The following is a 57348-nucleotide window of genomic DNA, read 5'->3' as shown; positions in this document are numbered from 1 at the left end:
CGGGGGAGGCCTCGCGGAACTGGGGAAGCCGCTCCTTCGCCTGCCCCAGGGTGTAGCGCTCCTTGTAGTCCACGCAGTTGATGGCCGCGTTCGCCGCCTGGATGTTGCTGTAGGAGCCGTTCTCGCCGCGCCCGTTCATCGAGTCGGACAGGGAGAGCAGCAGCCCTCCGTCGCCGCCGTCGGCCGCGTCGAGCCCCTGCTCCAGATACGGCCAGAACTCCTTCGAGTACAGGGCCTGCGCGATGCCGTTGGTGGCCTGCGTCTGCGTCAGCTGCCGGTCGCCGATCCCGGGGATCGGCTTCTTGTCGAGGGACGCGAGGAGGTCCGTGATCCCCGCCTCGATCTCGGCGACGCTGGTGCCGGGCAGGGTGCACTCATCGCCGCGGTCCACGCAGTCCTGGGCGAAGTTGTCCAGCGCGAGCTGGAAGCCCTTCGCCTGGCCGAGGGCGCCGTCCTCGACGCCCGCCTTCGGGTCGACGACCGCGTCGAAGACGGCCCGGCCCACGTTCTTCGGGAACATGTGGGCGTAGACGCCGCCGAGTTCCGTGCCGTACGAGATGCCGAAGTAGTGCAGCTTCTCGTCGCCGAGGACCTGGCGCATCAGGTCCATGTCCCGGGCCGCGTTCTCCGTGCCGACGTGCGGCAGGGCCGGGCCCGAGTTCTGCTCGCAGCCCGTCGCGTACCGCTTCTGCGCGTCGGACAGCGTCCGCTCCTCGGCGGTGTCGTCGGGCGTGAAGTCCAGGGCGTAGTAGGCGTCGAGCTCCTTGTCGGTGGCGCACTCGACGGGATCGCTGCGGCCGACCCCGCGCGGGTCGAAGGAGACCAGGTCGTAGCGGCTGCGCAGGGTCTCGTAGTCCTTCGCGAAACCGGGCAGGCCGGTGATGCCGGAGCCGCCGGGCCCGCCGAAGTTGAAGACGAGCGAGCCGATGCGCCGGGAGGCGTCACGGGCCTTGGCCCGGATGAGGGCCAGTTCGATGGTCTCGCCATCCGGCGCCGACCAGTCGAGGGGAGCCTGGAGGAAGGAGCACTCCCAGGCGGTGCCCCCGGGCAGCGGGGAGGGCGCGGCCCCGCCGCCCTCGGCGGCGGACGGCGCCGGACACGGCGCCCAGGACAGCTTCTGCGACGTCAGCGCCGAGAGCCCGGAACCGGTCGGTGTCACCGGCTCCGCCGCACCGCTGCCCCCGTCCGAGCAGCCGGCGGCGAGCAGCACGGTGGTGGCGGCGAACAGGGCGGCACGCTGGGCGGCGGAGTTCGGCATAGGCCCATCGTGGTCCGCCGCCCCCGCCCCCGCGCGGGACGGAGGTCCAAGTGGGTGGCGCGCCGGATCCCCTACAGGGCTTCCTGCTTGGTCAGCCAGTTGAAGCAGATCCATCCCGGCAGCACCGGGAGCCACAGCGTCAGCAGGCGGTACAGGAGCACCGCCGGGGTCGCGACCTCGATCGGCAGGCCCACCGCCACCAGGCCGAAGGTGAGCGCGCCCTCGACCGCACCGACACCGCCCGGCGTCGGCGCCGCCGAACCGAGCGCGTTGCCCGCGAGGAAGACGACGGCCACGCTCGCGTAGCTGAGCGTCTGGCCGTCGTGCGCGAAGGCCCGGATGGAGGCGTCCAGGCAGAGCACGAACACGCCGGTGAGGAGCAGCATCCCGCCGATGCCCGTCGCCAGCTTCAGGGGCCGCTGGAGCACGTCCAGCATGCGCGGCACCACACCGGCGAAGAGCGAGCGCAGCCGCGTCGACACGAACTTGCGCATGAACGGGATGGCCGTCACCACCAGGACGAGCACCGCGACCGTCAGGAGTCCGGCGATGACCGTCCTCGACGGGGTGAAGGACTGCGACTTCTCCGTGCCCGTCAGATAGCCGAAGGAGAGCAGGAGCAGGATGTGCGCCCCGAGCTGGAAGAGCTGCGAGGCGCCGACGCTCGCGACCGCGAGCCCCGGGCGTACGCCCGTGCGCTGGAGGAAGCGGGTGTTGAGCGCGACGCCGCCGACCGCCGCGGGGGCGACGATCTTCACGAAGGAGCCGGCGACCTGCGCCGCCACCGTCCGCCAGAACCCGACCCGCTCGGGCACGAAGCCGAGCAGGGCCATCGCCGCCGCCACGTAGCTGAGCGCCGAGAACAGCACGGCGGCCGACACCCAGCGCCAGTCCGCCTCGCTGACCGTCGACAGCGGCGTACGGGCGATCTGCGAGAGCAGGAAGTACGCGGCGACCGCGCCCGCGATCATGCTGACCAGGGTCCGCGGCTTGATCCGCTCCAGACGGACCGGCTCCACCGGGGCCTGCGGGCGGATCAGCAGCACCTGCTGCCGGATCTGCGCGAGCAGGTCCTCCTCGCGGGCCTCGTCCAGGGCGGTGTCCAGGGCCCGCTTCTCGGCCTTCTTGTCCGCCTTCTTCTCGGCCTTCGTCTCCGCCCGTACGGCCTTCCTGTCCGCCGCCGCCTCGGCCTTCGCGAGCTCCCGCTCGTGCTTGGCCGCCTCCGAGGCCGCGAGCACGGCCTCGCGCTCCCGCGCGGACCGCTCCCGCGCCAGCTTCCGCAGCGTCGCGCGCGTGGAGCGGCTCAGGGCGATCGGCTGGAGCAGCGGCAGACAGTCGGCGACGCTGTCCGGGCCGAGCACCTCGACGGCCGCGGTGACCGCCCGCTCCGCCCCCACCCGCAGACCGAGGGTGGTGAGCAGCTGGGCGATGTCCATCCGCAGGATCAGGTCGCCGGCCGCGATCTCGCCGCCCCGCAGATCGGTGAGGATCACCCTGCCGGAACGATCCACCAGAATCGCGTCCCCGGTGAGCCGGCGGTGCGCGATCCGGCGCGACTGCAGCGCCCGGACCTGCCGCCAGGCGCTGTGGACCAGCTCGTCGGTGATCTCGGCGTCGTCGAGCGAGTCCAGGCTGCGGCCGCCGATGTGCTCGTACACGAGCATCACGGCGTCCGGGCCGAGCTCCGAGGTGGCGATCAGCTTCGGCGCGTTCGCCCCGGCGGCGATCGCCGCGTACGCGAGGAGCGCCTCCTGCTCCAGGGCCTGGCGCAGCGAGACGATCGAGCGGCGGGTGGTGATCGTCCGCAGCGAGATCCGTCGCCAGGCGCGGTAGAAGAAGCCGTGTGCCTGCTGCTCGCGGTCGACGACGGTGACGTCGAGCGGCGGCCCGTCCTCCAGGGTCACGATGTACCGGCGGCCCCGGTCGCCGCTGTCGGCGGCGTCGGGCACGCCCTCGGCGCGCAGCGCGGTCACCGGCCGGAAGCCGACCCGGCGCAGTCCGGCGAGGAGGGTCTGCCCGGTGGGCCGGACGTTCGGCGAGCCGACCGCGTACAGCGTGCCGTACGCCACGGTCCAGCCGATCAGGACGGTGAGGATGATCGAGAGGGCGGTGGTGTAGCCGGCCACCAGCATCGTGAACGCGTCGAGCAGCAGCACCACCCAGAGCGACACCCGCCAGCGGGGTCTGCGGGCCATGCCGACGGCGGTCATGTACGCGATGACCGGCGCGAGGTAGTTGTGCACCGGGTCCGTGAGCCCGCCGCCGGACTGCGGCTGGGTCAGCGCGTCCTGGATCGTGCCGGGCGCGGCCTGGGCGACCCAGAGGTCGGTGGCGAGGGTGACGCCGTGCGCCAGGACGGCGGCGAGGACGCCGTCGGCGATCCGCAGCCCGTCCCTTTTGATCAGCCGCTCGATGGCGAAGGCGACCGGCACGAGCAGGACGGCGATGGACGAGACGAGACCGGCGATCTTGACGAACACGTCCGGCGTGCCGGTCGCGCCCTTGTTGATGTCCTGCTCGAGACCCGAGGTCGTGGCGTGGGCGAAGGCGGCGACGGCGATGACGAGCCCGATCGCGAGCAGACCGACGAGGAGCCGCATCAGGTCGGAGGGCCGGTGGACGCGGGCGGCGAGCAGCGGCTCGTCACCGGAGACCCGCTCGGGCACGTCGGGCTGAGCCCCGCCAGGAGGCTGCGTGTCCTGCCCCATCACCATGTCCGTCTCTGCCTGTGCGTCTTGTCGATCACGTTCTTGTACGTCTTGTTCTTGTACTTGTCGCTCTTGATCTCGTATCACCAGTCACCGCCCGGACGATGGTGGCACGAAGAGCCGCCGCGCGGAGGCATCAGGGCCATGTCGGTGGGGTGAGGCAGGATGGTGCGGATGAGCATGGAGGAGCCCGTGGGGGAGACCGGAGAACTGCCCGAGTACGCGGAGCGGGTGCTCGACGTCGCCGACGCGATCCCTCCCGGCCGCGTGATGACCTACGGCGACGTCGCCGAGTGGATCGGCGAGGGCGGACCCCGCCAGGTGGGCCGCGTCATGGCCCTGTACGGCGGGGCGGCGCCGTGGTGGCGGGTGGTCCGCGCCGACGGCACGCTGCTGCCCGGGCACGAGCTGCGCGCCCTCGACCACTACCGCGAGGAGGGCACCCCGCTGCGCGCGGCGGGCCCGTCGGCCGAGGGGCACGTGCCGAGGATCGACATGCGGCGGGCGCGCTGGGACGGCGGCGCGGACTCCGGCGGGGGTGCCGGAACTCACACCTGAGGGCCCCGCCCCGGTCGGCCCGGCCAGGGCGGGCCCGTGGGGGTGGACGCGGTACGGAGTACGGCTCGTCGGCGGCCCGCTTCGCGTAACGTCGGCGTTCGCGTCTCCCGAGGCGGCGGCCACGGCACACGGCCGCCTCACCCGCACCACCACACCCACCAGGACCGGCGATCCACGTGAGCTCCTCCTCCACCACCCGGCGTACGCCGCCGCACCAGGGACAGCCGTACCCGGGTCCGGGACGGCAGCGGACCCCGGGCGCGTACCGACTGGTGCGCACCACGCCGGCCCCGCTGGATCCCCCTCAGCTGGACGCAGTCCAGCGGCACGTGGTTGACCACACCGGCGGACCTCTCCTCGTCCTCGCCGGACCCGGCACCGGCAAGACGACCACGCTGGTCGAGGCGGTCGCCGCCCGCATGGAGAACGGCGCCGACCCCGAGCGCCTCCTCGTCCTCACCTTCAGCCGCAAGGCCGCCGTCGAGCTCCGCGACCGCATGGCCGCCCGGCTCGGCGGCCGCCGCCCGCCGCAGGCGACGACCTTCCACTCGTACTGCTACGCCCTGATCCGCGCCCACCAGGACGCCGAGCTCTTCGCCGAACCCCTCCGGCTGCTCTCCGGACCCGAGCAGGACCTCGCCGTCCGCGAGCTGCTCGCCGGCCAGATCGACCTGGAGAAGGCGGGCCTCGGCCGGGTCCGCTGGCCCGACGAACTCCGCGCCTGCCTCACCACCCGCGGCTTCGCCGACGAGGTACGGGCCGTCCTCGCGCGCTCCCGCGAGCTGGGCCTCGGGCCGGACGCCCTCGCCCGCTTCGCGGACCGCGTCGGCCGCCCGGACTGGAAGGCGGCGGCCGGCTTCCTCGCCGAGTACCTCGACGTCCTCGACCTCCAGGGCGTCCTCGACTACGCCGAGCTCGTCCACCGGGCCGTACCGATCGCCCGGGACTCCCGCCTGCCCGCGTACGACGCGATCTACGTCGACGAGTACCAGGACACCGACCCCGCGCAGGTCCGGCTCCTGCACGCGCTCGCCGGCGGCGGCCGGTCCACGGTCGTCGCCTTCGGCGACCCCGACCAGTCCATCTACGCCTTCCGCGGCGCCGACGTGAACGGCATCCTCGACTTCCCGTCCGCGTTCGGCGGCGCGACCGTCCAGGTCCTCCGTACCTCCCGCCGCTCGGGTGCGGAGCTCCTCGGGGCGACCCGGCAGCTCGCCCAGCGGATGCCGATGCCCCGGCTCCCCGCCGACAAGGTCCGCGCCCACCGCGAACTCGCTCCGACCCGGGGCGGGGGCCGGGCGGAGGCGTACACGTACCCCACGGCCTCGGCGGAGGCCGAGAACATCGCCGACCTGCTGCGGCGCGCGCACCTGGAGGACGGCGTCCCCTGGCAGGACATGGCCGTCCTCACCCGCGCCGCCGCCTCCCTCCCCTCCCTCCGCCGCGCCCTCACCTCGGCAGGCGTCCCGGTGGAGACGGACGCGGCGGACACCCCTCTGCGCCACGAACCGGCGGTGACGCCGCTGCTTCTGGCGCTGAGGGCGGTGGCGGGCGTTGCGGGAACACCCGACAGCGGCGCCGCACCGTCGGCCCCTCCTTCCGATCCCGCGCCTGCGCCGGACGGCGAGCCCGTCTGGCTCCCCGTGGAGACGGCGCTCGAACTGCTCGCCTCCCCCCTCGCAGGCGTGGACCCCGCCGACCTCCGGAGGCTCGGCCGCGCCCTGCGCGACGAGGAGCGAGCCGCGGGCAACAAGGTCCCGCCCCCCTCCGACGTCCTGCTCGCCCGGGCACTGGCGCAGCCGGAGCGCCTGGTCGCCCACGACCCCGCGTACAGCAGGGGCGCCCACCGCCTCGGCCAGCTCCTCCAGGAGACCCGCGCGCTGCTCGACGCCGGCGGCACCGCCGAGGAGGCCCTCTGGGTGCTCTGGCAGGGCACCCCCTGGCCCGGCCGCCTGGAGCGCGCCGCCCTCCGCGGCGGCCCCGCCGGGCGCAACGCCGACCGTGACCTCGACGCCGTCTGCGCCCTCTTCGAGACCGCCGCCCGCGCCGAGGAGCGCGTCGGCGGCCGGGGCGTCCTCAACTTCCTGGAGGAGCTCGACGCCCAGGACATCGCCGCCGACACCCTCACCCGCCGACACACCCGCCCGGACGCGGTCCGCCTGATGACGGCCCACCGCTCCAAGGGCCTGGAGTGGAGCTTCGTCGTCGTCGCCGGCGTGCAGGAGGGCCTCTGGCCGGACCTCCGCCGCCGGGGCTCCCTCCTGGAGGCGGACCGCATCGGGCGCGACGGCCTGGCCGAGCCGCTCAGCCCCGGCGCCCTCCTCGCCGAGGAGCGCCGGCTGTTCTACGTCGCCGCCACGCGCGCGCGTGACCGGCTCGTCGTCACGGCGGTGAAGGCCGCCGCCGAGGACGGGGACCAGCCGTCCCGCTTCCTGACCGAGCTCGGCGCCGAGCCGAAGGACGTCCCGGGCCGCCCGCGCCGCCCGCTCGCCGTCTCCGCCCTGGTCGCCGAGCTCCGCGCCACCACCGTCGACCCGGAGGCCTCGCCGGAGCTCCGCGAGGCGGCCGCCGACCGGCTCGCCCGGCTCGCCGCGCTGACCGACGAGGACGGCCAGCCGCTGGTCCCGGCCGCGCACCCGGACCGCTGGTGGGGCCTGTTCGACCCGACGCACAGCGCGACGCCGCTGCGCGACCGCGAGCGGCCGGTGGCGCTGTCGCCGAGCGCGCTGGAGAACCTGGTCTCCACCTGCTCGCTCCAGTGGTTCCTGGGCCGTGAGGTCAAGGCGTCGGCCCCGGCCACCGCCGCCCAGGGCTTCGGGAACGTCGTCCACGTCCTCGCCGACGAGGTCGCCTCCGGGCGCACCCCGGCCGACCTCGACGTCCTGATGGCCCGGCTGGACTCCGTGTGGGACGCGCTCGCCTTCGACGCGCCCTGGAAGTCGGCGCAGGAGAAGCAGCACGCGCGCGTGGCCCTGGAACGCTTCCTGAGCTGGCACGTCATGGACCGCGGCGGCCGTACTCCCGCCGCATCCGAGCACGGCTTCGACGTGACCCTGGAGGCCGGGGAGTACGAGGTCCGCATCCGCGGCTCCATGGACCGCGTCGAGACCGACGAGCACGGGCGCGCGTACGTCGTCGACTTCAAGACCGGCAAGTCGGCCCCCACCAAGGACGAGGTCGCCCACCACCCGCAGCTCGCCGTCTACCAGCTCGCGGTGCGGGAGGGTGCCCTCGACGAGGTCTTCGGCGGCGAACGCCCGGAGCCGGGCGGCGCCGAACTCGTGCAGCTGCGGCAGGCCGCCCCGAAGAAGGAGGGCGGCGACGCCCTGCCGAAGGTCCAGGCGCAGGAGCCCCTGGCCGGGGAGTGGGTCGGCGAGCTGCTCGCCAACGCGGCGGGCCGGGTCCTCGACGAGCGGTTCACCCCGACCACCGGCCAGCACTGCACGACCTGCGCCTTCCGGGCCTCGTGCAGCGCCCAGCCGGAGGGCCGCCAGGTCGTCGACTGAGCGACCGGCCCGGTCGCGGGCACGCGCGCGCGGGGCGACCCTGGTGGACAGGGGTCCGGGAACGCGAGGAGGCCCGCATGGCGTCCCACCGAAAGCTCCGCGCGGCGGCGGTCGTCTGCGCCGCCCTCGTCGTCACGGGGCCCGCACCGGTCGCGGCCTGGGCGGTGGCGGACGGTCCGCCGCCCGCCGCCGTCCCCGCCGCACCCTCCCCCTCCTCGACCCCGGATCCGTTCAAGGGCCTCACCCCCGACGAGATCGCCGAGCGGGCCGTGACCGCCACCCAGTCCGCGACGTCCCTGCGCATGACCGGCCGGGTCGCCAGCGGGGGACAGCCGATCGGCATCGACTTCGCCGTCAACGACAGCGGCGAGTGCACCGGCCTCATCAAGATCAAGGACGGCACCGCCGAACTGCGCCGGGTCGACCACGTCACGTACATGAAGGGCGACGAGGCCTTCTGGCGGGCCTCCATGGCCTCCCAGGGCATGTCGGAGCCGCAGATCACGGTCACCCTCGAACTGATCAAGGGCCGCTGGCTGAAGATCGCGCCGGGGCAGGCGGGCAGCGAGGACCTCGGCAGCGTCTGCGACCTGAAGTCGCTCCTCTCCGACATCGGCAAGAACAAGGAGGAGCGCAGCGGGCTGACCCGCGGGCCGGACGGCAAGGTCGACGGGACCCCCGTCGCGACCCTGGTGAAGAAGAAGCCCGGCGGCGAGACGGCCACGGTCTCCGTCTCCGAACAGGGCAAGCCGTACATCCTCAAGATGGTCAAGAAGGGCGGGGACGAGCCCGGCTCGGTGGTGTTCTCCGACTACGACAAGCCGGTCGACGTGAAGGCCCCGCCGGCCGACGAGACGGTGGACCTCTCCAAGCTCGACCAGGGCACCCCCGCGTAGAAGTACAGGTCACAGCCGTGCGGGGCCGGATTGTCGGACGGCCCCGCTAGCCTCTTCCAGTGACCGCGCGCATCACCGACCCCGAGCAGCTCAAGGAGCTCCTCGGCATCCCGTTCACCCCGGAGCAGACGGCCTGCATCACCGCGCCGCTCGCCCCGCAGGTCGTCGTGGCCGGAGCCGGCTCCGGCAAGACGACGGTGATGGCCGCCCGGGTGGTCTGGCTGGTCGGCACGGGCCAGGTCGCCCCCGAGCAGGTCCTCGGCCTCACCTTCACCAACAAGGCGGCCGGCGAGCTCGCCGAGCGCGTCCGCACCGCCCTCGTCCGCGCGGGCGTCACCGATCCCGACGTCATCGACCCAGACAACCCCCCGGGCGAGCCCCGCATCTCCACGTACCACGCCTTCGCCGGGCAGCTCCTCACCGACCACGGTCTCCGCATCGGCCTGGAGCCCACCTCCCGTCTCCTCGCGGACGCCACCCGCTACCAGCTCGCCGCGCGCGTGCTCCGCGAGGCCCCCGGCCCGTACCCCGCGCTCACCCGGTCCTTCCCCACCCTCATCACCGACCTGCTCGCCCTCGACGCCGAGCTCGCCGAGCACCTCGTGCCGCCCGAGCGGCTCCGGGCGTACGACTCCGAGCTCCTCACCGCCCTCGCCGGCGCCAGGCTCAGCAACGCCGAGCTGCGCAAGATCCCCGAGGCCTCCGCCGCCCGCCGCGAACTCCTCGACCTCGTCGTCCGCTACCGCGCCGCCAAGCGCTCCCGCGACCTGCTCGACTTCGGCGACCAGATCGCCCGCTCCGCCGAGCTCGCCACCACCCGGCCCGAGGTCGGCGCGATCCTGCGCGAGGAGTTCCGCGTCGTCCTCCTCGACGAGTACCAGGACACCTCCGTCGCCCAGCGGCTCCTGCTCTCCGGACTCTTCGGCCAGGGGCCCACCGGCCGCAGCACGGGACACGCCGTGACCGCCGTCGGCGACCCCTGCCAGGCCATCTACGGCTGGCGCGGCGCCTCCGTCGCGAACCTCGACGACTTCCCCGAGCACTTCCCGCACGCCGACGGCAGCCCCGCGAGCCGCTACTCCCTCTCCGAGAACCGGCGCAGCGGCGGCCGCCTCCTCGACCTCGCCAACGGGCTCGCCGCCCCCCTGCGCGCCATGCACGCGGGCGTGGAGGCACTGCGCCCCGCCCCGGGCGCCGAGGCCGACGGCAGCGTCCGCATCGCCCTCCTCCCCACCCACGCGGAGGAGATCGACTGGCTCGCCGACTCCCTCGCCCACCTCGTACGGACCGGCCGCGAGCCCGGCGAGATCGCCGTCCTGTGCCGCACCGCCACCGACTTCCCCGCCATCCACGCGGCCCTCGTCGCCCGCGACGTCCCCGTCGAGGTCGTCGGCCTCTCCGGCCTCCTCCACCTCCCCGAGATCGCCGACCTCGTCGCCGTCTGCGAGGTCCTCCAGGACCCGGGGGCCAACGCCGCCCTGGTCCGCCTCCTCACCGGCCCCCGCTGGCGCATCGGCGCCCGCGACCTCGCCCTCCTCGGCCGCCGCGCCCGCCTCCTGGTCCACCGGGGCGGCGAGGAGACGGACCCCGAGCAGCGGCTCGCCGCCGCCGTCGAGGGCGTCGACCCGGCCGAGGTCGTCTCCCTCGCCGACGCGCTCGACACCTTCCTCGACTCCGGCGGCACCGACGACGGCCTCGCCTTCTCCGCCGAGGCCCGGGTCCGCTTCGCGCGCCTCGCCACCGAGCTGCGCGCCCTGCGCACCTCCCTCGCCGACCCCCTCATGGACGTGCTGCACCGCGTCCTCGCCGCCACCGGCCTGGAGGTCGAGCTCTCCGCCTCCCCGCACGCGCTCGCGGCCCGCCGCCGCGAGACCCTCGGCCAGTTCCTCGACATCGCCGCCGGCTTCGCCTCCCTCGACGGCGAGGCCAGCCTCCTCGCCTTCCTCGGCTTCCTGCGCACGGCCGTCCAGTTCGAGAAGGGCCTCGACACCGCCCTGCCGGGCGGCGAGAACACCGTGAAGGTCCTCACCGCCCACAAGTCCAAGGGCCTCGAATGGGACGTCGTCGCCGTCCCCGGCCTCGTCACCGGCCAGTTCCCGAGCGCCCGCGCGCGCGAGTCGTGGACCTCGCAGCCCCAGGTCCTCCCGCACGCCCTGCGCGGCGACGCGGCCACCCTGCCGGGCATCGACACCTGGGACGCCAAGTCCCTCACGGCCTTCAAGAACGAGATGCGGGACCACCAGCACACCGAGGAACTCCGCCTCGGCTACGTCACCTTCACCCGCCCCCGCTCCCTCCTCCTCGGCTCCGCCCACTGGTGGGGCCCCGCCCAGAAGAAGCCCCGGGGCCCCTCGGACTTCCTCCACGCGCTGTACGACCACTGCACGGCCGGCCACGGCGAGATCGAGCACTGGGCGGAAGAACCGGAACCGGACACGGAGAACCCGTCCCTGACGGAGCAGAACAAGGACCAGGCCTGGCCGCTGCCCCTGGACGAGGAGTCGTTCAGGCGGCGCAGGGAAGCGGCGGAGGCGGTCAGCCGCCGGTTGTGGGCATACGTTCCGCAGGGCGAGGGGGGTCCCCCCTGCTCGAGCGAAGCCGAGAGCTCGGGGGAGGATGGGCACCACCCCACCAGCACGGCGCCCGACCTCCAGGACCCTGACCCCGAGGACCTCTGGCCAGAGGAAGAGGAACCCGTCTGGGACGAGGAGACCCTCCCCGAAGACACCCACGCGGACGCGATCCCCGCCCCGCGCCACGAGGCGCCGTCGCTCACCCCCGAGGACACGAGAACCATCGCCTCCTGGGACAGGGACCTCACCGCCCTCACCACGGAGCTCCGCCGCGCCCGCGCGACCACCCGTGACGTCCTCCTCCCCGCGTACCTCTCCGCCTCCCAGGTCCTGCGCCTCGCCGCCGATCCCGACGGCTTCGCCCAGGAGCTGGCCCGGCCCATGCCGAAGCCGCCGCAGCCCGCGGCCCGTCGGGGCACCCGCTTCCACGCGTGGGTGGAGTCCCGTTTCGAGGAGCTCCCGCTGCCGTTCCTCGGCCCGGAGGACCTCCCCGGCGGCGAGGACTTCGCGGGCGAGCCGGAGATCCTCGACGAGCGGGACCTCGACGAGCTCAAGGAGGCCTTCGCCCGCACCCCGTACGCCCACCGCACCCCGTACCGCGTCGAGGTCCCCGTGCACCTCTCCCTCGCGGGCCGGGTCGTGCGGGGCAGGATCGACGCCGTCTACCGGGACCCGGAGTCCGGCGCGTACGAGATCGTCGACTGGAAGACCAGCCGGGACCGCTCCGCGGATCCGCTCCAGCTCGCGATCTACCGGCTGGCGTGGGCCGAGCAGCACGGCCTCGCGCCGGAGGAGGTGGCCGCGGCGTTCGTGTACGTCCGAACGGGTGAGGTGGCCCGTCCCGCCCGCCTGCCGGGCCGCGCGGAGCTGGAGGCCGTCCTGCTGGGCGGGGCACCCCCGGACGCCGGATAGGCTCGTGGGCATGAGCGAGACCCCGGACAGCGCCGTCCGCACCGTACGCACGTACGTCGAGCAGCACCGTGACGCCTTCCTCGGCGACCTTGCCGAGTGGCTGCGGATCCCCTCCGTGTCGGCCCGGCCGGACCGCGCCGGGGACGTACGGCGCAGCGCCGAGTGGCTCGCCGCCAAGCTGACGGAGACCGGCTTCACCACGGTCGAGGTCTGGGAGACCGACGGCGCCCCCGCCGTCTTCGCCGAGTGGCCGTCCGGCGACCCGGACGCCCCGACCGTCCTCGTCTACGGCCACCACGACGTGCAGCCCGCCGCCCGTGAGGACGGCTGGCACACGGACCCGTTCGAGCCGACGGTGGTCGACGGCCGGATGTACGCGCGGGGGGCCGCCGACGACAAGGGCCAGGTGTTCTTCCACACCCTCGGTGTCCGCGCCCACCTCGCCGCCACCGGCCGCACCGCGCCCGCCGTCAACCTCAAGCTGATCGTCGAGGGCGAGGAGGAGTCGGGCTCCCCGCACTTCCGGGAGCTCGTCGAGGCGCACGCGGACCGTCTCGCCGCCGACGCCGTGATCGTCTCCGACACCGGCATGTGGTCCGAGACCACCCCGACCGTCTGCACCGGCATGCGCGGGGTCGCCGACTGCGAGATCGAGTTGTACGGCCCCGACCAGGACATCCACTCCGGCTCCTTCGGCGGCGCCGTGCCGAACCCGGCCACCGTCGCGGGCCGGATCGTCGCCGCCCTCCACGACGAGCGCGAGCACGTGGCGATCCCCGGCTTCTACGACGGCGTGACGGAACTCACCGACGCCGAGCGGGCCCTCGTCGCCGAGCTGCCCTTCGACGAGGAGGCCTGGCTGCGGACGGCCAAGTCCCACGGCACCTTCGGCGAGGCCGGTTTCACGACCCTGGAGCGGGTCTGGGCCCGGCCCACCGCCGAGGTCAACGGCATCGGCGGCGGCTACCAGGGCCCCGGCGGCAAGACGATCGTCCCCGCCTCCGCCCAGCTCAAGCTGTCGTTCCGGCTCGTCGCGGGCCAGGACCCGGCGAAGATCGAACTCGCGGTACGGGACTGGCTCGCCGGACTCGTCCCCGCCGGCATCCGGTACGAGATCGTCTTCGGCGCCCCGACCCGCCCCTGCCTCACCCCCCTCGACCACCCCGCCCTCAACGCGGTGGCCGGGGCCATGAGCCGGGCCTTCGACGGAGCCAAGGTCCGCTACACCCGCGAGGGCGGCTCCGGACCGGCCGCCGACCTCCAGGACGTCCTGGAGGCGCCCGTCCTGTTCCTCGGCATCTCCGTCCCGTCCGACGGCTGGCACGCCCCCAACGAGAAGATCGAGCTGGATCTCCTCATGAAGGGCGTCGAGACGACCGCGTACCTGTGGGGCGACCTGCCCGCCGCCCTCCACACCGCCGCGCGCTGAACCCACACACCGATCCGGGGGAGTTGGAAGCACCTGTGAGCACCTTGAAGAACGCGTCGAGCAGTCCCGAGCAGGCGCCGGCGGACCGCCCGATCTCGCTCACCGCCCCGAGCGGAATCGACCGCGCCGCCCACCACCGCCTCGACGAGGCGTGGCTGGCGGCGGCCTGGAGCCACCCGACGACCCGGGTCTTCGTGGTCTCGGGCGGTCAGGTGCTGATCGACGACGGCCCCGACGGCACGACCGAACTGGTCATGACGCCGGCCTTCGAGGCCCCGGTCACCGAGACCCACCGCTACTTCCTGGGCACGGACGCCGACGGCGTCTCGTACTTCGCGCTCCAGAAGGACTCCCTGCCCGGCCGCATGGACCAGTCCGCGCGCCCGGCCGGGCTGCGCGAAGCGGGTCTGCTCCTCTCCGACCGGGACGCGGGCCTCATGGTCCACGCCGTCGCCCTGGAGAACTGGCAGCGCCTCCACCGCTTCTGCTCGCGCTGCGGCGAGCGCACGGTCGTCGCGGCCGCCGGCCACGTCCGCCGCTGCCAGGCCTGCGGCGCCGAGCACTACCCGCGCACCGACCCCGCGGTGATCATGCTGGTCACCGACGACCAGGACCGGGCGCTGCTGGGCCGTCAGGTGCACTGGCCGGAGGGCCGCTTCTCGACCCTCGCCGGCTTCGTGGAGCCGGGCGAGTCCATCGAGGCGTCGGTGGCCCGCGAGGTCTTCGAGGAGGCCGGTGTCACGGTCGGCGAGGTCCAGTACATCGCCAGCCAGCCCTGGCCGTTCCCGTCCAGCCTGATGCTGGGCTTCTTCGCCCAGGCCACGTCCTCGGAGATAAACGTGGACGGCGAGGAGATCCACGAGGCCCGCTGGTTCTCCCGCGAGGACCTGGCCGCCGCCTTCGAGTCGGGCGAGGTGCTGCCCCCGTACGGCATCTCGATCGCCTCCCGCCTGATCGAGCGCTGGTACGGCAAGCCGCTCCCGAAGCCGGGCGACGTGATCTGAGCGGCCCCGCCGCGTGACGAAGCCCCCGGCCGTCGGGCCGGGGGCTTCGTCGTGGAGCCGGGCGTCAGACCGCCAGCGCCTGCTTGACCTGGGCGAGCGACGGGTTGGTCATGACCGACTCGCTGCCCTGGGGGGAGACGACCAGGACGGTCGGGACCGTCTGGTTGCCGCCGTTGGCCTTCTCGACGAACGCCGCCGAGTCGGGGTCCTGCTCGATGTTGATCTCCGTGTACGCGATGCCCTCGCGGTCCATCTGGCTCTTCAGCCGACGGCAGTAGCCGCACCACGTGGTGCTGTACATCGTCACAGTGCCCTGCATGGCCAGGCGCTCCTCTTGTTCGCGGACAGGTGCCGAGAAGGAGAACGTACGCCCTTCCGGCGCCATTCCCGGAATTCGTATGACCGGCGGCACGTGCCTGTGGACGAGCCTCGACGGCGAGCTCGCCCGACCTGGCAGCATTGGGGGGTGACAGCAGCAACGCACTCCACTCTCTTCCCGCAGGTCCCGGAGACGGCCGACGCGGTGCTCGACGGGCTCGACCCCGAGCAGCGCGAGGTCGCCCTTGCCCTGAACGGACCGGTGTGCGTCCTCGCGGGAGCCGGTACGGGCAAGACCCGGGCCATCACCCACCGCATCGCGTACGGAGTGCGGGCGGGCATCCTCCAGCCCGCCAGTGTGCTGGCCGTCACGTTCACCAACCGCGCCGCGGGCGAGATGCGCGGCCGGCTCCGGCAGCTCGGCGCGGGCGGCGTCCAGGCCCGCACCTTCCACTCCGCGGCCCTCCGGCAGCTCCAGTTCTTCTGGCCGAAAGCAGTCGGTGGCGAGCTGCCCCGGCTCCTGGAGCGGAAGGTCCAGCTGGTCGCCGACGCCGCGGCCCGCTGCCGGATCCGGCTCGACCGGAACGAGCTCAGGGACGTCACCGGCGAGATCGAGTGGGCCAAGGTCACCCAGACCGTCCCCGCCGACTACCCGGCCGCCGTCGCCAAGTCCGTCCGGGAGGCCCCGCGCGACCCGGCCGAGATCGGCCAGATCTATGCCATGTACGAGCAGCTGAAGCGCGACCGCTCGGTGATCGACTTCGAGGACGTGCTGCTGCTCACCGTCGGCATCCTCCAGGACCGGCACGACATCGCCGACCAGATCCGCCGCCAGTACCAGCACTTCGTCGTCGACGAGTACCAGGACGTCTCCCCGCTCCAGCAGCGGCTGCTCGACCTGTGGCTCGGCGACCGGGACAACCTCTGCGTCGTCGGCGACGCCAGCCAGACGATCTACTCCTTCACCGGCGCCACCCCCGACCACCTGCTGAACTTCCGCACCCGGCACCCGGGCGCCACGGTCGTCAAGCTGGTCCGCGACTACCGCTCCACCCCGCAGGTCGTCCACCTGGCGAACGGGCTGCTCAGCCAGGCCCACGGCCGGGCCGCCGAGCACCGCCTGGAGCTGATCTCGCAGCGCGACCCGGGCCCCGAGCCGGTCTACACGGAGTACGCCGACGAGCCCGCCGAGGCCGAGGGCACCGCCCGCCGCATCCGCGACCTCATCGCCGCCGGAGTCCCGGCCGGCGAGATCGCCGTCCTCTACCGGATCAACGCCCAGTCCGAGGTCTACGAGCAGGCCCTCGCCGACGCCGGGGTGCCCTACCAGCTCCGCGGCGCCGAGCGCTTCTTCGAGCGCCAGGAGGTGCGGGAGGCGGGCATCGCCCTGCGCGGCGCCGCCCGCGCCGGGGCCAACGACTCGCTCCTCGACGACGCCGAGGACCTGCCCGCGCAGGTCAGGGCCGTCCTCTCCACCAAGGGCTGGACGACCCGCCCGCCCGCCGGCTCCGGCGCCGTCCGCGACCGCTGGGAGTCCCTCGCCGCCCTCGTCCGGCTCGCCGAGGACTTCGCCCGCGCCAAGCCCGAGGCCACCCTCTCCGACCTGGTCGCCGAGCTCGACGAGCGGGCCGCCGCCCAGCACGCCCCGACCGTCCAGGGCGTCACCCTCGCCTCGCTGCACGCGGCCAAGGGCCTCGAATGGGACGCCGTCTTCCTGGTCGGCCTCACCGAGGGCATGATGCCGATCACGTACGCCAAGACCGACGAGCAGGTCGAGGAGGAGCGCCGCCTGCTGTACGTGGGCGTCACCCGGTCCCGGGTCCACCTCACGCTCTCCTGGGCGCTCTCCCGCTCCCCGGGCGGCCGCGCCAACCGGCGCCCCAGCCGCTTCCTCAAAGGGCTGCGGCCGGGTTCCGGCTCCCTCGGCGCCGTCGGCTCCGGCGGCGCCTCCGGCTCCGTCGAGCGGGGGAGCGGTCCGCGTAGGCGGGGGCTCCGCGGCCCCGCCCGGTGCCGGGTCTGCGGCACCACCCTCACCGAGGCGGGCGCGATGAAGCTGATGCGCTGCGAGGACTGCCCCTCGGACATGGACGAGGGCCTGTACGAGCGGCTCAGGGACTGGCGGTCGGAACAGGCCAGGGAGCTCGGCCAGCCGGCCTATTGCGTGTTCACCGACAAGACGCTCATGGCGATCGCCGAGCGCGTCCCCGCGACCGACGGAGAGCTCGCTTCGATCTCCGGCGTCGGCGTCCGCAAGCTCGACCGCTTCGGAGCCGAGGTCCTGGCCATCTGCGCAGGTGAGGAGGGTGGGACGGACGAGGACGAGGTCTGAGGAAAACTCGTCGGAAAAATAGTTTGCGCCCGCCCCGTCAAGCCCCATAGGTTCTTAACCACGGAAACAGTGCTTCTTCGAAGCCCTGTCTTCGTGCTGTACTTGTCCAAATAAACACGAGGGTCCGGCTCGCACCCGAGCCCTCCGAGACGCCGAGAGGAGGCGATTCCAGTGATCAGCACCATCATTCAGACCCGCACCGTCAGCTCCGTCAGCATCGTCGGCACGGCCAAAATGACCGATCGCTCGGTCGTCTCCGCCTGCTCGCTCGGCCTCTCCGCCTCGGCCCTCATTGGCACCGGTCTGCCCGTCGCCGGCCTGCCCGTCACCGGTCTCTCCGGTCTCGGCACGGCCGCCGTGGCTCCGCGCAATGAGCGACCGACCAAGGCACTGGAAGCAGTAGCAGCAGGCAAGGCCACGGCCTATGGCTTTGCGGCGACCGGTGCCGGAACCCAGCAGCAGACGACGACGCACCACCACATGATGTGGGCCTTCCGTGGGCTCGAACCCTGGAGTGATCCAGTCTGATCCATGATCAGACCGGCGCCTTCAGGGCCGCGGAACCCCACCCGGGATCCGCGGCCCTTCTGTTTGTCCCCGAACGGGGACGACGGCGCGAAGGGGCCTCGGGAAAGACACCGCCCGGTACCAGCCGAAACCCCGGCCAACAGGCCGGAACGACCAGACGAGGAAAGACCACCGTGCAACTCGAAGCGCACGCCCCGTCCGTACCGCATTCCGAATCGATCCCCCAGCCCGGCCTCACGGAGGACCCCGCTTTGACCCCCCTCACCGCGCTCACCGCGCTCGACGACGCCATCGAGAACCTCGGCGTCCCCGTACCGTGTCGCGCCTACGACCCCGAGGTCTTCTTCGCGGAGTCCCCGGCCGACGTCGAGTACGCGAAGTCCCTCTGCCAGACCTGCCCGCTCGTCGCGGCCTGCCTGGCCGGCGCCAAGGAGCGCCGCGAGCCCTGGGGTGTCTGGGGTGGCGAGCTCTTCGTCCAGGGCGTGGTCGTCGCCCGCAAGCGGCCCCGTGGCCGTCCGCGCAAGAACCCGGTCGTCGCGGCATGAGCGCCACCGGAACCATCGACCGTCCCCTCACGCACGATCCCCAGAAGCAGGCCCCGATGACCTCTTCCACCAGCGAGCCCGCCGGCTCCGCGACCTCAGTCTTCTCCCCCGCCGCCGCGCACACCGCGCGTCAGAACAGGACCCGTGAAATGCAACTCGCCCCCGAAGCCCTGGCCCGTGCCCATATGCATGAGCGACAGCGTGAGGCCGACGCGGAACGCCAGGCCGTGCGCCTGGTCGCCGCCCGGCGCATGCAGCGCCGCGCCGAGCGCGTCTCGCTGCGCGCCCGCCGCGCGCTCGCCATGGCCGTCATGCACTGAGCATCGCCGTGATGCCTCCGCGGGGGCCGGTCCGAACGGACCGGCCCCCGCGGTGCGTTGTCCGCACCGCGACCCCGCGCCGGGCTATCGTCACCAGGGTGAACGAAGCCCGCGCCCCCGAGGAGCCCGTCGTCTGCGCCCGCTGCGGCAAGACCGCCGAGTCCGTCCCGGTGACCTGGACCTGCTCGGTCGAGAACGGCCGGCGGGAGTACTTCTGCGAGGAGTGCGCGCGGGAGAACATCCGCGCGATCGAGGGCCGCCTCGACTCGTCCTGGTGGTGAGCGCCGAGCCGCCCGCCGCGGGCTGCGCCCCGCCGTCGTGGGCACCGCCCCGCCGGGCGCGGGGCCCACACGGCGGGGGCGGCGGTCCTACGCGGGGTCCTCGACCTCGAAGCCGGGGAGCCAGTTCGCCAGCTCCGCTCGCAGGCCGACCGTCGCGTTCAGCTGGCAGAGCACTCCGATCGTGCTCAGCGTCACCCGGTGTATCAGCAGGTACGACGGCGGCAGGTTCAGCTGCTTGCCCAACTGGTGCGCGGGGGAGCGGGGATCGGCGATCCGGGCCGCCTGCGTCCGCATCCAGCCGCGGCTGAACGCGAAGGCCTCCACCTCCGCCGGCTCGATGATCGGCAGCAGGTAGGCGAGGACCGCGTCCGGGTCCAGCGCGACGGACTCCTTGACGAAGCCCTCCGCGCACAGGAGCTCGTAGACGGTGTCGGCCTCCCCGGTGACCGCCATCCGCAGACACGTGCCGATCGTCTCCGGCAGCCCGCCCGGCAGCCGGTCCACCGTGCCGAAGTCGAGGACGCCGAGCCGCCAGCCCTCCGGTCCCTCGTCCTCGTCCGCGCCGGGCAGCAGCCGGAAGTTCCCGGGGTGCGGATCGGCGTGCAGCAGACCCGTGCGCGCGGGGCCCGAGAAGAGGAAGCGGGCGAGCAGCTGGCCCGCCCGGTCGCGCTGCGCCTCCGTGCCGTCCGCGATCACCTCCGCGAGCGGCACCCCGTCCATCCACTCCGTCACGAGGATCTGCTCCGACTGGTGCACCACCGCCGGCACCACCACGTCGGGATCGTCCGCGAACTCCTCCGCGTGGATCCGCTGGGCCTCCGCCTCGAGGGCGTAGTCCAGCTCCTCCGACACCCGGTCCCGCATCTCCGCGATCAGCGGCTTGATGTCCATGCCCGGGATCAGCGGGCCGAGGAGCCGGGCGAAGCGGCTCAGCTGCGTCAGGTCCGAGAGCAGCGCCTCCCCGGCGCCCGGGTACTGCACCTTCACCGCGACCTCGCGCCCGTCGTGCCACACGGCCCGGTGCACCTGCCCGATCGAGGCCGCCGCCGCCGGCTTGTCCTCGAACTCCAGGAACAGCTCCCGCCACTCGGCGCCGAGCCGCTCCTCCAGGACCGCGTGCACCGTGCGCGTCGGCATCGGCGGGGCCGCGTCCTGAAGCTTCGTCAGCGCCGCCCGGTAGGGCCCGGCGACCTCCTCCGGAAGGGCCGACTCGAAGACGGACAGCGCCTGTCCGAACTTCATGGCCCCGCCCTTGAGCTCACCGAGCACCTTGAACAGCTGCTCGGCCGTGCGCTGCTGCAGCTCGCGGGCGACGAGCTCCGCCGATCTGCCGCCGATCCGCTTGCCCAGACCCCAGGTGGCCCGGCCCGCGAAGCCCAGAGGCAACGCGGCCAACTTGGCGGTCCGGGTGACCGCCTTCCGGGGAAGATCAGACATACGCCCCTCCAAAACCCAGACTGCCGTGCCGCGCAGGGCCGTTACCCCGCCATTGTGTCCTGCGCGTCCCCGACCGCCGAGGCGCGCTCCCCTTCTTCTCCGCGCGCCGCCCCGCAGGGGCACGCCGGGTGCGGTCTCAGCCGCTCCGCCCGCCACTCCAGGAGCGGCAGCGAGGCCTCCCATCGGGTGCCGGTGCTCGCCGGGAGGTCCCCGTCCAGGAAGGCCAGCGCATGCGCGGCGGCCAGCCCGGCGACCGCCGTCGCGAGGCCCAGGTCGCAGGCGGGCAGCGGATGCGGGGCGCCGGAGCGCCACTGGGCGAGGAGCCGGGGCGTCACCGGGTCCCGGTCCGTCCGCTCCTCCTGGAGGCACCGCGCACAGGCCGTGCCGCCCGGCAGCACGAGCGGTCCGACCACCCCCGTCGCCTCCAGGACGCCCGCGTAGAGGTGAGGGGTGCCGGTGGAGACCCACGGCTCGGCGGGGACCGGATCGGGGACGTACGCCCCGAGACCGTCCCGTGGTGTCACCACGACGAGTGACAACCCGGGCTCGCCCCGGCCTTCACCCGATCCGCTCCGTTCGCGACGGCCGCGTGTCCCGCCGGGCCGTCCGGGTGGTCCGGGCCGTCCCGCCTCCCGGGTCCAGCGGCCCACCAGGCGCCGGGCCGCCGTCGCCCGGCGCTCGCCGACGGACTCGGCGGGCAGTCCGCCCGGGGACGTCTCCCAGGGCTCGACCCGGCCCGCGTCCAGGACCTCGACCGAGCCGACGCCCGCCGCCGCGAGCAGCGCCGCCACCGTCGTCCCCACCCGGCCCGCGCCCCGGACCTGGACGCGCAGGGCCCGCCGGGCCGCCAGGGTCCGCGCCGCCCGGTCCGGCTCGGGGTGCACCACGGAGAGGGAGGCCAGGTCGGCGCGGAGCGGATCGAGCGCCACGTCCACCGCGCCGGCGGCCGGACCCGCCCTCCCCGGCCGCCCGGTCGCGGCGTCCGTGAGCAGCCCGGCCGACTCCAGCCGGCCCAGGAGCGCCTCCAGGCGTCCGTCCGGGAGGCCGAGCGCCCGGGCCTCGGCCCGCAGCAGCGCGGTCCCGCGGGTGCCGTCGAGCAGTCCGAGCACCGCCCCCGTCGCCGGGTCGACCGGGTCGAGCACCACCGCGTGCGCCGGGGCGACGCCGAACTGCACGCACCGCAGACTCCGCCACGCCCGCCGCAGTGCCGGTTTCACCATCGGATGCATTTCCCCGCCCCCGTCCGAGAGGTCATTCATGATCGACAACGCATTCCGTCGCCCCGAGGTGAGAATGCCCCGCCGCCGCGACGGCCGCCGAAAGTTGTCCACAGGTCAGGGGATTAGTCGTTCAATATGGTGAGCGGTGGGGTCTGATCGTTTCCGAAACCGCTCCCGGGACGGGACTTCCCCCTCGGACAGCGGGTAACGTCGGGGCCGTGCCCGCCGACCCACAGCGCAGCGTGACCAGCGAACCGCCCCGCGGGGCGGGGACGAGCGCGGTCGAGGTCCGCAGAAGCCCACGGCGGAGCAGAACCGTCTCGGCCTACCGCGAGGGCGACCGGACGATCGTGCTCATCCCGGCCCGCATGTCGGAGGCGGAGGAGCGCCGCTGGGTGGGCGTCATGCTGGACAAGCTCGCCGCCCAGGAGAGCCGCGGCGTCCTCGGCGACCGCGAGCTCACCGAGCGCGCGCTGCACCTCTCGGAGCAGTACTTCGACGGCCGGGCCCGCCCCCGTTCCGTCCGCTGGGTGACCAACCAGAACACCCGCTGGGGCTCCTGCACCCCCTCCGAGGGCAGCATCCGCCTCTCGCACCGGCTCCAGGGCATGCCCGAGTACGTCGTCGACTACGTCCTCCTGCACGAGCTGGCCCACCTCCTCGTCCCCGGGCACGGTCCGGCGTTCTGGCGGCTCCTGGAGGCGTACCCCCGCACCGAGCGGGCGCGCGGCTACCTGGAGGGCGTGGTCGCCGCCGCGCGGCTGCCGCATCCTCCGGCCGCCGGCGAGGCCGCTCGCGAGGAGTGACGGGGCCGCCACGCGCGCGTGCGCGGGTTTTCCCGATTCCGTACCGAAGAGGACCTGGCCTGTCTCAATGTCGTGCCCAGCGGTTAGCCTGGCGCGAGCATTCGCCATTCGGGATGGGGGACGGTCGTTACGCATGGCCAGGGAATTCCAACGCGGCCACAAGGCCAAGATCAGTGATCTGACCGCGGGGACCGATCTGTACGTCGGTGTGCAGATCGCGGCGCCCGGACTCACTTTCGACATCAGCTGCTTCGGGCTCGACGCGGACGAGCGCCTCTCCGACGACCGCTACTTCGTCTTCTTCAACCAGCCGAAGTCGCCCGAGGAGTCCATCCAGCTGCTCGGCGCGCAGTCCGGTGACACCGAGTCCTTCCGCGTCACCCTCGACCGCATCCCCGCGAACATCCACAAGCTGTCGTTCACCGCGACGATCGACGGCGTCGGCCAGATGTCCCAGGTCGGCCCCGGTCACCTGCGGATCGTGGCGGGCGGCGAGGAGGTCGCGCGCTACGCGTTCACGGGCGCGGAGTTCTCCACCGAACGCGCGGTGATGCTCGGCGACTTCTACCTCAAGGACGTGTGGCGGTTCGCCGCCGTCGGCCAGGGCTTCGACGGGGGCCTGGAGGCGCTCCTGCGGAACTTCGGCGGCGAGGTCGCCGAGGACGAGCCGGCCGCCCCGCAGCAGCAGGCCGCGGCCCCCGGCTTCGCCCCGCCGCCGCAGGCGGCGGCGCCCCCGGCCTTCGGCGCGCCCGCGCCGGCCCCCGCGCCCGCGTTCGGCGCTCCGCCGGCCCCGCCCGCGCCGGCCCCGCCCGCGCCGGTCCACACGCAGCCGACGATGGTCGCGCCGCTGGCCCCGGCCCCCGTGCCGCCGCCGGCGCCGGCCCCCGCCCCCTACGGGCAGCCGCCGCAGCCGCAGTACGGCCAGGTCCCGGGCCAGCCTCCCGGCCAGTACCCCGGACAGATCCCGGGCCAGCACCCCGGCCAGGGCCAGCCGCCGCAGGCCCCGTACGGACAGCCGCAGCAGACGCCCCCGTACGGGCAGCCCGCCCCCGGCCCGTACGGCCAGCAGCCCCCGGCGTACGGGCAGCAGCCCGGCGTCCCGCAGGGCGTGCCGGCCACCGGAGCGGGGCTCGCCGCCGCGCTCGCGCCGTACAAGGAGACCGCCACCGGCGCCCGCTGGACCCCGCAGAACCAGCAGCTCATGCGGGTCGACCTCAGCATGGGCGGCGTCCCCGTCCTCGCCCGCCAGGGCTCCATGGTCATGTACCAGGGCAAGGTCGACTTCGGCTACAAGGGCGCGGGCTTCGCCGGCCGGATCGTCGGCAACGCCACCGGCCAGGAGATGCAGCTCATGCGCTGCACCGGCCGCGGCCAGGTCTTCCTCGCCGAGAACGGCACCCACCTGCACCCGATCGAGCTCCAGGGCGACGGCATCTGCGTCTCCGCCGAGAACGTCCTCGCGTTCGACGAGTCCCTGCAGTACGAGGTCCGCCGCATCGAGGGCCACGGCATCCCCGGCGGCGCCCTCTTCACCATGCAGTTCCAGGGCACCGGCACCGTCGTCGTGAAGACCCACGGCGTCCCCGTCGTCCTGCCCGTCACGCCGACGACCTTCGCCGACTGCAACGCCGTCGTCGCCTGGTCCTCCGCGTCCCAGGTCGTCCTCTCCAGCCAGGTGCGGCTCCGCCGCAACGCCTACCCGGGCCACAGCGGGGAGACCGTGAACCTCCAGTTCCGGGGAGCCCCCGGCAACTTCATCGTCGTCCAGCCCTACGAGGTCTGAGGGAGCCCGTCATGAACCAGCAACTCGCGGGCTACGCCCCGACCCCCGTCGCGGCCCGGATGGAGAACCACGGCCGCACCATGCTCAAGGTCGCCATGGCCTCCGGCCAGGACCTGTACGCACGGACCGGCTCGATGGTCGCCTACGAGGGCTTCATCACCTACGAGCCCAACCCGCCCGCCGTCCGCCAGGTCGCCCAGCAGTGGGCCACCGGCGAGGGCGCGCCCATCATGAAGTGCTCCGGCGACGGACTGCTCTACCTCGCCGACTACGGCGCCGACGTCGTCGTCATCAACCTCCAGAACGACTCGATCTCGGTCAACGGCACCAACGTGCTCGCCTTCGACGCCCACCTCCAGTGGGGCGTCGAGCGGGTCAAGGGCCTCGCCAAGTTCGCCGGCCAGGGCCTGTTCAACGTGGAGATCGCCGGCACCGGCTGGGTCGCGCTCACCTCGCGCGGCACGCCGATCGTCGTCGACTGCGGCCGCGGCGAGGACGAGACGTACGTCGACCCCGACGCGCTCGTCGCCTGGTCGCCCGCGCTCAAGGTCAAGGGCAAGCGCAGCTTCAAGGCGTCCTCCCTCATCGGGCGGGGCAGCGGCGAGGCATACCAGATGGCCTTCTCGGGCCAGGGCATCGTCGTCGTACAGCCGAGCGAGGACAGCACCGACCGCCTGCGGGCCCGGGGCTGAGGGGGAGCGAGAACACACCATGCAGAGCCCGCTTTTCAACCACGCCGAACAGCAGAGCCAGGAGCGGTACGTCATCCAGAACCCGCAGCTCCTGCGGGTCAGCCTCACCGGGCAGGACGACGTCCTCGCCCGCAAGGGCGCCATGGTCGCGTACCAGGGACTCGTCGACTTCGACGGCGAGTACAAGACCCCGAACCAGCGCCGGGCCCAGGCCCGCACCGGTGAGGGCCTGGACCTCATGCGCTGCTCCGGCCAGGGCACGGTCTACTTCGCCAACCTCGCCCAGCACGTCCACATCGTGGAGGTCGAGCAGGACGGCCTGACCGTCGACAGCTCCTACGTCCTGGCGCTCGACTCGACCCTCCACACCGAGGTCATCGCCGTCGACAGCCAGTACGGCATCTCCGGCTCCGGCAAGTACCAGCTCAACATCTCCGGCCGCGGCAAGGTCGCCCTGATGACCTCGGGGCAGCCGCTGATGATGCAGGTCACGCCCGAGAAGTACGTCAGCGTCGACGCCGACGCGATCGTCGCCTGGTCCACCGGGCTGCGCGTCCAGATGCAGGCGCAGACGACCAACTCCAGCGTCCGCCGCCGCCGTGGCGACACGGGCGAGGGCTGGGAGCTCAGCTTCCTCGGCCAGGGCTTCGCGCTCGTCCAGCCGAGCGAGGTCATGCCCCCGCAGCACGCCGCCATCGGACAGGGCATCGCCGCCCAGTTCGGCGCCGGCCAGCACGGCGCCCACGCCCAGAACCAGAACAACGCCTGGAACTGAGCACACGCGCGTGAGGGGCGGTCTCCACCGGAGACCGCCCCTCACGCATGCTCACGCCAGCCGCGCCAGCGTGCCCTTCAGCAGCTCCACCACCGACGTGTCGGCCACGTCCGCCACGTCCTCGTACGCGAACCAGCGCAGGTCCAGCGACTCGTCACTGATCTCCGCCACCGCGTCCGCCGGGGCGAGCGCCGCGTACTGCACGTCCAGGTGCCAGTGGCACGGCGCCGGGATCGGATGCCGGTCGAGGCGCACCGGGCCGCCCGGCAGCAGGGTGAGGCCCGTGGTGATGCCGGACTCCTCGGCCGCCTCGCGCAGCGCCGCCGCCTCCACCGTCGGATCGCCCGCCTCGCAGTGGCCGCCCATCTGGAGCCACATGCCCAGCTTCTTGTGCAGGGTGAGCAGCACCCGCCCCCGCACAGGGTCGATCACCAGCGCGCTGGAGGTCAGGTGGCCCGCCTCGCACGGCTTGTACATGCCGTCCGGATGCTCGGCGAGATGCGCCAGGTAGACATCGCGCAGCTCCGGCTGGTCCTCGTACCCCTTCAGGACGCGGACCGCGTCGTCGTACAGGCTCACTTCTCGTCGTCCCCGCCCTCGGTGCCCTCGCCCTTGGCGGCCTCTCCGAGCATCTTGTCCAGCTCGGAGAAGTCCAGGTGCTCCCGGTGCACGAAGCCGTCGGGGTCGTCCAGGTCCGTCGCCGTCGGCAGCATGTCCGGGTGCTCCCACAGACCGTCCCGGCCGTCGACCCCGCGCGCGTCGGTGAGCGAGGCCCACAGGCGCGCCGCGTCCCGCAGCCGCCGCGGACGCAGCTCCAGACCGATCAGCGTCGCGAAGGTCTGCTCCGCGGGACCGCCCGAGGCCCGGCGCCGGCGCAGCGTCTCGCGCAGCGCGTCCGCCGAGGTCAGCCGCGACTTGGCGGCCTCGTGGACCACCGCGTCCACCCAGCCCTCGACCAGCGCGAGCGCCGTCTCCAGACGGGCCAGGGCCGCCTTCTGCTCCGGGGTGTCCTCCGGCTGGAACATGCCCTGCTGGAGCGCCTCCTGCAGCTGCTCCGGGTGCGTCGGGTCGAGCTGGCCGACGGCCTCCTCCAGCTTCGAGGTGTCGACCTTGATCCCGCGCGCGTACCCCTCGACCGCACCGAAGAGGTGCGCCCGCAGCCACGGCACGTGCGCGAAGAGACGCTGGTGCGCGGCCTCGCGCAGGGCCAGGTAGAGCCGCACCTCGTCCGAGGGGACGCCCAGGTCCTTGCCGAAGGCCGCGATGTTCAGCGGCAGCAGCGCGGCACGTCCGGCCGGGCCGAGCGGCAGACCGACGTCCGTCGAGCCGACGACCTCACCGGCGAGCGCGCCCACGGCCTGCCCGATCTGCTGGCCGAACATGGCGCCGCCCATGGAGCGCATCATGCCGATCAGCGGCCCGGCCATGGCCTGCATCTCCTGCGGCAGGACGTCGCCCATCGCAGAGCCGACCCGCTCGGCGACCGGGTCCACCAGCTGCTGCCACGCCGGCAGCGTCGCCTCGACCCACTCCGCGCGGCTCCACGCCACGGCCGTGCCCGCGCCGGAGGGCAGCGAGGTGACCTGGTCGAGCCACAGGTCGGCCAGGCGCACGGCCTCCTCGACCGCGGACTTCTCGGCCGGACCCACGCTCGCGTCCTTCGTGCCGTCGGCGGTGCCCTGGGCCACCACCTGGCGCGCGATCTGCTTGGCCATGTCCCAGTTCACGGGACCGCCCTCGTAGCTCAGCATCTGCCCGAGCTGCTGGAAGGCCGCGCCCAGATCGTTGGGGTTCAGGGAGCCGAACATCGCGGCGAACGGATTGTCCGCGCCGCCGGCACCGCCCATGCCGGGCAGCCCGCCGAAGCCGAACGGGTTCGCACCGAACGGGTTGCCGCCAGACCCCTGGCCACCTCCGGCGGGGTCCTTCTTCTTGCCCTCGTCGCCGTTCTCCGGCTCCTCCGGCGGAAGGCCGAATCCGAATGGGGTGTCACTCACAGGTTTCCTCGGCTCGTAGGGCCGCCGGCCTCCTGCCGACGGCGACTGCCCGACCAGGGCCTGTCGGACAGGCCCCGCACACCACCAGCGTAGACATCCGGGCCGGAAATGGGCTCGGTGCTCCGCCGGGCCGTGCCCTGCGGCAGGATGGACGCCACCTGGTCCGTACGCGTCATGCGCGTACGTACTGAAGACAACCGCTGGAGACGCCCGGTGAGTTCCCCAGATCCACAGGTTCGCGGAGCGCGAAACCACTCAACCCGGTCCGCCGTGCGCGGACCCGTCGTCGCGGTCACCGGCGCCGCTTCCGGTGTCGGTGACCTGCTGACCAGACGCCTCGCCGCCTCCGACGAGATCAAGCGGGTCATCGCCATCGACGAGCGCCGGGGCGAGGTCGAGGAGGCGCAGTGGCACATCCTCGACGTGCGCGACCCGGCCATCGCCGAGAAGCTGCGCGGCGCGGACGTCGTCGTGCACCTCGCCGTCGACCTCGACCTGGAGACCGACCCCGCCGCCCGGACGGCCTACAACGTGCGCGGCACGCAGACCGTGCTGACCGCCGCCGCGGCGGCCGGGGTCCACCGGGTGGTGCTCTGCACCTCCGCGATGGTCTACGGCGCCCTGCCCGACAACGACATCCCGCTCTCCGAGGACGCCGAGCTCAGGGCGACGGCGGAGGCCACCGGCGTCGGCGACATGCTGGAGATCGAGCGACTGGGCCGCCGCGCCCCCCGCGCCCACCCCGGCCTGAACGTCACCGTGGTCCGCCCCGCCGTCCTCGTCGGCGGTACGGACACGGCGCTGACCCGCTACTTCGAGTCGCCCCGGCTGCTCGTCGTCGCCGGCTCCCGGCCCACCTGGCAGTTCTGCCACGTCGAGGACCTGGTCAGCGCCCTGGAGTACGCGGCCCTGGAGAAGGTCGACGGGGAGTTCGCGGTCGGCTGCGAGGGCTGGCTCGAACAGGAGGAGGTCGAGGAGCTCTCCGGGATCCGGCGCATGGAGCTGCCCTCCGCGGTCGCCCTCGGCACCGCGGCCCGCCTCCACCGGATCGGGCTCACCCCGTCCCCGGCGGGCGACCTCGCCTACACCATGCACCCCTGGGTGGTGAGCGTCGGACGGCTGCACGACGCCGGCTGGCGCCCCAGGTGGACGAACGAGGAGGTCCTCGCCGCGCTCCTGGAGGAGGTCGAGGGCCGTCACACGGTCGCCGGCCGCCGCCTGGGCCGCAAGGACGCGACGGCGGCCGGAGCGGCCGGCGCGACGGTGGCGCTGCTCGGCACGGCGGCCCTGGTCCGGCAGATGCGGAAGCGACGGGGGCTGTAGCGGGCGGCTTGTAGGACCCTCCTACGGAGGGTCTCGTCCACAGGTCGAAAGGTCCCTTACCGGATGTCGGAGCCGTGCGGCACCATGGGCGCATGGCGCAGACGTACGACCACCCCGGCGAGCAGGCAGCGGACGACCCGATCAAGCTGCTCGCGATCCGTGACACCCCGCTCTCGGTCGACGAGGTCTTCCGGGCCGTCGGAGACGACGCCTCCGGCGGCACGACCCTCTTCGTCGGCACCGTCCGCAACCACGACGGCGGCGCGGACGTCGACGCCCTGGGCTACTCCTGCCACCCGACCGCCGAGGCGGAGCTGCGCCGCGTCGCCGAGAAGGTCGTCGCGAACTACCCGGTCCGCGCCCTGGCCGCCGTCCACCGCGTCGGCGACCTGCGCGTCGGCGACATCGCGGTGGTCGTCGCCGTGTCCTGCCCCCACCGCGGCGAGGCCTTCGAGGCCTGCCGGAAGCTGATCGACGACCTCAAGCACGAGGTCCCGATCTGGAAGCACCAGACCTTCTCGGACGGCACGGAGGAGTGGGTCGGCTCCTGTTGAGCCTTCGCCCCCGGCTTGGGGGTCCCCCCGGACGAAGTCTGGGGGAGGGTGGGGGCCTGCTAGGGCCGCAAGGCGACGCGCCGACAGGGCGTAGTCGAACGCCCGATTTGCGTAACCGCCCCCCACGCGCGAGCGTTGGTCCCACAGATGAAACAGTCTGCTGATCAACTCACTGGGGATGGGAGGTCGGGATGGCAGCGCTGGCCTGGTTGCTGATTCCGCTTTTCGCAGTCGTCGGCGCGGCGATATGGGGAAGCTGGGCTTCGAGGAACAAGACGATAGGCGACGTGGCGGAACTTGCCGGCTACGCACGCTTCCGGGACGCCATGGAGCGGTCCCACATCACGACCGCCGATTCCGTTCGGCCCGAGCGCGAACCGGCCGCGACGGCCTCGGCCGTCACCACCTCGCCGTCCGGCTGACGCGGAGCCGCCTCGTACGGACCGCCCCAGGGGTGCACCCACAGGCGAGTCCCGTACTGTCGTTCCATGCCACGCCGCACCGCGACGATGCTCGCCTCCACCCTGGTCCTGATCTGTCTGCTCATCGCGGGCGTCCTGATCCCGGTGCCGTACGCGGAGATGAGCCCGGGTCCCACGGTCAACACCCTCGGTGAGGTCAAGGGAGAACCGGTCCTTCAGATCTCCGGTCGCAAGACCTACCCGACCGACGGTCACCTCAACATGACGACGGTCCGGGTCACCAGCGCGGACTACAAGATGAACGCCGTCGAGGCCGTCTACGGATGGCTGGCCCACGACAACGTGGTGGTGCCGCACGACACGCTCTACCCGGACGGCAAGACCGAGGAGCAGTCGAGCCAGGAGAACGCCGAGGAGTTCAGCCAGTCCCAGGAGAGCGCCAAGGTGGCGGCCCTCAAGGAGCTGGACATCCCGGTGGTGGCCCGGGTCGTCGTCGCCACCGTCGTCAAGGGCGCCCCGGCCGAGGGCAAGCTGCACGCCGGGGACGTCATCAAGGCCGTCGACGGCGTGCCGGTCAAGGAGCAGGCCGACGTCGCCAAGCAGGTGACGAAGCGGAAGCCGGGCCAGGACGTCGAGTTCACGATCGTCCCCGCCAAGGAGGCGGCGGCCGCCGAGAAGGCCCACAAGGAGCCCACCGTCACCCGGAAGGTGGTCATCAGGACCACCACCTCCGAGGAGGGCGACCGGGCCGTCGTCGGCATCCAGGCCGGCACCGACCACGTCTTCCCGTTCACGATCGACATCAAGCTGGCCGACGTGGGCGGCCCCAGCGCCGGTCTGATGTTCGCCCTCGGCATCGTCGACAAGCTCACCCCGGAGAGCCTCACCGACGGCCGGTTCGTCGCCGGCACCGGCACCATCGACGACAAGGGCCAGGTCGGCCCGATCGGCGGCATCGAGATGAAGCTGGTCGGCGCGCGGAACGCGGGTGCCGAGTACTTCCTCACCCCGGCCGACAACTGCGAGTCGGCCGCCGCGGACACGCCCGCCGGGCTCACCCTGATCAAGGTGAACACGATCGACGACGCCACGAAGTCGCTGGAGAAGATCCGCAAGGGCGACGTGAAGTCGCTGCCGAGCTGCTCGAAGAGCTAGCTCCAAGATCCAGAAGTACGGGGAAGGGGTGCCCGGTCGACACGACCGGGCACCCCTTCCCCGTACGTACGGGCTCTCAGCTCTCGAAGGTCGCCGCCAGTGCCTCGGCGAGGCCCGGCACCAGGTCGGGGCCGGTCAGCACCTCGGTCGGGGAGTCCTTCTCGCGCAGCCGGATCGCCGCTTCGCGGGCGCCGTCCCGCAGCACGGCCACGGTCATCCGGACCTCCTGGCGGTCCGGGTGCCCGGCGACCCACTTGGCGAGCTGCTTCTCGTTCAGGCCCTGCGGGACCTGGGCCTCGGCCGACGGGGGCAGCATGAGCCGCTCCACGGTCAGGGCGCAGCCTGCCACGGCCTTGGGCCAGGCGATCGTGCCGAGGAACTCGTCGAGGGCCTTGCCGCGCGGCAGCTTGTCCTGCTCGATCGGGGTGTAGGCGGTGGCGTCGTCGCCCAGGCCGAGCTGGGAGGCGAGCTTGGGCTCCTGGGCGCGCAGTCGAGCGGTGTCGACCAGGGCGAACAGGCGGGCGGGCTGGTCCCAGCCGAGGCCCGACGCGTACTCGTCGATCTCGAGCACGGCGCGGGTGAGGGGGCTCGCGGCCATTGCCGGGCCGGAGGGGGAAACGTTGGACATGACCAATATCCTGCCTCCTCTTCCCCGGAAGTCGGGAACTAGGTAAAGCCTCAGTAAGTTGCATCAGTGGGCTCTACGATCGCGGGGCCTGCTTGCAGACGCATCAAACGCTTTCAGACGCATCAACATCGAGGGGCGCACGTTGGCTTTCCAGATGCCGGACCGCGGCCAAGGCCCGTCCGGGCCAAGGATGAGAGTCGGCCGGCCGTCCCGGCGGGCCCGCACCCTGCTCATGACACTCGGGGTGCTGGCCGTTCTGGCCATGGCGTTCGTGATGTTCGCCGGGTTCTGGACGGACTGGCTCTGGTACCGCTCGGTCCACTACTCGTCCGTGTTCACCACCACCCTGTGGACCAAGATCGGCCTCTTCGCGGTCTTCGGTCTGCTGATGGGGATCGCCGTCGGCTTCAACATCTGGCTGGCGTACCGGCTGCGGCCGCCGCTCAGCGCGATGTCCCTGGAGCAGCAGAGCCTCGACCGGTACCGGATGGGTCTGGCGCCCTTCAAGAAGTGGGTGCTGCTCGCGGTCACCGCCCTGGTGGCCCTGATCGCCGGCGCCTCCGCGTCCGGCCAGTGGCGCACCTGGCTCATGTGGGTCAACGGCGTGGAGTTCGGCCAGAAGGATCCGCAGTTCGACCTCGACGTGTCGTTCTACGCCTTCGACCTGCCCTGGTACCGCTTCCTCCTCGCGTTCGGCTTCGCCGCCGTCGTCCTGTCGCTGATCGCCGCGGCGATCACGCACTACCTGTACGGCGGGCTGCGGATCACCAGCCCGGGCGCGCGTGCCACCGCCGCGGCCACCGGTCACCTCTCGGTGCTGCTCGGCCTCTTCGTCGCACTCAAGGCCGTCGCGTACTGGCTCGACCGGTACGGCCTGGCGGTGAAGTCCAGTGACTTCAAGGCCACCGGCAACTGGACGGGCCTGCGGTACGTCGACGCCAACGCGTACCTGCCGGCGAAGACCATCCTGTTCTGCATCGCCGTCATCTGCGCCCTGCTGTTCTTCGCGACGCTCTGGCGCCGCACCTGGCAGCTGCCGGTGATCGGCTTCGGCCTGATGGTGCTCTCCGCGATCCTGATCGGCGGCCTGTACCCGGCCATCGTGCAGAAGTTCCAGGTCCAGCCGAACGAGCAGGCCAAGGAAGCGCCGTACATCCAGAAGAACATCGACGCGACCCGCAAGGCGTACGCGATCGACGGGACGAAGGCCGAGAACTACTCGGGCAAGTCGACGGTCAAGGCCAAGGACACGCTGCGGGCGGACGCCGACACGGCGGCCAGCTACCGCCTCCTCGACCCGAACATCGTGTCGCCCACGTTCCAGCAGCTGGAGCAGAAGCGGAAGTACTACCAGTTCCCGACGACCCTGGACGTCGACCGCTACGCCGGCAAGGACACCGTCGTCGGTCTGCGCGAGCTCAACATCAAGGGCATCCCGAAGCGGAACTGGATCAACGACCACTTCACCTACACCCACGGCTACGGCGCGATCCTGGCCTCGGGCACGCACACGGACGCCAACGGCTCCCCGGTCTTCACCGAGTCCGGACTGCCGACGACCGGCACGCTCGGCACGTACCAGCAGCGGATCTACTACGGCGAGAAGACCGACCAGTACTCGATCGTGGGCGGCCCGCAGAAGGAGCTGGACTACGAGGAGAACGGCGAGAAGACCACCAGCTACAAGGAGAAGAGCGGCGTCAGCCTCTCCAACACCTTCAACCGCGCCGCGTACGCGGTGGCCTTCAGCGAGCCGCAGATCCTCTACTCGGGGGCCATCGGCGACGGCTCGCGGATCCTCTACAACCGCACGCCCAAGGAGCGCGTCGAGGCCGTCGCGCCCTGGCTGACCATCGACGGCGACGCCTACCCGGCGGTCGTCGACGGCCGGATCCAGTGGATCGTCGACGCCTACACCACGACCAACGGCTACCCGTACGCCTCGCGCACCACGCTCGGCGACACCACGGCCGACTCGCTGACCGTCGGCAACCAGCAGCGCACGGTCGTCGCCCAGCAGAACCAGGTCAACTACATCCGCAACTCGGTGAAGGCCACCGTCGACGCCTACGACGGCACGGTGAAGCTCTACGAGTGGGACACCCAGGACCCGGTCCTGAAGACCTGGATGAAGGCCTTCCCGGGCACCGTCGAGCCGAAGTCCGAGATCAAGGGCGACCTGCTCGCGCACCTGCGCTACCCGCAGGACATGTTCAAGGTCCAGCGCGAGCTGCTGACCCGCTACCACGTCACCGACCCCGCGCAGTTCTACAGCGGCTCGGACGCCTGGCAGGTGCCGGACGACCCGACCAACAAGGACGGCAACGCGGTCCCGCCGTACTACCTGAGCATGAAGATGCCCGGGGACACGGCGCAGCGCTTCTCGCTGACGACGACGTTCACGCCGAACGGGCGGCCCAACCTGGGCGCCTTCATGGCGGTCGACGCCGACGCCACCAGCAAGGAGTACGGCCGGCTGAGACTGCTGCGGGTCACCTCGGACGTGCCGGGCCCGGCCCAGGTGCAGAGCAAGCTCAACGGTCTGCCCTCGGTCGCCACCTTCGTCCGGGACATGAAGGGCGCCGACTCCGACATCCAGTACGGCAACCTGCTGACCGTGCCGCTCGACGGCGGGTTCCTGTACGTGGAGCCGGTGTACGCCCAGGGACGCAACGCGCTCTACCCGCTCCTGAAGAAGGTCGCGGTGTCGTACGTGGACGCGGACCAGCCGGAGGGCGACACCACCAAGGACACCACGGTGTTCGAGGACACCCTCACCCAGGCGCTCAACGCGGTCTTCGGGGTGGAGGCGCCCACCGCGCCGACGACCCCGCCGGGCACCACGAAGCCGCCCGGCACGACCCAGCCGCCGGCCTCGAACGACGCGGCCCTCAAGCAGGCCATCGCCGACGCCCAGAAGGCGTACGACGCCGGCCAGGCCGCTCTGCAGAAGGGCGACTGGACCGCGTACGGCAAGGCCCAGGAGGACCTCCAGGCGGCGCTTCAGCGGGCCGCGGACGCCGGAGCGAAGCTCAAGACGCCCGGGTCAGGCGGCTGACCTGAGCTTTTCCATCCCCGCGTCGTGATACTGTTGGTTCACCGACGCGGGGTGGAGCAGCTCGGTAGCTCGCTGGGCTCATAACCCAGAGGTCGCAGGTTCAAATCCTGTCCCCGCTACTCAGGACAAGGGCTCGGATCCATAAGGATCCGGGCCCTTGTCGTGTGTCGGCGTGCCGGGGGGTGCCGAAGGGCGGTAGGGAAGGGGCGAGTTGGCGTGAGTCGTGTTTGACTTGTCTCTCTGTGGGCATGTCGACAAAACGCTGAGTGACCTCACTGGCTGCGGTATACCAGGTGTGCTCGGGTTGCGGGTGGTGCGACGATGGTATTTATGGGGGACAGGGCAACTCTGTTGGAGACAGGGCGGTTTGTGCAGCGGCACGCCAGGAACGCCGCAGACGAGATCATCGAGGCAGTGGGGGCCGTCGATGCGGCCGTCGACACCACCGCAGACGCCGACACCGACACCGACGCCGAGACCGAGACCGAGACCGAGGCCCGGCACCGACGGGCCGCCGAGCAGGGCGACCTCGCCTCGATGAGCGCGCTCGGCGCGCTGCTGCTGCGCCGCGGCGACCTCGACGGCGCCGAGCCCTACCTGCGCGGCGCCACCGCCGAGGGGGACCGGGCCGCCGCCAACAACCTCGGCGTCCTGCTGCACCAGCGCGGCTACCCCGACGAGGCCGCCGGCTGGTGGCGCGTCGCCGCCGTCGCGGGCTCCGCACCCGCCGCCCACGCCCTCGGCCGCCACCACCGCGAGCGCGGCGACGAGCCGGCCGCCGAGTACTGGCTGCGCCAGGCCGCCGAGCAGGGCCACGCCCTCGGCGCGTACGCCCTCGCCGACCTCCTGGAGCACCGCAGCGACGTCGGCGCCGAGCGCTGGCTGCGCGCCGCCGCCGAACAGGGCCACCGCGAGGCCGCGTACCGCCTCGCCCTCGCCCTGGAGCGCCGCGTCACCGAGACCACCCGCGGCCCGCACGAGACCGGCACCCGGCTCCGGGTCCCCGGCACCAGGCCCGTCGTGCCCTCCGGCGCGGCCGTGACCGGCACCGCCGTACCCGGGCAGCCCGCCGGCGAGCGCGCGGGAGAGGCCGCCGAGGCCGAGCAGTGGTTCCGGCAGGCCGCCGCGCGCGGCCACCGGCGCGCCGCGCTCCACCTGGGCGCGATCCTGGAGCACCGCGGCGAGCTCAAGGAGGCCGGCCGCTGGTACCTCAGCTCCGCCAAGGAGGGCGAGGCGAAGGCCGCCTGCGCCCTCGGCTTCCTGCTCCGCGACGCGGGCGACGAGGAGAGCGCCGCCGTGTGGTGGCTGCGCGCCGCCCAGGACGGCGACGGCAACGCCGCCAACGCCCTCGGCGCCCTGCACGCCGCCCGCGGCGAGCAGCAGACCGCCGAGCGCTGGTACCGGGCCGCCATGGACGCCGGCGACGTGAACGGCGCCTACAACCTCGGGCTGCTCTGCGCCGCCCAGGACCGCATCCCGCAGGCCGAGCAGTGGTACCGACGCGCCGCCTACGCCGGCCACCGCGAGGCCGCCAACGCGCTCGCCGTGCTGCTCCTCCAGGCCGGCGACGCCAACGGCGCCGAGCCCTGGTTCTCCAAGGCCGCCGAGGCCGGCAGCGTCGACGCCGCCTTCAACCTGGGCATCCTGCACGCCGGGCGCGACGACGACCGCACGGCCCTCGTCTGGTACGAGCGGGCCGCGGCCGCCGGACACACCGAGGCCGCCCTCCAGGTCGGCATCGCCGCCCTGCGGGACGGCGACGAGCAGACCGCCGAGCGGCACCTGCGCTGCGCGGCCGGCGGCGGCAGCGCCGAGGCCGCCTTCCGGCTCGCCTCGGTGCTCGACGCGCGCCGCCCCGAGCCCGGCCCCGCCGTGCTCGGCGCGCCCCGCGAGGAGAAGTCCGAGTGCGAGGAGTGGTACGAGCGGGCCGCCCAGCAGGGCCACCGGCGCGCCCAGGTGCGGGTCGGGATGCTCGCCGCCGGGCGCGGCGACCTGGCGGAGGCCGACCGCTGGTACCGCGAGGCCGCCGAGGCGGGCAGCCGCAACGGCGCCTTCAACCTCGGGCTGCTGCTCGCCCGCGAGGGCAGCGAGCGGGAGGCCGCCCTCTGGTGGACCCGCGCGGCCCGGGCCGGCCACGGCCGCGCGGCGCTGCGGCTCGCTCTGCTCGCGGCGCGCCGGGGCGAGCTCACCGAGGGGCGTCGCTGGTGCGACCGCGCGGTGGAGCTGGGCCCGGCGGAGGTCGCCGAGCGGGCGGCCCGGCTGAGCGAGGCGCTGCACCAGGAGCTCACCGCCTAACGGATTTGCCCTGCTCCGAGCGGTCCCGTAAGGTTGGGTTCACCGACGCGGGGTGGAGCAGCTCGGTAGCTCGCTGGGCTCATAACCCAGAGGTCGCAGGTTCAAATCCTGTCCCCGCTACTCAGTAGCAACGAAGGCCCGGATCCAGTCACTGGATCCGGGCCTTCGTCGTGCACGAGCCCGGAGCACGAGAAAAGCACGGAACACGAGAAGAGCCCCCGCCGAGGCGGGGGCTCCTCCGAAGGCGGTCAGGCCGTCGTGGCGCAGCTCGGGCAGAGGCCCCGGTAGGTGACCTCGACGTTCGAGATCACGAAGCCGAAGCGCTCGGTGTCCGGGAGGTCCGCCAGCGGGTCGCCGGCCGGGTGCACGTCGCGGATCGCGCCGCAGCGGCCGCAGACCAGGTGCTGGTGGGGCCGGTGGGCGTTCGGGTCGTACCGCTTGGCGCGTCCGTCGGTCGCGACCTCGATGACCTCGCCGAGGGTGACCATCTCGCCCAGCGTGTTGTACACGGTCGCGCGGGAGATCTCGGGCAGCCTCGTCACGGCGCGCGCGTGGACCTCGTCGGCGGTCAGGTGTACGTGGTCCCCGTCGAGGACCTCGGCCACGACGCGCCGCTGCGCGGTCATTCGCCAGCCGCGTCCGCGCAGTCGTTCCAACAGGTCGCTCATGAGGGCCAGCCTAACAGTCGGGGTGAGGAACCCCCGAACGGGTGTGACTTTGGATGCTCACTTGACTTAGACAATGTCTATTGTAGGGTCTTGTCGAGGACAGGACGAAGGACGGCACACGCAGTCCAGGACGCAGGAGGCGCACGTGACGCAGGGACCGCTCACCACGGAGGCCGGGGCTCCGGTCGCCGACAACCAGAACAGCGAGACCGCGGGCGTCGGCGGGCCGGTCCTCGTCCAGGACCAGCTCCTCCTGGAGAAGCTCGCCCACTTCAACCGCGAGCGCATCCCGGAGCGCGTGGTCCACGCGCGCGGTGCGGGCGCCTACGGCACCTTCACGGTGACCCGGGACGTCACCCGGTGGACGCGGGCGAAGTTCCTCTCCGAGGTCGGCAAGGAGACCGAGACCTTCCTGCGCTTCTCCACCGTCGCGGGCAACCTCGGCGCGGCGGACGCCGTGCGCGACCCTCGTGGCTGGGCGCTGAAGTTCTACACCGAGGAGGGCAACTACGACCTCGTCGGCAACAACACGCCGGTGTTCTTCATCAAGGACGCCATCAAGTTCCCCGACTTCATCCACACCCAGAAGCGCGACCCGTACACCGGCTCGCAGGAGGCGGACAACGTCTGGGACTTCTGGGGCCTCTCCCCGGAGTCGACCCACCAGGTGACCTGGCTCTTCGGCGACCGCGGCATCCCCGCCTCGTACCGCCACATGAACGGCTACGGCTCGCACACGTTCCAGTGGAACAACGAGGCCGGCGAGGTCTTCTGGGTCAAGTACCACTTCAAGACCGACCAGGGCATCAAGAACCTCACCCAGGACGAGGCCAACCGCCTCGCCGGCGAGGACCCGGACTCGCACCAGCGCGACCTGCGCGAGGTGATCGAGCGCGGCGACTACCCGAGCTGGACCGTGCAGGTCCAGATCATGCCCGCGGCCGACGCGGCGACCTACCGCTTCAACCCGTTCGACCTCACCAAGGTGTGGCCGCACGAGGACTACCCGCCGATCGAGATCGGCAAGCTGGAGCTCAACCGCAACCCGGAGAACATCTTCGCCGAGGTCGAGCAGTCGATCTTCAGCCCCGCGCACTTCGTGCCGGGCATCGGCCCCTCCCCGGACAGGATGCTCCAGGGCCGCCTCTTCGCGTACGGGGACGCCCACCGCTACCGCGTCGGCATCAACGCCGACCACCTGCCGGTGAACCGCCCGCACGCCACCGAGGCGCGCACCCACTCCCGTGACGGCTTCCTCTACGACGGCCGCCACGGGGGCGCGAAGAACTACGAGCCGAACAGCTTCGGCGGCCCGCGCCAGACGGACCGGCCGCTCTGGGCCGGCTCCGCCGTCACCGGCGCGACCGGCGAGCACGCCGCTCCCTCGCACGCCGAGGACGACGACTTCGTGCAGGCGGGCAACCTCTACCGTCTGATGTCCGACGACGAGAAGCGCCGCCTCGTCGCGAACCTGGCCGGCTTCATCGCCAAGGTCTCGCGCGAGGACATCGCCGAGCGGGCGATCGACAACTTCCGCCGGGCGGACGGAGACTTCGGCAAGCGGCTGGAGGCCGCGGTCCAGGCCCTGCGCGGCTGAGGGCGCTTGCCGTAGAGGGGGAGCGGGCCGGACTTCCGTACGGGAGGTCCGGCCCGCTCTCGCGTCATCCCGCGACGCTGTGCACCGGGACCCAGCAGCGGATGATGTCGCGTACGGAGACCATGCCGACCGGTCCCCGGTCGTCGAGGACGACGAGGTGGCGGAAGCCGCCGTGCGTCATGGCCTCGGCCGCCTCCGCCAGGGTCCAGGTGGGCGCGGCGAAGACGACGTCACGGGTGGTGTGGGCGTCGGCGGTCTCGTGGTCGGGATCCTGGTCGCGGGCGATCGAGTTGAGGATGTCGCGCTCGGTGAGGATGCCGAGTCCGCCGGCGTCGCCGTCGAGGACGACGCAGGCGCCGACGCGGCGCGCGGCCATCAGTCGGGCGGCCTGTCGGAGGGTGTGGGCGGGGCCGATGGTGAGGACCACGGTGCTCATGGCGTCACGGACGAGCATGGACGGAGCCACCTCCTTGGTGAATCCCGCTCCCTCATCGAGAAAGGATTCACAAGTTCACAAGCGGGGGGACTCTCACCATGACACCGGGGGAGGGGGTCGTAAAGGGGGCGCGCGACGCGCCCCCGGGGAGCGTCAGGGGCGCGCGTTCTCCTGGTTCAGATAGCTCAGCAGCTCGCCGTGGAGCAGGCCGTTCGACGCCGCCGCGTTCCCGCTGTGCGGGCCGTGCCGCCCGTCCAGACCCGTGTACGTGCCGCCGGCCTCCTGGACCACGATCGCGACCGCGGCCATGTCCCACAGCGACAGCTCCGGCTCCGCGCAGATGTCGACGGAACCCTCCGCGACCATCATGTACGGCCAGAAGTCGCCGTACGCCCGGGTCCGCCAGCACGCGCGCGTGAGGTCGAGGAAGCCGTCGAGGCGGCCCCGTTCCTCCCAGCCGCTGATCGAGGAGTACGCGAAGGAGGCGTCCGACAGGGACGCGACCTTCGAGACGCCGAGGCGGGTCGCCGAGGCCAGGCTGCGGCCCGTGTACGCGCCGAGCCCCTTCGCCGCCCACCAGCGGCGGCCGAGGGCGGGGGCGGACACCACGCCCACCACCGGCTGGAACCCGGTCTCCCCGGCCTCCATCAGCGCGATCAGGGTCGCCCAGACCGGCACCCCGCGCACGTAGTTCTTCGTGCCGTCGATCGGGTCGATCACCCAGCGGCGCGGGCCCGAGCCCTCCACGCCGTACTCCTCGCCGAGGATCGCGTCGCGCGGCCTGGCGCGCTGGAGCTGTCCGCGGATCAGCTCCTCCGCCGCCTTGTCGGCCTCGCTCACCGGAGTCATGTCCGGCTTCGTCTCGACCTTCAGGTCGAGCGCCTGGAATCGGTCCATGGTGGCCGCGTCGGCGGCATCCGCGAGGACGTGGGCGAGACGCAGATCATCGTGGTAATCGGCCATGGTCGGCACTCTATCCCCGACGCGCGAAGGCACGGAGAAAGCGTCCACGGGAGCCTTGACAGCGCCCGGGCGCCTGCCGACGCTGAGCGGAGAACCGTTCCCTCCTGGAGGTGAGGATGGCGAACGCCCGCGAGGCCCTGCTCGACGCCGCACTCGCCGCGCTCGCGCACCACCCCTGGTCCGCCGTGCGGATGGCCGATCTCGCCGCCGCCGCCCGGGTCTCCCGGCAGACGCTCTACAACGAGTTCGGCAGCAAGGACGGGCTGGCCCGCGCCCTCGTCCGACGGGAGGCCGACGCCTATCTCCACGGCGTCCGCAGCCTGCTCGCCGCCCCCGCCCCGCCCGAGCGGAACCTCGTCCGGGTCGCCGAGTGGATCGTCGCCCGCGCCGCCGTCCGCCCGATACTGCGGGCCCTGCTCACCGGCGCCTGGAACGAGCGGCTGCCCCAGCCCCGCCCGGCCCGCCCCGGCGCCCGGCCCGCCCCCGTCCCCGCCCAGCGGCGCGCCGACGCCGGGCCGCCCGCGCCCGGCGAGCTCGTGGCGGAGACCGCGGCCTGCGCGGGGGAGCGGTGGGCGGCGGGCTGCGAGCTCGCCGTACGGATCGCCCTCAGTCACGTCGTCGCACCGGCCCTGCCGGTGGGGCCTCAGTGCGCCGAGCCGGAGAGCTGGAGCCCGATGACCCCCACGATGACCAGGGTGATCGAGACGATCTTGAGCGTGGAGACCACGTCGCCGAGGAAGACCATCCCGTAGATCGCCGTCCCGGCCGCGCCGATCCCCGTCCACACCGCGTACGCCGGACCCACGTCGAGCTTCCGGAGCGCCAGGGTGAGGAGACCGAAGCTGCCGAGGGCGAAGGCGGCGAAGGCGATCGTCGGCCACAGCCGGGTGAAACCGTGCGAGAGCTTCAGGCAGACCGCGAATCCCGTCTCCAGGATCCCGGCGATCACCACCAGCAGCCACGCCATCGTCAGTGCCTCCCACGCCGTCGGTGACTGCTTCGTCGCACTTGGTGCGATTATGCATTTACCGGCAGCGAGCGGGCGTAAACGCCGACGGCTCAGTCGCCTTCGCGCCGCTCCCGGGTCGAGAGCAGCCGCCGCAGCGAGAACAGCCGCGCCGGATCGGCGTGCCCCTCCGCCACGAACGCGTCCAGCGCGCAGTCCGGTTCGTCGTGGCTGCAGGCGCGCGGGCAGTTCTCGGTGCCCGGCTCCAGGTCGGGGAAGGCGTGGATGACCCGGGACGGGTCCACGTGGTGCAGGCCGAAGGACCGCACGCCCGGGGTGTCGATGACCCAGCCGTCGGCCGCGTCCAGGGGCAGCGCGAGCGCCGAGGTCGTGGTGTGCCGGCCGCGGCCCGTCACCGCGTTCACACGGCCGGTGATGCGCCGCTTCTCCTCCGGCACCAGGGCGTTGACCAGCGTCGTCTTGCCGACGCCGGAGTGCCCGACGAAGGCCGTGACCCGCCCGTCCAGGTACTGCCGCACCCGGTCGGCCGCCCCGCCGTCGTACAGCTCGTCGCGGTTCACCACCACGTGCGGGATGTCCAGGTCCCCGTACAGCTCGAGGAGCTTCTCCGGCGGGGCCAGGTCCGACTTCGTCATCACCAGGAAGGGTTCGAGCCCGCCGTCGTAGGCCGCGACCAGGCAGCGGTCGATCAGCCGGGGGCGCGGCTCCGGGTCGGCGAGCGCGGTGACGATCGCCAGCTGGTCGGCGTTGGCGACGACCACCCGCTCGTACGGGTCGTCGTCGTCGGCCGTGCGCCGGAGCACCGAGCTCCGCTCGCCGATCCGCACGATCCGGGCCAGCGTGTCCTTCTCGCCCGACAGGTCGCCGACCAGGGAGACCCGGTCGCCGACGACGGCGGCCTTGCGGCCCAGCTCGCGCGCCTTCATCGCGGTCACGGCCCGGTCGTCGACCAGGCAGGTCAGCCGGCCGCGGTCGACGGTGAGGACCATGCCCTCGACGGCGTCCTCGTGCTTCGGACGGATGCTGGTGCGGGGACGGGTGCCCTTGCGGTTGGGCCGCTGGCGGATGTCGTCCTCGTCGGTGTGCTTGCCGTAGCGCCGCATGGTTCAGACCCCGAGCATTTCGGTCCACATCGTCGGGAAGTCCGGCAAGGTCTTCGCCGTGGTCGCCACGTCCTCGATCTCCACGCCCTCGACCGCGAGGCCGATGATCGCGCCCGCCGTCGCCATGCGGTGGTCGTGGTACGTGTGGAAGACGCCGCCGTGCAGCGGACGCGGGCGGATGTGGAGGCCGTCCTCGGTCTCGGTGACGTCGCCGCCGAGCTCGTTGATCTCCTTGGTGAGCGCCGCGAGCCGGTCCGTCTCGTGCAGCCGCAGGTGGGCGACCCCGCGCAGGGTCGAGGGGGAGTCGGCGAGGGCCGCGACCGCCGCGATGCCGGGGGTCAGCTCGCCGACCTCGCCGAGGTCCACGTCGATGCCGTGGATCCGGCCCGTGCCGGTGAAGGTCAGGCCCGCGTCGGTGAGCTCGCAGGAACCACCCATCTCGGTGAAGATCCGGCGCAGCTCGTCGCCCGGCTGGGTGGTCCGCGCCGGCCAGTCCGGGATCGTCACCCGGCCGCCGGTCACCAGGGCCGCCGCCAGGAACGGCTGGGCGTTCGACAGGTCGGGCTCGACGACGAGGTCCCGGCCGCGCAGCGCGGAGGGCGCCACCCGCCAGACGTCCGGCTCGCCGCCGTGCTCCGGCTCGTCGACCTGGGCGCCGACCGCGCGCAGCATGTCGACGGTCATCCGGATGTGGGGGAGCGAGGGGAGCCGGCCGCCCACGTGCCGCACCTCGACGCCCTGGTTGAAGCGGGGCGCGGCGAGCAGCAGGGCGCTGACGAACTGGGAGGACGAGGAGGCGTCGATCTCGACCGTGCCGCCGTCCAGGCCCCCGGCGCCGTGCACGGTCATCGGGAGCGAGCCCCGGCCGTCGTCGTCGATCCGGGCGCCGAGCGCGCGCAGCGCGTCGATCACGCCGTGCAGCGGGCGCTCGTGGGAGCGGGGGTCGCCGTCGAAGCGCACCGGGCCGTCGGCGAGGGCCGCGACCGGGGGCAGGAAGCGCATGACCGTGCCGGCGTTGCCGACGTCGACGGTCGCGGGGCCGCGCAGCGGGGAGGGGATGATCCGCCAGGCCTCGCCGGAGCCGTCGGGGCCCACGCCCTCCTCGATCTTCACGCCGAGGGTACGGAGCGCCTCGGCCATCAGGAGGGTGTCGCGGGAGCGCAGCGGGCGGCGCAGCCAGCCCGGCTCGGCGGCGAGCGCGGCGAGGACCAGGGCGCGGTTGGTGACCGACTTCGATCCGGGCACGGTGACGGTCGCGTCGACGGCGCCGCGGGCATACGGGGCGGGCCAGAGGTCGGTGGGCGGGTCGGAGTGCGTCGCGGAAGCTGCTGCGGTCATGGACTCACTGTACGGGGGAGTCAGATGCCCAGGAGCCAGCGCCCGCCGCCGATCAGGGCGGATATCGAGACCGCGTGGAAGAAGAACAGCCACACCCCCGCGGGCACCTGGGTGAGCCGCGACAGCTGGTCGGCGTCCGAGTCGGGGGCGCCGCCGTGGCGCCGCTTCGCCTGGAGCTCGAACGCCGGGCGGACCCCGCCGAGGAGCAGGAACCACACCACCGCGTACGCGAACGCCGACTGGACGTCCGGGCCGGTCAGCCGGGAGACGAGGACGAAGGCGGCGCCCGTCAGGACGACGGTGAGCACCCCGTACGCGTTGCGGACCATCACCAGCATCGCGAGCAGCAGCGCGGTCGCGATCCACAGCAGCAGGGTGACGTGGCCGATGCCGAGCAGCGCGGCGCCGCCCAGCCCGAGCAGCGGGGCCGCCGGATAGCCGGCGGCGAGGGTGAGGACGACGCCGACGCCGGTCGCGCGGCCCCGGGAGACGGTGAGCCCGCTGGTGTCCGAGTGGAGCCGGATCGCCTCCAGGCGGCGCCCGGTGGCGAGGGCGATCAGGCCGTGGCCTCCCTCGTGGGCGATGGTGATCGCGTTGCGGGCGGGGAGCCAGAGGCGGCGGAGGGCGACCAGGGCCAGCGCGCCGACGGCCGTGACGTAGACGATCCACGCGTCGGGAGCGGGCTGGGTGCCGAGGATCTCGGTCATTTGGCGGACGACTCCTCGGTCGGGGGCGGGAACGTGGCAGTGTGGCACGTATGTGCGGACGGTATGCATCGAGTCGGCGGCCCGAAGACCTCGTCGACGTCTTCGGGATCGAGAAGTGGGAGCCCGAGGAGACCCTGGCCCCCGACTGGAACGTGGCCCCCACCAAAGAGGTCTGGGCCGTACTGGAGCGTCCTCTGAAAGACGCCGGATCCCCACGCCCGGTTCGCCAGCTGCGCGCCCTGAAATGGGGGCTCGTGCCGTCCTGGGCGAAGTCGCCGGAGGGCGCCGCCCGGATGATCAACGCGCGCGCGGAGACCGTGGACGAGAAGCCCTCCTTCAAGCGCGCCTTCCGGTCGCGCCGCTGCATCCTGCCCGCCGACGGCTACTACGAATGGGTGACCGCGGCCGCCGAGCGCGACCTGGAGGTCGAGGGCAAGAAGAAGCGGCCCCGGAAGCAGCCGTACTTCGTGACCCCGGCGGACGGCTCCGTCTTCGCGATGGCCGGGATCTACGAGTTCTGGCGGGACGCGACGCTGCCCCCCGAGCACCCCTCCGCGTGGTGGGCGACCTGCTCGGTGATCACCACCGAGGCCGAGACCGGCCCGCTGGGCGTCGCCCCGGCCGAGGGCCCGCGCTCGCTCGCCGACATCCACCCCCGGATGCCGCTCATGCTGACCGAGGACCGCTGGGACGCCTGGCTCGACCCGGCGCGCACCGACCCCGAGGAACTGCGCGGACTCCTCGCCCCGCCGCCGGAGGGCCTGATGCGGGCCTACCCGGTCGCGACCGCCGTCAGCAACGTCCGCAACAACGGCCCCGAGCTCCTGGAGGAGTTGTCGGGACCGGAGGTCGGCACGCTGTTCTGACGATCCGGGAGCGACGGACGGCAGGATGGGGACGTGACACAGTACGAGACCGTCTTCACCGACGCCGGTGAGGCACGCATCACCTGGTACGCCGGGACGAAGCCCTGGACCGTCCTCGCCCTCGGCCACGGCGCCGGCGGCGGCGTCGAGGCCCGCGACCTCCAGGCCCTCGCGGCCGCTCTGCCCGCGCACGGCGTGACCGTCGCCCTCGTCGAGCAGCCCTGGCGGGTCGCCGGCAAGAAGGTCGCGCCCGCGCCGAAGACCCTCGACACCGGCTGGCGCGGCCTCTGGCCGGCCCTCGCCGGGCCCGGCCTCCCGGTGGTCGCCGGCGGCCGCAGCGCCGGCGCCCGGGTCGCCTGCCGGACCGGCCGCGAACTCGGCGCGCCGGCCGTCCTCGCCCTGAGCTTCCCGCTCCACCCGCCGGGCAGGCCCGAGCGGTCCCGCGCCGAGGAGCTCCTGACCACGGGACTGCCCACGCTCGTCGTCCAGGGCGGCAACGACACCTTCGGGCGGCCCGAGGAGTACCCGGAAGGGCCGTACGAGCTCGTGGAGATCCCGTACGGGGACCACGGCTTCGCGATCCCCAAGCGCGCGCCGCTGACCCAGGACGAGGCGCTCGCCGTCCTCGTCGACGGCGTCACGAAGTGGATCACCGCCCTCCGCTGACTTCACCGCGTGCACCGGGAATGCGACGCCGGTGACCACTGTTGTGGAGAGCGTCGGTGTGAGAGCAAGGAAGAGGGAGTCCGTCGCATGGGTTCGACCATCTGCCCAGAGCGTGCGCAGGCCGCTGACCTCGACTGGACAGTGCTGCCCGCACCCAGGACCGCCCCGATTCGGGCGGCGGGCGGAGCGGTTCCTCGTCTATCCTCCGAAACGAGCGGGTCCGCCCTCGGGCTCGCCGCCGCGCTGGAGGAGGTGGGTCCGGTCACTGGGACCGACACAGGGACCGACGACGGCCCCGAGGAGACGACCGAGGAGCGCAACGCGCGCTTCGAACGGGACGCCCTCGGCTACCTCGACCAGATGTACTCGGCCGCGCTGCGCATGACGCGCAACCCCGCGGACGCGGAGGACCTGGTGCAGGAGACCTACGCCAAGGCGTACGGATCCTTCCACCAGTTCCGCGAGGGTACGAACCTCAAGGCCTGGCTGTACCGCATCCTCACGAACACCTTCATCAACTCGTACCGCAAGAAGCAGCGCGAGCCCCAGCGCAGCGCCGCCGAGGAGATCGAGGACTGGCAGCTCGCCCGTGCCGAGTCGCACATGTCGACCGGTCTGCGCTCCGCCGAGTCGCAGGCGCTCGACCACCTCCCCGACTCCGACGTGAAGGAAGCGCTCCAGGCGATTCCCGAGGAGTTCCGCATCGCCGTCTATCTCGCCGATGTCGAGGGCTTTGCGTACAAGGAGATCGCGGACATCATGGGGACACCCATCGGTACGGTGATGTCCCGACTGCACCGGGGCCGCCGCCAGCTGCGCGGCATGCTCGAGGACTACGCTCGCGACCGCGGGCTGGTACCCGCGGGCGCCGGAGAGTCGTCGAACGATCTGAAAGGCTCGGGCTCATGAGCTGCGGAGAGCCGCACGAGACGGATTGCTCAGAGGTCCTGGATCATCTCTACGAGTTCCTCGACCATGAGATGCCCGACAGCGACTGCACCAAGTTCGAGGTGCACTTCGAGGAGTGCTCCCCGTGCCTGGAGAAGTACGGCCTCGAACAGGCGGTGAAGAAGCTCGTCAAGCGCTGCTGCGGCAGTGACGACGTCCCCACCGACCTGCGCGCCAAGGTCATGGGCCGGATCGACCTGATCCGCGGCGGACACCTGGTCCCCGAGCAGGACATCACGGTGAACGCCCCGACGACACCGGCCCCGCAGGAGTAGCACCCCCGCACCGACAGGGGAGCGGAAGGCCGTCGCGACACGCTCGCGGCGGCCCCGCGCATATATCAGCTTGTATCACCCGATGGTGCGAATCACTCCGACCGCGCCGTCGCCGGCCGCCCAACTCGCTAGCGTGACAGGCGTGATGGGCGTGAAGGTCATTCCGCGAGCGGCCCGTGTGTACATCGGCTGCGCCCTGCTCGGCGCCGGGACCTGCGTCCTGCCCGCGCTGCGCCCCGGCGCCGCCGTCCCCTGGGGCACGGTCGCACTCCTCGCCGCCCTGTACGCGCTCTGCGAACTGCCCGCCCGCTGCCGTCTCATCGGCCGCGCGCTCGGCGGCTCCGTCCCCATGGGCACCGGCTCCTTCTTCCCCGTGCTCCTCGCCTCCGCGCTGCTCCTGCCGCCCGCCGCCGCCGCGCTCGCCGCGATCCCCGGCAGCCTCCTCGCCCGTGTCGAGGAACCCCCCGCCGCACCCCGCCGCGCCTGGCGGGCCGCCGCCACGGCCCTCGCCGTCTGGGCCGCCGCCCTGACCGCCGAAGCCCTCGGCGGCCCCACCGCCCTCGGCCGCGGCCCGGACGCCCCCGACCTGCCGTACGCGCTGCTGCCCGCCGGCGCCGCCGCCCTCGCCTTCTGCCTGGTCCTCACCGCGCTCGACGGCGGCATCCGGGCGACGGCCGGCGGACTCCCCCCGCGGGCCGCCTGGCGCGGCCTCCTCGGCCGGTCCCTCGCCCCGCACACCGTCCACGGCCTCGCCGGACTCATGATGGCCGTCCTCTGGCGCAGCACGTACGGCCCCGTCGCGGCGCTCTTCGTGCTCCTCCCCATGTACATCTCCTGCTGGGTCTTCGCCCAGTACCACCGCGAGCGCGCCGCCCACCAGGCCACCATCCGCGCCCTCGTCCAGGCCGTCGACATCAAGGACACCTACACCCGCGGCCACAGCGAACGCGTCGGCCACGCCTCCGTCCTGATCGCCCGTGAGCTCGGCATGGCCGACGACCGCCTCGATGTCGTCCGCTTCGCCGGCATCCTCCACGACGTCGGCAAGCTCGGCGTCCCCACTCGGGTGCTCACCAAGGACGGGCCCCTCACCCCCGAGGAACGCCGGGTCATCGAACTGCACCCCGAGTACGGCCACGAGATGGTCCGCGGCATCGGCTTCCTCGGCGAGGCGCGGGCCGCGATCCTCCACCACCACGAACGGATGGACGGCAGCGGCTACCCGTACGGGCTCCACGGCGAGCAGATCCCCGAGTTCGCCCGGGTCGTCGCCGTCGCCGACGCCTTCGACGCCATGACCTCCACCCGCTCCTACAGCCGGGCCCGCCCCGTGCCCACCGCCCTCGCCGAACTGGAACGCTGCGCCGGCACCCAGTTCGACCCCCGGATGGTCACCGCCCTCGTCCAGGCCCTCGACCGGCACGGCTGGCAGCCCGCCGTCACCGCCGACGAGACCGCCCCCCAGCCGGAACCGCAGCCCGAGCAGGTCCCGCCGCCGCGCGAACCCCTCCCCGCGCCGGCCGCCAAGGAGCCCGCGTGAGACCCGGGGCGTCCACCGTCGGCGCCGTGCGCGGCGCCGCGCTCCTCCTCGGCCTCACCGGCTTCGGCGCCACCCTCTGGTACGGCCTCGACGAACCCGGCAACGCCCTCGCCTTCGGCACCCTCATCGCCCTCGGCGAGCTCGCCCGCTGGGGCGCCGCACCCGGGGAACGGGAGCCCGCGCCGCTCGGCGCCGCCGGAGCCCTCGCGTACGCCCTGCTCGGCACCAGCGCCGGCCACGCCACCACCCACGGCGTCCTCCAGACCGTCGCCGTCGTCGTCGCCGCGGGGCTCGCCGGGATCGTCCCGCACATCGCCCGGGGCCGGGGCCCCGGCCTCGACCACTTCGCCCGCCGCGTCCTCACCGTCGGCTTCGCCGCCCTCTGCTTCCAGCCCCTCTACAACGCGGGTGCCGTCACCCGGTACCTCGGCCAGGGCCCGGCGTACGCCCTCTTCCTGGTCCTCCTGCTCGTCCTGACCGCCCTCTGCGACGCCGTGCTCGCCGCCCTCCTCCTGCGCGCCCGCACCGGATTCCCGTACGGCCCCCTCCTGCGCGACGAACTCCGCGCCTTCCTCGGCATCGGCTCCGCCGTCTGCGCCACCGGCACCGTCATGGCGCTCGGCGTCGCCGCCGCCGGACTCTGGGCCCTGCCCGTCCTCGCCGTCCCGCTCCTGCTCACCCAGCTCTCCTTCCGGCGGTACGCGGCCGTGCGGACCGTCAACCGGCAGACCATCGCCTCCCTCGCCCGCGCCACCGAGATCGCCGGCTGCACCCCGCCGGGGCACGCCCACCGGGTCGCCGCCCTCAGCGCGGCCGTCGGGCGCGAGCTGGGCCTGTCCGGGACCGAGCTGACCGTCCTGGAGCACGCGGCGCTCATGCACGACATCGGCCAGCTCTCCCTCGTCGACCCCGTCGAGGGCGGCGCCACCGCCCTCCTCCCGGCCGAGGACCAGCGCCGCATCGCGCTCCTGGGCGGCGAGGTCGTCCGCAGGACCGGCGTCCCCGAGGCCGTCGCCGTCGTCGTGGAGCGGCAGGCGGACCCGTACCGCGAGCAGCCGCCGGCCGCCCGGATCGTCCGGGCCGTGAACGCCTACGACGACCTCGCGGGCGACGGCGCGGGCGCCGCCCTCGGGGCCCTGGAACGGCTCAGGCTCGGCACCGCCCGCGACTATCACCCGGATGTCGTCGAATGCCTGGCCAGGGTCCTGGCACGCGGCGGAGCCCCTGGGGTGACCTCGGCGGTCCCTGGGTAACCCATGGGTAATGAGCGCGCGTCCGACCGGGCATGGTTGGATGCGAACAAGAGGGTGAAGCGACCGGCAGGCGGGAATCGTGAAGATCTTCGGGAAGGTACGGCATCGGCCCTCCGCCTCGTGGCGGCAGGCCACCGACCGCGCGTTCACGCTGATCGGCGACGGCCGGTACGAGGACGCGGGTGCACTTCTGACGCGCGCGGCGGATCTGGAGCCCTGGCTCTCCGAGTCCTGGTTCAACCTGGCGCTGCTGCACAAGTTCCGGCACGACTGGGAGCAGGCCCGGGCCGCCGGGCTGCGCGCCGTCGCGCTCCTCGACAAGGAGACCGGCGCCCCGGACTGGTGGAACGTCGGCATCGCCGCCACCGCCCTGCAGGACTGGCCGCTGGCCCGCCGGGCCTGGCAGGCCTACGGCCTGAAGGTCCCCGGCGCCGCCGGCGGCACCGGCGAGCCCGCCGGCATGGAGCTGGGCAGCGCCGCCGTCCGCCTCTCGCCCGAGGGCGAGGCGGAGGTCGTGTGGGGCCGCCGGCTCGACCCGGCCCGGATCGAGGTCCTCTCCATCCCGCTGCCGTCCTCCGGCCGCCGCTGGGGCGAGGTCGTCCTCCACGACGGCGTGCCGAACGGCGAGCGGACCACCACCGCGGGCCCCTCCTACCCCGTCTTCGACGAGATCGAGCTGTGGGCGCCGTCCCCCGTCCCCACCTGGGTGGTCCTCCTGGAGGCGGCCACCGAGGCGGACCGGGACGCACTGGAGCAGCTGGCCGCCGAGGCCGGGTTCGCCGCGGAGGACTGGTCGTCCTCCGTGCGGCTGCTCTGCCGCGCCTGCTCCGAGTCGACGATGCCGAGCGCCGAGGGCGAGGGCGAGCACTCCGACCCGCACGACCACAGCGAGCCCGGGCACCCCGGACCGCTCGGCCACCGCTCGCCCGGGGAGCTCTGGGTCCCGGAGCGCGAGTGCGGCATCGCGGCCCCGGCGGGCCTGGTGCGCGGGCTCCTCGACGGCTGGGTGGCGGACAGCCCGGACAGCCGGGAATGGCGTGATCTGGAAGAGGTCTGCTGAGGCCAGGGCCCCGGCCCCGTAGGCTGTCCTTCGACGGAATCGGGTTTTCAGAAGGGCGCGGCCGGACATGGCGCAGCAGGAGACGGACGAGCAGACGATCAACGACGGCTTCGTCGTGGACACGGAGGACTGCGAGGCGCGGGAGCTCGCCTACCGCGAGCGCGGCACGGCCCGCCCGATCACGGTCGTCGGCAACCCCGTCCTCCACCGCGAGTGCAAGGACGTCACCGAGTTCGACGACGAGCTGGCGAAGCTCATCGACGACATGTTCGCCAGCCAGAAGGCCGCCGAGGGCGTGGGCCTGGCCGCGAACCAGATCGGTGTGGACCTCAAGGTCTTCGTCTACGACTGCCCCGACGACGAGGGCGTCCGGCACACCGGTGTCGTGATCAACCCCGTCCTCCAGGAGCTCCCGGCCGAGCTGCGCGTCCTGGACGAGTCCAACGAGGGCTGCCTGTCCGTGCCGACGGCCTACGCCGAGCTGGCCCGCCCCGACTACGCGGAGGTCCACGGCCAGGACGCCCAGGGCAACCCGATCAAGGTGCGCGGCACCGGCTACTTCGCCCGCTGCCTCCAGCACGAGACGGACCACCTGTACGGCTTCCTGTACATCGACAAGCTCTCCAAGCGCGACCGCAAGGACGCCCTGCGCCAGATGGCCGAGGGCACCCCGCGCTACGAGACGGTCCCGAACGACTGATCCCGGGCGCTCATGGGAAAGGGCCCCGCTCCTCACCAGGAGCGGGGCCCTTTCACGTACCGGCTAGAAGTCCTCGTCGAGGTCCACCGAGCCCTCGACCGCCACCTGGTAGGCGGACGGGCGGCGCTCGAAGAAGTTCGTGAGCTCCTGGACGCCCTGGAGCTCCATGAAGGAGAAGGGGTTCTCGGAGCCGAACACCGGGGCGAAGCCGAGGCGCTGGAGGCGCTGGTCGGCGACGCACTGGAGGTACTCGCGCATCGACTCGGTGTTCATGCCCGGCAGGCCGTCGCCACACAGGTCGCGGCCGAACTGCAGCTCGGCCTCGACGGCCTCCTTCAGCATGTCCGTGACCTGCTGCTGGAGCGCGTCGTCGAAGAGCTCCGGCTCCTCCTTGCGGACGGTGTCCACGACCTCGAAGGCGAAGTTCATGTGCATCGTCTCGTCGCGGAACACCCAGTTGGTGCCGGTCGCCAGGCCGTGGAGCAGGCCGCGGGAGCGGAACCAGTAGACGTACGCGAAGGCGCCGTAGAAGAACAGGCCCTCGATGCACGCGGCGAAGCAGATCAGGTTCAGCAGGAAGCGGCGGCGGTCGGCGGCCGTCTCCAGCTTCTCGATCTTCTCGACCGAGTCCATCCACTTGAAGCAGAACTGCGCCTTCTCGCGGATGGAGGGGATGTTCTCGACGGCGGCGAACGCGGCGGCGCGGTCGTCCGGGTCGGGCAGGTACGTGTCCAGGAGCGTCAGGTAGAACTGGACGTGGACCGCCTCCTCGAAGAGCTGACGGCTCAGGTACAGCCGCGCCTCCGGGGAGTTGATGTGCTTGTAGAGCGTCAGCACCAGGTTGTTCGCCACGATCGAGTCGCCCGTCGCGAAGAACGCGACCAGACGGCCGATCATGTGCTGCTCACCGGGGGTGAGCTTGGCGAGGTCGGCGACGTCCGAGTGGAGGTCGACCTCCTCCACGGTCCAGGTGTTCTTGATGGCGTCCCGGTAGCGCTCGTAGAAGTCCGGGTAGCGCATGGGGCGGAGCGTGAGCTCGAAGCCCGGGTCCAGGAGGTTCTTCTTCTCGGTGGAGCTCATTACTGGCAGGCCTCGCAGGACTCGGGGTTCTCAAGGGAGCAGGCGATCGCGTCCGCGTCGGGGGCCGCCTGCTGGACGGGGATCGGGGCGGCGGCCTGGGCGGCGCGCGCGATCCGGGTCGCCGGGCGGGAGCGCAGGTAGTACGTCGTCTTCAGGCCCTGCTTCCAGGCGTACGCGTACATCGACGACAGCTTGCCGATCGTCGGCGTCTCCATGAACAGGTTCAGCGACTGCGACTGGTCCAGGAAGGGGGTCCGGTCGGCGGCCATGTCGATGAGGCCGCGCTGCGGGATCTCCCAGGCCGTGCGGTACAGCTCGCGGACCTCGGCCGGGATCCAGGTGAAGCCCGCCACCGAGCCGCTGGCGTCGCGCAGCGCGTCCCGGGTCTGCGCGTCCCACACGCCGAGCTTCTTCAGCTCGTCGACGAGGTACGAGTTGACCTGGAGGAACTCGCCGGAGAGCGTCTCGCGCTTGAACAGGTTGGAGACCTGCGGCTCGATGCACTCGTAGACGCCGGCGATCGAGGCGATCGTCGCGGTCGGTGCGATGGCGAGGAGGAGGCTGTTGCGCATGCCGACGGCGGCGATCCGCTCGCGCAGCGCGGCCCAGCGCTCCGGCCAGTTGAGCTCGACGTCGAAGTGGTCCGGGTGCAGGACGCCCTGGGCGGTGCGGGTCTCGGCCCAGGCCGGCAGCGGGCCGCTGCGCTCGGCGAGGTCGGCGGAGGCCTCGTACGCGGCGAGCATGATCCGCTCGGCGATACGGGTGGACAGCGCGCGCGCCTCGGGGGAGTCGAACGGCAGCTTCAGCTGGAAGAAGACGTCCTGGAGGCCCATCGCGCCCAGGCCCACCGGACGCCACTTGGAGTTGGAGCGGCCGGCCTGCTCGGTCGGGTAGAAGTTGATGTCGACGACCCGGTCGAGGAAGGTGACGGCCGTGCGGACGGTCGCGTCGAGCCGGTCCCAGTCGAGGTCCGAACCGACCACGAAGGCACCCAGGTTGACCGAGCCGAGGTTGCACACCGCGGTCTCGTCGTCGTTGGTGACCTCGATGATCTCGGTGCACAGGTTGGAGGAGTGCACCACGCGACCGGGCAGGGCGGTCTGGTTCGCGGTCCGGTTGGAGGCGTCCTTGAAGGTCATCCAGCCGTTGCCGGTCTGGGCCAGGGTCCGCATCATCCGGCCGTACAGGTCGCGGGCCGGCATCGTCTTGCGGGCCAGGCCGGCAGCCTCGGCCTTGAGGTAGGCGGCGTCGAACTCCTCGCCGTACAGGTCGACGAGCTCGGGCACGTCCGACGGCGAGAACAGCGACCACTCGGCGTCGGCGTTGACCCGGCGCATGAACTCGTCCGGGATCCAGTGCGCCAGGTTCAGGTTGTGCGTACGGCGCTGGTCCTCGCCCGTGTTGTCGCGGAGCTCCAGGAACTCCTCGATGTCCGCGTGCCAGGTCTCCAGGTAGACGGCGGCGGCGCCCTTGCGGCGGCCGCCCTGGTTCACGGCGGCGACGGAGGCGTCGAGCGTCTTCAGGAACGGGACGATGCCGTTGGAGTGGCCGTTGGTGCCGCGGATCAGCGAACCGCGGGCGCGGATGCGGGAGTACGACAGGCCGATGCCGCCCGCGTGCTTCGAGAGGCGCGCGACCTGGTGGTAGCGGTCGTAGATGGAGTCCAGCTCGTCCTGCGGGGAGTCCAGCAGGTAGCAGGAGGACATCTGCGGGTGGCGGGTGCCGGAGTTGAAGAGCGTGGGGGAGGACGGCAGGTAGTCCAGGCGGCTCATCAGGCCGTACAGCGCGCTCACTTCGTCCAGGGCGCGGACGCTGTCGTCCTCGGCGAGGCCGGCGGCGACGCGCAGCATGAAGTGCTGCGGGGTCTCGACCACCTTGCGGGTGATCGGGTGGCGCAGCAGGTAGCGCGAGTAGAGGGTGCGCAGACCGAAGTAGCCGAAGCGGTCGTCGCCGGCCGGGTCGATCGTCGCGTCGAGGCGCTCGGCGTGCAGGGCGACGAACTCGGCGGTGCGGTCGGCGATGAGGCCCTCGCGGTGGCCGACGGCGACGGAGGCCGAGAAGGACACGGCGCCCTGGCCGGCCGCCTCGTCGGCGATGGTGAGGGTGAGGAGCCGCGCCGCGAGCCGGGAGTACGCCGGGTCCTCGGCGATCAGGCCGGCGGCCGCCTCGGTGGCCAGCTCGCGCAGCTCCGCCTCGTCCGACGTGGCGCTGCGGCCGCGGAGGGCGGCGGCGGCGATCTTGCCGGGGTCGGTGTCCGGGAGGTCGGCGGTGAGATCGGTCAGGGTCCGCAGGAGTACGGTCCCGGGTCCGTCGGTCTCGATCGCTGCGGCCGGATCGGCGGGCGCGATGGTCACGTGGAGGCTCTCTCTCGCTCGGCGGGGCCGCGGGCGGGGGAGGCGGGCGTGCGGGCACCCGTACGCGCGGGCGCGCCGCGTCCACCGGCCCACTCCGCGAGGCCCGGACGTCTGTGGCACCCGGAACGGACGGACCGGGCACGCTGTCGGCAGGTCCTCGGACTCACTCCGTACGAAGTGCGAAACCACACGAAGTACACCGTTGCGGGACAGTTCCGGATTCGCGCCGGATTCCCCTGCGTCTACAGCGAGGATGAGCATACATGTGGGGGGCGCCACTCGTGGCACCCCCCACATGTTGTGTCGGTCCCGGAGTCACAACTCCAAGGCGTACGTGCGCAGCGAGTGATCGGGGATCGGCTCCCAGTCCCGTTCGGGGGTCCGGACGAAGCCCAGCCGCTCGTAGATCCGGTGCGCCGAGACCATCAGATCGGCCGTGGAGAGCACGAGCCGCGCGCAGCCGGGGAGGACCCGCGCCCGGTCCACGCAGGCGCGCACGAGGGCCTCTCCGACGCCCCGGCCGCGGGCCGCCGGCGCGACCACGAGCATCCGGAACTCGGCCTCGCCGGGGACGGCGATGTCCGCCCAGGTGGTGCCGCCCTCCGCGAAGGTCACCCCGCCGATGATCCCGCCGTCCGCGTCGACGGCGACGAGCACCTCGCTCTCGCGCGCCCGCCGGGCCGTGTCGCGGAGCACGGCCAGATAGAAGTCGTCCTCGCCGTGCAGCAGCAGCCCGTCATTCAGATAGGTGAACCCGGTGAGGTCGCCGAGCTCCTCGTACTCCTCGGGCCGTACCGCCCTGATCGTGAAATCCATGGGCTCCAGTCTGCCTCCGCGGCACGCGAAGGGGCCCGGGATTTCCCGGGCCCCCTCCTGCACGTGTCCGTGGGTCAGTGCGCTCCGGCGCCGACCTTCGGGAGGTCGCGGACTCCGGCGTCGCCCGCGTCCGCCGTGTAGTCCTCCGGCGAGGTCTCGTCGACGCCCTCGGGGGCCTTCACGGCCTTGAGGACGAAGGTCAGGACGACCGTGACGAGGACGTTGAGCACGAAGGCGGTGAGGCCGATGTAGCCGATCTCGCCGATGCCGGGGATCTCGGCGGCCGAACCGCCGAAGTGCTTCTGCGTCGGGCTGGCCACGCCGTACGCGGCGGCCGTGCCGTAGACCATGCCGACGGCCCAGCCGGCGAGCAGCGCCCAGCGGTGGAACCAGCGGGTGAACAGACCGCCGACGAGCGCCGGGAAGGTCTGGAGGATCCAGATGCCGCCGAGCAGCTGGAAGTTGATGGCGACCGTCTTGTCCATGGTGAGGACGAAGACGAGCGCGCCGACCTTCACCAGGAGGGACACCAGCTTGGAGACCTTGGTCTCCTGCTCCGGGGTCGCGTCCTTCTTGATGAAGTCCTTGTAGATGTTCCTCGTGAAGAGGTTGGCCGCGGCGATCGACATGATCGCGGCGGGGACGAGCGCACCGATGCCGATCGCGGCGAACGCGACGCCCGCGAACCAGTCCGGGAACAT

At 72.7% G+C, this 57348-nt stretch carries 50 protein-coding genes, 2 tRNA genes and 1 riboswitch (2 of these 53 only partly in view); of the genes, 33 read left to right on the top strand and 19 right to left on the bottom strand.

What is annotated here, in order from left to right:
* Both GGE06_RS20290 and GGE06_RS20285 read right to left on the bottom strand, forming a co-directional pair.
* Positions 1–1258 carry the 5' portion of an alpha/beta hydrolase gene (locus GGE06_RS20290; RefSeq protein ID WP_116158977.1) on the bottom strand. Its footprint begins 317 nt before the window's first position, so the window shows 1258 of its 1575 coding nt (coding positions 1–1258); the start codon lies at positions 1256–1258; its stop codon lies off the left edge, out of view.
* A 71-nt stretch (positions 1259–1329) separates the two neighbouring features.
* A complete protein-coding gene (locus GGE06_RS20285) occupies positions 1330–3972 on the bottom strand; it encodes a lysylphosphatidylglycerol synthase domain-containing protein (protein WP_221518281.1) in 2643 nt (880 codons plus the stop codon).
* 159 nt (positions 3973–4131) lie between these two features.
* Here GGE06_RS20285 and GGE06_RS20280 point away from each other — a divergent pair, with 159 nt between their 5' ends.
* The 6 genes from GGE06_RS20280 (at position 4132) to nudC (ending at position 14844) form a co-directional block, all read left to right on the top strand.
* Positions 4132–4524, top strand: coding sequence for an MGMT family protein (locus tag GGE06_RS20280; RefSeq protein ID WP_116158975.1), 393 nt, complete (start codon positions 4132–4134; stop codon positions 4522–4524).
* 176 nt (positions 4525–4700) lie between these two features.
* Positions 4701–8030, top strand: coding sequence for an ATP-dependent helicase (locus GGE06_RS20275; RefSeq protein WP_184931404.1), 3330 nt, complete (start codon positions 4701–4703; stop codon positions 8028–8030).
* Between the two features lie 77 nt (positions 8031–8107).
* On the top strand, positions 8108–8926 hold the full coding sequence (locus tag GGE06_RS20270) for a hypothetical protein (RefSeq protein WP_116158973.1): 819 nt from the start codon (positions 8108–8110) through the stop codon (positions 8924–8926).
* Positions 8927–8985: 59 nt separating this feature from the next.
* The gene (locus GGE06_RS20265) at positions 8986–12411 is read left to right on the top strand and encodes an ATP-dependent helicase (RefSeq protein WP_184931403.1); all 3426 of its coding nucleotides are present in this window, start codon (positions 8986–8988) and stop codon (positions 12409–12411) included.
* Between the two features lie 10 nt (positions 12412–12421).
* The gene (locus tag GGE06_RS20260; RefSeq protein WP_184931402.1) at positions 12422–13840 is read left to right on the top strand and encodes a dipeptidase; all 1419 of its coding nucleotides are present in this window, start codon (positions 12422–12424) and stop codon (positions 13838–13840) included.
* Between the two features lie 35 nt (positions 13841–13875).
* Positions 13876–14844 (top strand): NAD(+) diphosphatase, encoded by a 969-nt coding sequence (gene nudC, locus GGE06_RS20255; RefSeq protein WP_184931401.1) that lies wholly within the window; start codon positions 13876–13878, stop codon positions 14842–14844.
* A 64-nt stretch (positions 14845–14908) separates the two neighbouring features.
* On the opposite strand, the gene GGE06_RS20250 is transcribed toward nudC, so the two are convergent.
* Positions 14909–15163, bottom strand: coding sequence for a mycoredoxin (locus GGE06_RS20250; protein ID WP_116158971.1), 255 nt, complete (start codon positions 15161–15163; stop codon positions 14909–14911).
* A 147-nt stretch (positions 15164–15310) separates the two neighbouring features.
* Between GGE06_RS20250 and GGE06_RS20245 the strand changes: the two genes are divergently transcribed.
* The 5 genes from GGE06_RS20245 to GGE06_RS20225 all read left to right on the top strand — a co-directional run bounded on the left by GGE06_RS20245 (position 15311) and on the right by GGE06_RS20225 (position 19165).
* The gene (locus GGE06_RS20245) at positions 15311–17491 is read left to right on the top strand and encodes an ATP-dependent DNA helicase UvrD2 (protein WP_181924513.1); all 2181 of its coding nucleotides are present in this window, start codon (positions 15311–15313) and stop codon (positions 17489–17491) included.
* 171 nt (positions 17492–17662) lie between these two features.
* Positions 17663–18019, top strand: coding sequence for a hypothetical protein (locus tag GGE06_RS20240; protein ID WP_184931400.1), 357 nt, complete (start codon positions 17663–17665; stop codon positions 18017–18019).
* A gap of 173 nt (positions 18020–18192) precedes the next feature.
* Positions 18193–18564 carry a WhiB family transcriptional regulator gene (locus GGE06_RS20235; protein WP_116158969.1) on the top strand — a complete coding sequence of 124 codons (372 nt, stop codon included), beginning with the start codon at positions 18193–18195 and terminating at the stop codon, positions 18562–18564.
* On the top strand, positions 18561–18884 hold the full coding sequence (locus tag GGE06_RS20230) for a putative WhiB-interacting protein (protein ID WP_116158968.1): 324 nt from the start codon (positions 18561–18563) through the stop codon (positions 18882–18884). The genes GGE06_RS20235 and GGE06_RS20230 overlap by 4 nt, the downstream gene beginning before the upstream one ends.
* Before the next feature lie 98 nt (positions 18885–18982).
* Positions 18983–19165, top strand: a complete 183-nt coding sequence (locus GGE06_RS20225; protein ID WP_116158967.1) for a hypothetical protein — start codon at positions 18983–18985, stop codon at positions 19163–19165.
* 87 nt (positions 19166–19252) lie between these two features.
* Here the strand turns inward: GGE06_RS20225 and GGE06_RS20220 are convergent, their stop codons facing one another.
* Together GGE06_RS20220 and GGE06_RS20215 are read right to left on the bottom strand one after the other, a co-directional pair.
* The gene (locus GGE06_RS20220) at positions 19253–20602 is read right to left on the bottom strand and encodes an ABC1 kinase family protein (protein ID WP_116158966.1); all 1350 of its coding nucleotides are present in this window, start codon (positions 20600–20602) and stop codon (positions 19253–19255) included.
* A 41-nt stretch (positions 20603–20643) separates the two neighbouring features.
* Positions 20644–21831: a TOMM precursor leader peptide-binding protein gene (locus tag GGE06_RS20215; RefSeq protein WP_116158965.1), complete on the bottom strand. Its 1188-nt coding sequence runs from the start codon at positions 21829–21831 to the stop codon at positions 20644–20646.
* Positions 21832–22040: 209 nt separating this feature from the next.
* Between GGE06_RS20215 and GGE06_RS20210 the strand changes: the two genes are divergently transcribed.
* The 4 genes from GGE06_RS20210 (at position 22041) to GGE06_RS20195 (ending at position 25878) form a co-directional block, all read left to right on the top strand.
* Positions 22041–22628, top strand: coding sequence for a M48 metallopeptidase family protein (locus GGE06_RS20210; RefSeq protein ID WP_184931399.1), 588 nt, complete (start codon positions 22041–22043; stop codon positions 22626–22628).
* Positions 22629–22761: 133 nt separating this feature from the next.
* Positions 22762–24411: a TerD family protein gene (locus GGE06_RS20205; RefSeq protein ID WP_184931398.1), complete on the top strand. Its 1650-nt coding sequence runs from the start codon at positions 22762–22764 to the stop codon at positions 24409–24411.
* Positions 24412–24422: 11 nt separating this feature from the next.
* The gene (locus GGE06_RS20200) at positions 24423–25103 is read left to right on the top strand and encodes an AIM24 family protein (protein WP_184931397.1); all 681 of its coding nucleotides are present in this window, start codon (positions 24423–24425) and stop codon (positions 25101–25103) included.
* A gap of 19 nt (positions 25104–25122) precedes the next feature.
* A complete protein-coding gene (locus GGE06_RS20195) occupies positions 25123–25878 on the top strand; it encodes an AIM24 family protein (RefSeq protein WP_116158961.1) in 756 nt (251 codons plus the stop codon).
* A gap of 51 nt (positions 25879–25929) precedes the next feature.
* Here GGE06_RS20195 and GGE06_RS20190 read toward each other — a convergent pair whose 3' ends face one another.
* Positions 25930–26457, bottom strand: a complete 528-nt coding sequence (locus GGE06_RS20190) for an NUDIX hydrolase (protein WP_184931396.1) — start codon at positions 26455–26457, stop codon at positions 25930–25932.
* On the bottom strand, positions 26454–27875 hold the full coding sequence (locus GGE06_RS20185; RefSeq protein WP_116158959.1) for a zinc-dependent metalloprotease: 1422 nt from the start codon (positions 27873–27875) through the stop codon (positions 26454–26456). Before GGE06_RS20185 ends, GGE06_RS20190 begins: the two co-directional genes overlap by 4 nt.
* A 213-nt stretch (positions 27876–28088) precedes the next feature.
* On the opposite strand from GGE06_RS20185, the gene GGE06_RS20180 reads away from it, so the two are divergent.
* From GGE06_RS20180 to GGE06_RS20165, 4 genes are all read left to right on the top strand, one after another.
* A complete protein-coding gene (locus GGE06_RS20180) occupies positions 28089–29198 on the top strand; it encodes an SDR family oxidoreductase (RefSeq protein WP_116158958.1) in 1110 nt (369 codons plus the stop codon).
* Positions 29199–29290: 92 nt separating this feature from the next.
* Complete coding sequence (locus tag GGE06_RS20175; protein ID WP_116158957.1) at positions 29291–29752, top strand: molybdenum cofactor biosynthesis protein MoaE; 462 nt, start codon at positions 29291–29293, stop codon at positions 29750–29752.
* A 191-nt stretch (positions 29753–29943) separates the two neighbouring features.
* A complete protein-coding gene (locus tag GGE06_RS20170) occupies positions 29944–30174 on the top strand; it encodes a hypothetical protein (RefSeq protein ID WP_116158956.1) in 231 nt (76 codons plus the stop codon).
* Between the two features lie 66 nt (positions 30175–30240).
* Complete coding sequence (locus GGE06_RS20165; protein WP_116158955.1) at positions 30241–31329, top strand: YlbL family protein; 1089 nt, start codon at positions 30241–30243, stop codon at positions 31327–31329.
* Between the two features lie 76 nt (positions 31330–31405).
* On the opposite strand, the gene GGE06_RS20160 is transcribed toward GGE06_RS20165, so the two are convergent.
* Positions 31406–31957, bottom strand: a complete 552-nt coding sequence (locus tag GGE06_RS20160) for a PPA1309 family protein (RefSeq protein ID WP_116158954.1) — start codon at positions 31955–31957, stop codon at positions 31406–31408.
* Positions 31958–32111: 154 nt separating this feature from the next.
* On the opposite strand from GGE06_RS20160, the gene GGE06_RS20155 reads away from it, so the two are divergent.
* The 4 genes from GGE06_RS20155 (at position 32112) to GGE06_RS20140 (ending at position 37430) form a co-directional block, all read left to right on the top strand.
* Positions 32112–35015 carry a UPF0182 family membrane protein gene (locus tag GGE06_RS20155; protein ID WP_116158953.1) on the top strand — a complete coding sequence of 968 codons (2904 nt, stop codon included), beginning with the start codon at positions 32112–32114 and terminating at the stop codon, positions 35013–35015.
* Positions 35016–35060: 45 nt separating this feature from the next.
* Positions 35061–35134 (top strand) — tRNA-Met (locus GGE06_RS20150).
* A gap of 202 nt (positions 35135–35336) precedes the next feature.
* Complete coding sequence (locus GGE06_RS20145) at positions 35337–37310, top strand: tetratricopeptide repeat protein (protein ID WP_184931395.1); 1974 nt, start codon at positions 35337–35339, stop codon at positions 37308–37310.
* A 46-nt stretch (positions 37311–37356) separates the two neighbouring features.
* Positions 37357–37430 (top strand) — tRNA-Met (locus GGE06_RS20140).
* Between the two features lie 128 nt (positions 37431–37558).
* On the opposite strand, the gene GGE06_RS20135 is transcribed toward GGE06_RS20140, so the two are convergent.
* Complete coding sequence (locus GGE06_RS20135) at positions 37559–37978, bottom strand: Fur family transcriptional regulator (RefSeq protein ID WP_116158951.1); 420 nt, start codon at positions 37976–37978, stop codon at positions 37559–37561.
* Positions 37979–38051: 73 nt separating this feature from the next.
* On the opposite strand from GGE06_RS20135, the gene GGE06_RS20130 reads away from it, so the two are divergent.
* On the top strand, positions 38052–39575 hold the full coding sequence (locus GGE06_RS20130) for a catalase (RefSeq protein WP_221518278.1): 1524 nt from the start codon (positions 38052–38054) through the stop codon (positions 39573–39575).
* A gap of 64 nt (positions 39576–39639) precedes the next feature.
* Here GGE06_RS20130 and GGE06_RS20125 read toward each other — a convergent pair whose 3' ends face one another.
* Both GGE06_RS20125 and hisN read right to left on the bottom strand, forming a co-directional pair.
* Positions 39640–40029 carry a CBS domain-containing protein gene (locus GGE06_RS20125; protein ID WP_116158949.1) on the bottom strand — a complete coding sequence of 130 codons (390 nt, stop codon included), beginning with the start codon at positions 40027–40029 and terminating at the stop codon, positions 39640–39642.
* Positions 40030–40164: 135 nt separating this feature from the next.
* Entirely contained in the window at positions 40165–40974 is an 810-nt protein-coding gene (gene hisN, locus GGE06_RS20120) for a histidinol-phosphatase (protein ID WP_116158948.1), read from the bottom strand.
* A gap of 116 nt (positions 40975–41090) precedes the next feature.
* Between hisN and GGE06_RS20115 the strand changes: the two genes are divergently transcribed.
* The gene (locus GGE06_RS20115) at positions 41091–41726 is read left to right on the top strand and encodes a TetR/AcrR family transcriptional regulator (RefSeq protein WP_116158947.1); all 636 of its coding nucleotides are present in this window, start codon (positions 41091–41093) and stop codon (positions 41724–41726) included.
* On the opposite strand, the gene GGE06_RS20110 is transcribed toward GGE06_RS20115, so the two are convergent.
* The 4 genes from GGE06_RS20110 to GGE06_RS20095 all read right to left on the bottom strand — a co-directional run bounded on the left by GGE06_RS20110 (position 41618) and on the right by GGE06_RS20095 (position 45089).
* On the bottom strand, positions 41618–41941 hold the full coding sequence (locus GGE06_RS20110; RefSeq protein WP_116158946.1) for a DMT family transporter: 324 nt from the start codon (positions 41939–41941) through the stop codon (positions 41618–41620). The two genes, GGE06_RS20115 and GGE06_RS20110, sit on opposite strands and share 109 nt — an antisense overlap.
* A 92-nt stretch (positions 41942–42033) precedes the next feature.
* Positions 42034–43044 carry a ribosome small subunit-dependent GTPase A gene (rsgA, locus tag GGE06_RS20105; RefSeq protein ID WP_116158945.1) on the bottom strand — a complete coding sequence of 337 codons (1011 nt, stop codon included), beginning with the start codon at positions 43042–43044 and terminating at the stop codon, positions 42034–42036.
* A gap of 3 nt (positions 43045–43047) precedes the next feature.
* A complete protein-coding gene (gene aroA, locus GGE06_RS20100; protein ID WP_184931393.1) occupies positions 43048–44382 on the bottom strand; it encodes a 3-phosphoshikimate 1-carboxyvinyltransferase in 1335 nt (444 codons plus the stop codon).
* A 20-nt stretch (positions 44383–44402) separates the two neighbouring features.
* The gene (locus tag GGE06_RS20095) at positions 44403–45089 is read right to left on the bottom strand and encodes a M50 family metallopeptidase (protein WP_116158943.1); all 687 of its coding nucleotides are present in this window, start codon (positions 45087–45089) and stop codon (positions 44403–44405) included.
* A gap of 50 nt (positions 45090–45139) precedes the next feature.
* Between GGE06_RS20095 and GGE06_RS20090 the strand changes: the two genes are divergently transcribed.
* The 8 genes from GGE06_RS20090 (at position 45140) to def (ending at position 52397) form a co-directional block, all read left to right on the top strand.
* Positions 45140–45955, top strand: coding sequence for an SOS response-associated peptidase (locus GGE06_RS20090; protein WP_184931392.1), 816 nt, complete (start codon positions 45140–45142; stop codon positions 45953–45955).
* A gap of 33 nt (positions 45956–45988) precedes the next feature.
* Positions 45989–46621: an alpha/beta hydrolase family protein gene (locus GGE06_RS20085; RefSeq protein ID WP_116158941.1), complete on the top strand. Its 633-nt coding sequence runs from the start codon at positions 45989–45991 to the stop codon at positions 46619–46621.
* A gap of 252 nt (positions 46622–46873) precedes the next feature.
* Positions 46874–47530 carry a sigma-70 family RNA polymerase sigma factor gene (locus GGE06_RS20080; RefSeq protein ID WP_030207302.1) on the top strand — a complete coding sequence of 219 codons (657 nt, stop codon included), beginning with the start codon at positions 46874–46876 and terminating at the stop codon, positions 47528–47530.
* The gene (gene rsrA / locus GGE06_RS20075) at positions 47527–47844 is read left to right on the top strand and encodes a mycothiol system anti-sigma-R factor (RefSeq protein ID WP_116158939.1); all 318 of its coding nucleotides are present in this window, start codon (positions 47527–47529) and stop codon (positions 47842–47844) included. Before GGE06_RS20080 ends, rsrA begins: the two co-directional genes overlap by 4 nt.
* 151 nt (positions 47845–47995) lie before the next feature.
* Positions 47996–49384: an HD-GYP domain-containing protein gene (locus GGE06_RS20070; RefSeq protein WP_312883212.1), complete on the top strand. Its 1389-nt coding sequence runs from the start codon at positions 47996–47998 to the stop codon at positions 49382–49384.
* The gene (locus GGE06_RS20065; RefSeq protein ID WP_184931391.1) at positions 49381–50637 is read left to right on the top strand and encodes an HD domain-containing protein; all 1257 of its coding nucleotides are present in this window, start codon (positions 49381–49383) and stop codon (positions 50635–50637) included. The genes GGE06_RS20070 and GGE06_RS20065 overlap by 4 nt, the downstream gene beginning before the upstream one ends.
* Positions 50638–50716: 79 nt before the next feature.
* Positions 50717–51697, top strand: coding sequence for a tetratricopeptide repeat protein (locus GGE06_RS20060; protein WP_116158936.1), 981 nt, complete (start codon positions 50717–50719; stop codon positions 51695–51697).
* A gap of 67 nt (positions 51698–51764) precedes the next feature.
* Complete coding sequence (def, locus tag GGE06_RS20055) at positions 51765–52397, top strand: peptide deformylase (protein ID WP_116158935.1); 633 nt, start codon at positions 51765–51767, stop codon at positions 52395–52397.
* Positions 52398–52460: 63 nt separating this feature from the next.
* Here def and GGE06_RS20050 read toward each other — a convergent pair whose 3' ends face one another.
* From GGE06_RS20050 to mctP, 4 genes are all read right to left on the bottom strand, one after another.
* Positions 52461–53477, bottom strand: a complete 1017-nt coding sequence (locus GGE06_RS20050) for a ribonucleotide-diphosphate reductase subunit beta (RefSeq protein ID WP_116158934.1) — start codon at positions 53475–53477, stop codon at positions 52461–52463.
* The gene (locus GGE06_RS20045) at positions 53477–55831 is read right to left on the bottom strand and encodes a ribonucleoside-diphosphate reductase subunit alpha (RefSeq protein WP_116158933.1); all 2355 of its coding nucleotides are present in this window, start codon (positions 55829–55831) and stop codon (positions 53477–53479) included. The genes GGE06_RS20050 and GGE06_RS20045 overlap by 1 nt, the downstream gene beginning before the upstream one ends.
* 131 nt (positions 55832–55962) lie before the next feature.
* Positions 55963–56098: riboswitch (cobalamin riboswitch) on the bottom strand.
* 48 nt (positions 56099–56146) lie between these two features.
* On the bottom strand, positions 56147–56647 hold the full coding sequence (locus GGE06_RS20040) for a GNAT family N-acetyltransferase (RefSeq protein ID WP_116158932.1): 501 nt from the start codon (positions 56645–56647) through the stop codon (positions 56147–56149).
* A gap of 74 nt (positions 56648–56721) precedes the next feature.
* Positions 56722–57348, bottom strand: the 3' end of a protein-coding gene (mctP, locus tag GGE06_RS20035; protein WP_116158931.1) for a monocarboxylate uptake permease MctP. Its footprint extends 996 nt past the window's final position; 627 of the gene's 1623 nt are visible here — the last part of the coding sequence; its start codon lies beyond the right edge, outside the window; its stop codon occupies positions 56722–56724.

Source organism: Streptomyces nymphaeiformis (assembly GCF_014203895.1).
Classification (GTDB): domain Bacteria; phylum Actinomycetota; class Actinomycetes; order Streptomycetales; family Streptomycetaceae; genus Streptomyces; species Streptomyces nymphaeiformis.
Note: the sequence above shows the minus strand (reverse complement) of the source record. Positions and strands in the feature narration are given on the sequence as shown.

Bases quoted from the DNA above. Each gene is read 5' to 3' on its own strand.
- GGE06_RS20050 (WP_116158934.1), bottom strand. From the start codon at position 53,477: ATGAGCTCCACCGAGAAGAAGAACCTCCTGGACCCGGGCTTCGAGCTC.
- GGE06_RS20270 (WP_116158973.1), top strand. From the start codon at position 8,108: ATGGCGTCCCACCGAAAGCTCCGCGCGGCGGCGGTCGTCTGCGCCGCC.
- def (WP_116158935.1), top strand. From the start codon at position 51,765: ATGGCGCAGCAGGAGACGGACGAGCAGACGATCAACGACGGCTTCGTC.
- GGE06_RS20215 (WP_116158965.1), bottom strand. From the start codon at position 21,831: ATGCATCCGATGGTGAAACCGGCACTGCGGCGGGCGTGGCGGAGTCTG.
- aroA (WP_184931393.1), bottom strand. From the start codon at position 44,382: ATGACCGCAGCAGCTTCCGCGACGCACTCCGACCCGCCCACCGACCTC.
- hisN (WP_116158948.1), bottom strand. From the start codon at position 40,974: ATGGCCGATTACCACGATGATCTGCGTCTCGCCCACGTCCTCGCGGAT.
- GGE06_RS20095 (WP_116158943.1), bottom strand. From the start codon at position 45,089: ATGACCGAGATCCTCGGCACCCAGCCCGCTCCCGACGCGTGGATCGTC.
- GGE06_RS20175 (WP_116158957.1), top strand. From the start codon at position 29,291: ATGGCGCAGACGTACGACCACCCCGGCGAGCAGGCAGCGGACGACCCG.
- GGE06_RS20205 (WP_184931398.1), top strand. From the start codon at position 22,762: ATGGCCAGGGAATTCCAACGCGGCCACAAGGCCAAGATCAGTGATCTG.
- GGE06_RS20155 (WP_116158953.1), top strand. From the start codon at position 32,112: ATGCCGGACCGCGGCCAAGGCCCGTCCGGGCCAAGGATGAGAGTCGGC.
- GGE06_RS20090 (WP_184931392.1), top strand. From the start codon at position 45,140: ATGTGCGGACGGTATGCATCGAGTCGGCGGCCCGAAGACCTCGTCGAC.
- GGE06_RS20040 (WP_116158932.1), bottom strand. From the start codon at position 56,647: ATGGATTTCACGATCAGGGCGGTACGGCCCGAGGAGTACGAGGAGCTC.
- GGE06_RS20200 (WP_184931397.1), top strand. From the start codon at position 24,423: ATGAACCAGCAACTCGCGGGCTACGCCCCGACCCCCGTCGCGGCCCGG.
- GGE06_RS20195 (WP_116158961.1), top strand. From the start codon at position 25,123: ATGCAGAGCCCGCTTTTCAACCACGCCGAACAGCAGAGCCAGGAGCGG.
- GGE06_RS20110 (WP_116158946.1), bottom strand. From the start codon at position 41,941: ATGGCGTGGCTGCTGGTGGTGATCGCCGGGATCCTGGAGACGGGATTC.
- GGE06_RS20160 (WP_116158954.1), bottom strand. From the start codon at position 31,957: ATGTCCAACGTTTCCCCCTCCGGCCCGGCAATGGCCGCGAGCCCCCTC.
- GGE06_RS20230 (WP_116158968.1), top strand. From the start codon at position 18,561: ATGAGCGCCACCGGAACCATCGACCGTCCCCTCACGCACGATCCCCAG.
- GGE06_RS20170 (WP_116158956.1), top strand. From the start codon at position 29,944: ATGGCAGCGCTGGCCTGGTTGCTGATTCCGCTTTTCGCAGTCGTCGGC.
- GGE06_RS20125 (WP_116158949.1), bottom strand. From the start codon at position 40,029: ATGCTCGTCCGTGACGCCATGAGCACCGTGGTCCTCACCATCGGCCCC.
- GGE06_RS20220 (WP_116158966.1), bottom strand. From the start codon at position 20,602: ATGTCTGATCTTCCCCGGAAGGCGGTCACCCGGACCGCCAAGTTGGCC.
- GGE06_RS20135 (WP_116158951.1), bottom strand. From the start codon at position 37,978: ATGAGCGACCTGTTGGAACGACTGCGCGGACGCGGCTGGCGAATGACC.
- GGE06_RS20145 (WP_184931395.1), top strand. From the start codon at position 35,337: ATGGTATTTATGGGGGACAGGGCAACTCTGTTGGAGACAGGGCGGTTT.
- rsgA (WP_116158945.1), bottom strand. From the start codon at position 43,044: ATGCGGCGCTACGGCAAGCACACCGACGAGGACGACATCCGCCAGCGG.
- GGE06_RS20250 (WP_116158971.1), bottom strand. From the start codon at position 15,163: ATGCAGGGCACTGTGACGATGTACAGCACCACGTGGTGCGGCTACTGC.
- rsrA (WP_116158939.1), top strand. From the start codon at position 47,527: ATGAGCTGCGGAGAGCCGCACGAGACGGATTGCTCAGAGGTCCTGGAT.
- GGE06_RS20285 (WP_221518281.1), bottom strand. From the start codon at position 3,972: ATGGTGATGGGGCAGGACACGCAGCCTCCTGGCGGGGCTCAGCCCGAC.
- GGE06_RS20280 (WP_116158975.1), top strand. From the start codon at position 4,132: ATGGTGCGGATGAGCATGGAGGAGCCCGTGGGGGAGACCGGAGAACTG.
- GGE06_RS20260 (WP_184931402.1), top strand. From the start codon at position 12,422: ATGAGCGAGACCCCGGACAGCGCCGTCCGCACCGTACGCACGTACGTC.
- GGE06_RS20165 (WP_116158955.1), top strand. From the start codon at position 30,241: ATGCCACGCCGCACCGCGACGATGCTCGCCTCCACCCTGGTCCTGATC.
- GGE06_RS20115 (WP_116158947.1), top strand. From the start codon at position 41,091: ATGGCGAACGCCCGCGAGGCCCTGCTCGACGCCGCACTCGCCGCGCTC.
- GGE06_RS20130 (WP_221518278.1), top strand. From the start codon at position 38,052: ATGTCTATTGTAGGGTCTTGTCGAGGACAGGACGAAGGACGGCACACG.